We start from the raw sequence: 57671 nt of genomic DNA, 5'->3' as shown, positions 1-57671 counted from the left end.
GGAGAGTTTTTCAACATGCCGGTCGGAAATAAGTTTATAAAAACGCTTTTCTTCTCCCCTTTCAAATCATATAGGAAAAGAAGAAACGGCCTGCGTGTTAAAATAGCGAAATTGATTTATAAGATAATTTACCTGAAACCGATTGAGATTATGTTTTCGCAAAAAGTTGTCTCATCCGAAAACTTGGAAAGCAAAACGTATTGCCTCCCGCCGACGCAAAGACCGCCGGAACTTTTTAGAAAAGAGGAGGACAGCGATGTCGTTTACATGGTTGGCTGGCTTTTTAGAAATCCGGAAGGGTTAAGAAAATTCAGAAAAGAACTGCTTGATGTTTTTGCGCCGAAAAAAGAAATCATGAATCGGACGGAAGAAATATTACGACCCTTGCGTTTAAAATACAACAACATAGTAGGAGTCCACATACGGCAAGGCGACTATGCTTTTTTCAAGAGCGGAGAATATTTTATTGAACAAAAAAGAGTCAGAGAAATTCTTGATGAGTACATGCGAGAGAATAACATAGATGAAAGCAACACGCTTTTTGTGATAACGTCCGATGGCGCGGTCCAAAGCAAATTCTTCAATGGATTGAATGTTTATATTTCGAAAGAGGATGCCGTGACCGACCTTTTCCTTTTAGCAAAAACCCGGACAATTATAGGTTCCGACTCCAGTTTCGGCGCTTTTGCTTCATGGTACGGAAATATCCCCCACATCATCTTCAAAAAAGATAAAATGGACTGGCAATACTATAGCGACAAGAATTCCTACTTTGAGAACAAATACTGCACTTTAGTGAATTATTAATAAGTCGACTTTATGGACTTCTTATACTCTTCGGATATCGCCCACTCTATATATTTGTCTATGCCGTCCCAAACTGAAACCTTTGGAGAATAGCCAAAGCTTTTGGCGAAAGATATGTCGGAAGGAAAACGCAGGACTTCCCCCGGCCTTTCCGGACCGTGGACCACCTTGACGCCGAAACGTTTCGCGATATATTCCGCGATATCCTTAATCTTGGTGTTTTGACCGCTTGCAAAGTTGATAGCTTTGCCTTTGAGGGCCTCGCCGTTATTCAATACAATATCGTAGGCCTGTATTATGTCGCTCACGTGAGTATAATCTCTCGTGGATTCCCCTGTTCCGAAAATGACCAAATCTTCTCCTCTCATGGCATTTGCCACCAAAATCGGGATGAGAGCTCCGAAGCGTCCGCTTTTTTGCCTTTCTCCAAACAAGTTAAATGGTCTGACAATAGTTATATCCACTCCGAATGATTTGAAATACGAGTAACTTATTCTATCGGCGGCCACTTTGGAAGCGGCGTAAGGACTGTTTGGACGAAGCTCCGCCGTCTCGTCAAGAAGCTCGCTGTCTTTCAAGTCATGGCCGTCTCCGTAAACTTCGCAGGTAGAAGTAAGTATCAAACGATTACCGTTTTTTTTAACCGCCTCCAAAACGTTGTATGTGCCTAAAATATTGCCGTGGAAAAAAACCATAGGGTCTTCTTTCAGCGACTCGTCAACATTTATATGAGCAGCCAAATGGAATACGACATCTTGGCCTCTGACGCTTTTATCCACTATCTCTTTATCGGTTATGCTTCCCCAGATAAGATCTATCTTGTCTTTCACTTGAGACAAGTTGGCTTTGGAGGCCTCCGAATATGTATTCAAAACTGAAATATCGTGACCTTTTGATATGAGGTATTCGGTCAAATGACTGCCCTGAAAACCTCCCCCTCCCGTGATAAGAATTTTCATAATTCTTTCAGAATAGCATATTGCGATTTCAAATAAAAGCGGCAGGAAAACTCTCGTTTTCCTGCCGCTTGAAAAATGTATCAGGTTTTATAACCCTCCTCGTCCCATCCTTGCAAGGATCTCTTTTACCAGCACCCTGTGGTGCTTGAGAGTGTCGTTTGGCAACCTATTTACCTCAAAAAAATCGCCAGGACCACCGTAGTCCTTGACCATGCGACAAGAGAAAAGAAGCGAGATTAAGTGTCTGACTCCGATCTTCCTTTTGACTTCCAACCAACCGTGATTCTCCGGCCAAGTTACGCTGGAATTGTCTTCCAACTCCAACTCGTCCGTAAGGAGTCGTTGTATCGCTCCTTTGACATCTTCGTTGTCCCTGACCACAGTACCCGGCATATGCCACCCCTTGAACTCCTCATCTTCCCTGTAGTGCAGTAGAATTCGTCCCATTCCCTTGTCAAAGACCGCCAATTCAACCGGCACTGTGATTATTTTTTTCACAAGCGCGTGGAAAACATCATGGGGCAAAGGCCATTCCATTTTTTCTATAAGTTTGGCCAATTCCGCTTCCTCACCTTTTGTTAACATGCTATACCCTTTCTTGGTTCGTTGTTTACCTAACTTTTTACATGATACCACTTTAAAAAACCTTGCCAAGATTCGTTAACTTTTTTCACAATGGATGACAGGAATAAAGATTGGAGTAAAAAAAGCGTGACAAAAGCAGTTAACAATATTTTATTTTACTGGAATCATAGTATTAGGAAGACAAAAAAACTGACCTCGCATGATAGTATGCCGATCAGTTTTGAATGGCTCAAATGAAAAATGAGCGTCGTCTTCTATTCCATTGAGCAATGAAGCATTTGCCTCTCGGATCCAATAGATGAACAAGAAGCATCGCCCATTCCAGAGTGAAATCTTTCAGATTCACCCAATACCACATCGGTATTACGCTGGCGACACAATCCCTATATCCAAACCGCAAGGTTGCCCAAAACCGTAGGGCGTGTTGCCAATGAGTGACTATCGTGATTTCAGCGTCTCGGTCACTCTCTATAAAAGCAAGCGAGAAGGCGATGTTTTCAAAGGTGTCTTTTGACATACCTTCGCACAGTATAACTTCCCCAGAGATGCCACGTTCTTTAAGCCACGAGAACATGAGAAAAGCCATTGATAATGTCTGCACGTCCGGAGGAAAACATATCCCTCCTGAGACAATTATCCTGTCAAACCCTCCACTTTTCCAGAGAGAAATTCCCCTCTTGAGACGTCTCTCCGTGGTCGTGCCGGACAACTTGTCACGTCTCGCGACTTCGCACGATGGGATCAGTAGGTATTTCATAATCAAAATATTTTTAAGAGCTTATCCTGAAAACACGAAGTTGTAGCACAAAAGATAGCTGGCCACAATCCACTTCTGATAAGAGTACCATCTTAATAACTATTGTCAATAGCACCTTGTCATGACAGCTCCGACAAAAAAGGTTACTATTTACAACAATGAAAACCGCAGGAAAATTTTCGGCTTTTTTTATTCAAAATATTCATTTTTTTATTTTGGGTGGCGCTTTTTTACTGTCCTCCTTCGCACTCGCGGTCGTCCTTAATTTTGACATGTCAAGGTTGGAACTTTTCGGCCCAACCGCCAAAATATATTTCGCAGGCATAAAAAACGGCCTTATACTATCCGTCATTATATCACTCATCGCTTTTGGTTCTTTTTTATTTTTCCAAAAAAAGTTACGGCAAATTTTGGAAAATTTAAAGCGTTTTTTTGAATCATTAAGCAACGCGAAACAAAACACGCTGATTCTCTTAATCTGTCTTCTGTTTGTATTCTTAAGCCACGGCGGAAACATTCTAAACGGCTACTTTAACATGGACGATTTTGAAATTGTCGGCCTCAATCATTCCCTGCCTTTTTCCGAGTCAATTCTTCTGCCTCACGGCAACGACCACGTCCTCCTTCTCTTTATTGCCGAAATGAAAGCTCTTGACCTTTTATTCGGACTAAATCCGCTTCCCTACAACATTTTCTTTTTCGTACTTTTCGCTCTCATTCCCTTTTTCACTTATCTAACTTTCAAACGACTGGGGTTTGAACTCTCAAGTTTTTTCATTTTCTTAATCATCTTTGCCGGCGCCTCCGGCTGGACGGAGATATTTACCGGTTTTTACATAATGACCGTTTACCCGCAAGTGCTTTTATTTTTTTCCATAGCGACGTGGAGTTATCTCGCTTGGCTTGACTCGCGGGAAAAAAAATATATGACTATTTTTGCCACTGCTTTGATGTGTTCATTATTAGTGGACACGTCCGGCATCTGGACCATACCGACCATTATCATATTTATGATTGCTGTAAAAAGTTTCAAAGACGGAAACCCACGCACACATAACATACATGAATAAATTTCTTAAAGAAAACAAAATACCTCTCGCCTTAGTAACCGCGGTTGCCGTGCTATATGCTTTGTTTTTCTTTATCACATTTACCGTCATACAGCCGGGAACATTTCTGACGTCGCTTGATGGAGGCATATTGGAAACAGATTCTTCCATACAAAGAAAAGAGAACTGGAGACCTGTTCCTCTGGCAAGGAACTTTTCTTCATTGTTCGCTTCCGGCGTTTCCCTTTCCGCTTTTGCTCCAGATATGGAAAAAATAGCGGCCCACCCAGCCGTAGTGAAAAGCGCGGAAAAACTGTGGCCGACTTTAGAGATTTTGATTTTGTTACTGAATGGAGCTTTGCTGTGGCTTGTCCATAAATACTCGTCCAAGAAAGAACATTATATAACCGCTTACCTCCTTTTGGGAATATTTATTTCAATTTTGATGGTGATATTGGCTCGGCCGGACCACAACACTGTGCCGGATTTTGACTACAGATATGCCGGACCGCCGTACTATTTTTATTCCATATTTTTGACCCTCGGAGCTTTGTGGTTTATAAGAGCAAAAAAAGAAACTGCCGGAAAAGTTGTCATCGCGACAATAATCGTCATATTGGCTCTTCAGCAAGTTTTTTCATTCCATTCTTTAAGGTTAAAGGAAGAATCCGTCCAAAGAAAGGAGGCCGTCCTCAAACTGGAAGACACTTTAATCAAAGAACTGGCCGCTCTTTCCCAAAACGGCGAACCTGTAACAATTCCGAACCTCACCGGAGCGCATATTTTTCAAGGAATGCCCGGATACACTTTGGCCGACTACATTTGGTTCTTCGGGACAGATACGCCGATTGCACTTGCGCAAAACGAATTTATGCCTCCGGATGTCAAGACCAAAACCGTAAAAACGGTCTCAAGCGTTAGAGATTCAACCAACCCCGAGTTTTTAAGGCTTCTGGGAAAAGAAGGGTCCGCGATCAGAACATATTACACGTCTCCTGTTCGCCTTAGAATGGAAGCGTCTCCCCCTGAAGATTCACAAGAAAGCTTCAGGAGTGACCATGTCAAAGGTAACGTGCTTATAAAGTCCGGTGAATTTGATCCTGAGGAACTCACCACGGTGGAATTTGTGCTCACCACTGATAATGTCTCTGGTAATATAGAACTTTCTTTTAGCTATAATAATGATTTTGAAACGACGGGAGAAGCCGGAAAAATAAGGGTGGACGACTACACCGCGTACCTAACGAATGCTGACAAACGACTTTATAAGATAACGATAAACCTTCTTCAAATCTATACATACTCACTTTCTTCAAAAGTATCCGAACTAACTCTACATATCCCAGATAGTAAAAATTCTTCCGTAAGTAATCTCATCATAAAAGAACAATGAACTAAAACAGATCTCCAGATTTTTCTGACTTTTTACATACCGACAATATAGAAACTCCGAAAGGAAAACTAATTTTTTTTAGAAGAATTCTTTCCAAATTAAAAATAGCAAAAAACAATTTATTCAAAAATACATTGTTGATATCAAAATCAGATTCTCTATTCCTTAGATTCAACGCCCTGCTCAACAGGCGAACAGCCGCAATCGGAAAAAAAAGAAAACTATTAAAGTATGTTGTCCTGAATGGTAAAATACATCCGGATTTCTTAATCACCGTAAGCAGAGAGCTCTCGGTATATCTTCTATAATGATGCGCCACTTCATCCTGAACCCCCCACAAAAACATATAAGCAGGAACCATAACGATGAGGACTCCACCGGGTTTTAAGACTCTTTCAATCTCTTTCATCGACAACTTTTCATTCTCTAAATGCTCCAATACATCAAGAGCCGTTACGACATCAAATACGTTATCCGGAAAATCTATCTTGTCCGAGGCCATGACTTTAATATTTTTAATACCTTCTGAATTTCCAAACCTAATCGCTTCTCTTGAAACATCTACACCAAATGCTTTGTAACCCTCGGAAGATAATTCTTCCACGAGAATCCCGGAACCGCATCCGAAATCAAGGATTTTACTCTCTTTATTTTTTTCAAGTACGTTATGAAGGACGTCAAAAACAACGCGCCGACGCACTTTCATCAACCAATGCTCTTTCTCAATCTTAAAGTAGGTTTTATAGAATTTTTCTCTCATTGACAAATTTTTACAGCAAGCCCAGTCTAAGCTTTATCATGTCTGTGATTGTATGGAAAATAACACTCGGCTTTGAACCGATAGCTATCCCAACCTTCCTTTCATAATGAGTCACCGGGAATTGCTTTATTTTGAAACCCGTACGCTTGGCTTTTATCATCATTTCGGCATCAATGAAAGCCCCACGAGGATTGCTTTTAATCTCCAAATTTTCTATAACCTTTCTCTTAAATATTTTCATTGAACAGTTTATATCCCGAAAAGCGGTGAAAAAAAGCAAAGATATTAAAAAATTGTGCGTCCATGACTGAAACTTCCTAAAGGGAGAAACCGCTTTTTTTATGGCGTATCCGGCTATGACGTCATTGCTCTCAAGCAAATGCAAACCGGGTTCAAAATCAAAAACGTTGTATTGATTGTCGCCATCCGTATACATTACATAATCATATTGCGATATTTCAAAACCCTCCTTAAGAGTCGCCGAGTAACCGGCGTTTTTTTCATGATGAATAACGCGTACATGAGGGAAACGTTTGGCCAAATCTTTTGCCACTTGAAAAGTGTTGTCCGGACTGCCGTCCTCAATTATCAAAATCTCGTATTTCAAAGCGTTTTTCTCCAAAAAATCCGAGACGACTGGAATAAGGTCGGGAAGGTTTTTCTCCTCCCTATAGGCCGGACAGAAAAAAGAAACGGAACTTAGTTTGTTTTGGCTATTCATTTTTTTTACCAAACTTATGCGAAATCCACAAACGCAAAATTTTAAAGATAATCTGCACTCCGTGGATATAGCTTATTTTTTTACCTTGACCCTTGTCTCTTGGATTATAAGTAACAGGCACCTCAATGACTTTATAGCCGTCCTTCAAAAGATTTACAAGGAAAATCATTTCGGAGTCAAAACCTCCCCCTTGAAAATAACCGAAAGTTCGGCGAGGAAAAAGCTTGTAACACATGAGAGCGTCCGAAAAAGAAGAGCCGTAAAGAAAGTTGATAAGAGTGGTTATGGACAGAGAACCAAGTCGCGACAAAGACCAGTCCTTCTGGTTGCCGTAAAACATCTCACGAGAACCCATGACAGCTGTTTTTTCTTGAGGCGATTTCTGAAGAGCTTCAAGAAGCAGAGCTATCTCCGCGGGATCACACTCAAGGTCGGCATCCTGAATGACGGCAAAATCTCCAGAAGCTTTTTTCAACCCTTCCTTCACGGCGCTCCCTTTCCCACCGTTTTTGGACATGTGAACGGCTTTTATCCTCGTGGAAAAACTGTCAATCACCGCTTTTGTTCCGTCTGAAGAACCGTCATTTACGGCGATAACTTCTTTTTGCCAACCAACGGGAAATGGCGCGGCTAAAACCTTTTCAATTACTTTGCCGACCGTCTTTTCTTCGTTCCACGCCGGTATTATTATTGAAAGTTTTTTATTTGTCATTTTTTTTTGATTTCCGCCAAATAATTTGACGTTAAAAATATTTCATTTCTCTCCTCGTACCGATTTATTTCCCTAAGTCCCCCACCGGTTATCCTGTAAATTTTATAACGTTTAGAGAGTAACCGCCAGAAGTCCTGAAAGAAAGTTTTGGAATCAATGTTACAACCGCCAAATTCAAATTGGATAAAGTCAATATTCCCAAACATCTCTTTCGCTCCCTCAAGAACACGAAGTTCGTGCCCCTCAACGTCAAGTTTGAGAAGGTGTATTCTGGAGATTTTTCTTCCGGCGCAAAAACCTGAAACGGTGCCGAGTTCCACGTCCTCCTGTTTGGCAAGCTCCAAGTTAAAGTGTTCCAAATTCCGATTGTAAAGAGAAGCCAGTCCTTTTTTGTCTTTGTTCCCGTAAATAGGTCCGACTCCCGCCTTGTCGCTTAGTCCCAGTTTGAAAACATTCGTAAATTCTTTTGAGAGTTTGGCAAAAAGCTCTTTTTGCGGTTCAAAAAGATAAAGGTCAGCTTCAGGAAAGATGTCTAAAACCGCCCTGGAATATTCACCGACATTTGCTCCCACGTCAAAAACCACCATCTTGCCCGACCCGGAGAGCGACAGACGGCTTTTGACATAACTCAAAGCGCGTAATTCGCCGTTTGCGCGCATATCCGGATTTCCGAATCCGAGAAGAAAAAGAATTTTGTTGTGCAATTTTTCCAAAAATCTGTACCACATATCAATATATTCTACCCCGAGGAAATATAATAAACCTATAAACAAATATGCTCCACACTGCTATAAAACCGGCAGAAATAACTTGCGAAAACATATACGGAATGCCGAATTTCTCCACAAAAACAAGCATCATAACGGCATTGGCGCATATGTTAAAAAGAGCTATTACGACATACATGCCTGCCTGATAATGGACTTTGTCCCTTGTGGTGTCCCTGAAAGTAACCAATTTTTGAACAACGAAACTGACCAAAACCGAAATGGCGAAAGCCAAAGTGGAAGCGTACAAGTACCACCAGCCAAGAACTCCCGCGAACAAAAACAAAAGAAAAATATTTGTAAAAAAAGAAGTTAGACCGGCAAAAAGATACCTGACGAGAAAGAAAAAGATGTGTTTTTTCAAAACCAAACCGTCAAAAACCGACTTCACAAAACCGGCGTTTGAAATTTTAAACGACGGTTTATCTGCCTTTTTTTTGAGCAGAAAAATCTTTTCATGGCTGATTTTGGGAAAAACAAATCCCAAAATCGCTTCAAAAAATGGCTGTTTTATTCTGGCTATTCTCGGAAAACGCCACAAAAACGGCACAAAAAAAGCATAATTCTTGACTCTTTTGACTTCAAAGAATTCGGACACCAAAGAATCAAACTCTTTAAAAGACATCGGGTTTTCAACGTGAAAATCCTTTTTTATTCTTGAATAAAGAGAATTTTTTGACCCGGGAGTGGAAAATATGTATACGCCGTCGTCTTTGAGTTTTGAAAGAACGTATCTGAATTCCTCTCGCCAATCTGACAACGGAACCCCTATTTCCACGACAATATCGTATTTTTCTCTCGGCTCCTCCCCTCTTACAAAAAAAGAAAATCTCTTGTCGGCCCCGTACTTTGCCACGGCTCTTTCTACCATTTGAGGCGAGGTGTCTATGCCTGTAAATTTTTCCGCCCATCTGAAGTTTTTATCGCAAATTTCCCTCATCACAAAACCATCGGCGCAACCGATATCCAAAAGAGACAAGCCCCTTTGATGACCGGACGCTTCCCTTTTCACAAACTCCAAAAGAATGGAAAGGCGTCGTCTAAAGAAATACTTTATAAAGTTGTCAGTGGGACCGAGATATCTTTTCTCGGAGTACAGCCGGCTTTCTTTATTGTAAAAATCAACATTCTTTTTCATTTTAATTCTTTTCAAGAAACAGAATGATTTTCTTGGCATATTCGTCCCAAGTATATTTTTTTACGTCCAAAAGGGCTTGGTCCGCGATTCTTTTGCAAAGCGAGCTGTCTGAAAGCATTTTGGAAATAGCCCCGCCGAGCTCTTCCGGTCTGTCCGGTTTTACAAAAAAACAGCTCCTATCGTTTAGCACTTCACGAATGGAAGGAAGGTCGGAAGCGATTATCGGAACGCCACTTGCCATGTATTCAAACATTTTTATAGGCGAAGTATAGCTTACGGATTCTTCCGACTCCGCGCTGTTTGGCAAAATCAAGACATCCGCCGCTTTAAGGTAAAAAGGTATGTCTTTGCGCAAAACATGTCCGGAAAAGGCGACGCCGGAAATGTTTTCCTCTTCCACTTTTTTCTTGTATGCCTCTACGTCGTTTTCGTCGCCACCGACTATAAAAACTACAGCATTCAAGCTTTTGACTTCCGGCAGTTTGACTGCTTCCAAGATAACATCAACGCCTTTCCATCTATAGAGGTTACCCGCATACATTATCACTTTTTTATCCGCGGGTATAGACAGTTTTTTCTTTATGTCTGACTTGCTCTCCACTGTGGTAAATTCAGAAATTTCAACGCCGTTACGCGCCACAAGAGAATTTTCAAAACCTCTATCTTTCAACTTTGCGCATGTACCTTCGGAATTGCAGACAATTTTCACCTTCTTGTCCAGAAGGAATGAAAAAAAAGAACGGTGTCCGGACCAATTGTGCGCGTTGTAAACAACCTCAAATCCGCGCGCCCTTAAAAGAAAAGCCACCATAAAATCGCGAGTAAATACCACCCTGCCCTTTTCAATCGGCGAAAAAAAGACCGTAAGAAAAAACGCCATCGACTGTAAATGAAAAGCCAGAGCTCCTATATACCTTTCCAAAAACAAAGGATCGAAAACCGAAATAACCCTGATTTTGAAATTTTTCTTCAACCCGTAATAGGCGAAAACGTCATCGCCTATGTCGTTTATTCTGTAAGGATGCCACAGTTCAACGTCGTTTCCCAATTCGGCAAATTTCTCGCAGGTTTTGGCTATTTGAAAACCGTGAGCCCTTTGATTAGGCATTCGTGTATTTACGATATAGGTGATTTTCATTTTGTTGAAACAGGATTTAGAGAAGAATAGTCGTCCTTTTGCCTTTTTCTTTCAAAGACGGAGTATAGAGCGATTGTCAGTATTATCGGATAAACAGGCATTCTAAAACGCGCGTTTACGGTAAGACCGTTTGAAGGGGTCGTACCGGCAAAATACAGAACCGTCGCCAGAGAAAGAGCGACTGAAACAGTGAACATTTTCCGGCGCAAAAGCAGTATTGTTCCCACTAAGAAAAGCGCGGTTACAAGTAGCCAAAAGAGACGCATAACGAGCACAAGAACGAAAGGAGAGAAAATATATTGGTAGACCGTTTTTGCAAATTGGACGGGTGAGAAAAAGAAAAGCTCAAGCGCCGACCTTGAAAGATACCTCTCCGGAGTTATTCCGGCGTTTTCAAGAACAGTGAGCATGCCGTCGTGTGTAAAGAAAGTAAATATGTTAACGGCTGACACTTTAATGAACGATAGTTTGTTTTGCCACAGCTCCCCAAAGGCCTCTTTGTTAAAATCTGAAGCATTGGCGAAAGTTAAAGTTTTGAGATCCACTCCGGTCTGCTTTAGAAAAGCATCTCGCGCTTCGTTAAAACTCGTTCCGTTTTCCACGGACAAAACGGAAGGGACCAAAGTGGCGTAAAGGTTCAAAGTCGGCATAATGGTCATTCCGGGAGCGCCAAAAACCTTGTAATTCCTATACAACCACGGAGATAAGACAAGTACAAACACAACCGCAAACAATCCGAAGTGAAGAAAAACGGTTTTTATCGGCAGTTTTTTTCTGACAAACCACCACAAAAGCGGAAGTAAAATAATGGGTAAAAATTGTGTTACCGTTTTTATAAGAGTAGCCATGCCTAAAAGCAAAGCGCTTAAAGCCAGAAACCGCGCGTCGGTATTTTTAAAATACGTCAGGAAGGCGATAAAAAACAAAAGGAAGATGAAAATGAAAAGCGTTTCAGTAAAGAAAATTGACGAAAAAAGGACAAAGTTCGGTTCAAGAGCGAGAAAAAAACCGACAAGAAGCGAGATTTTTTCGGACGGCACTATTTTGAATGCCACAATTTTGCCCAATACGGGTATGATAGACCCGATTATGACCTGAACCACGACAGCGAAAGCGAAGTTGCCGAAGAGAAAAAGCGAAAAAAACAAAAACAGAGGATATAACGGCACATGTATGGCGCTCGGCTCTCCGGCAAATATGGCAAAACCCTCTCCTGCCTCCAAGTTTTTCGCCACTTCAAAATACCAGTCGGAACCGTGAACGGTTTCTTCAAAATTACCGCCATTCGCGTCCAGATTTATGAAAAACAGAGCCGCCCTGGCGATAAGCGCCAGAGCAAAGATGATAACCACTATTTTATGTTTTCGGAAAAAGTCGGTCATGTTAATCCAAAGAACGGCTTGGTTTTATTTTCTGCCATAATACACCTCTACCGCGTCAAGTCCTTTTTCTTCTTCCTTGGTGTTGGATTTTTCTGTCTTGTGAATATATCCCCTTTCTCCTTCCAGACAGTATTTGCTCATGCGGTAAAACGGTGACAGGGCTTTTATTTTATCTTTAAGATTGTGGGCCGAAATAAAATCCCTCAATGGTTTATCGTTTTGATTCCAGTCACTCAACTCTGAAAAATCCCCCGAGGTGGTAAATTGACCCTCGCGAGTAAGAGTGGTGCGTGAAAGATCAAATTTCCCGCCCATAAGATCAAACATCTCGCGCGTAAAAAATTCAAACGAACCGCGTAAGGCGAACGGCTTTGGTAAATGCAACCATTGACGGAGTCGTCGTTGCGCGTTGCCGGTAGAATTCGTCAAAATAAGCCAATCTTCTTGCGGAAGAATGTCCATGAACATCCGGTCGGTAAGGATGAAGTTGTCATCGTGCGTGACGAGAAACTTGTCATAATTTTTATAATCGTTCTTCTCAAGCCACTGGTTGGTATTTCCCCAATCTCCCATCGTATTCGGCTCCAATACGTATTTCCATCCTAATGCCTCTATTTCTTCCACGGTTGCGACCTTACGATACAAAAGACGGTCATAGAGAGCTCTTCGGTCATACCCTAAATTCAGCAATAGATTCTTTTTTTCCTCTATGGCGTATGACGGATCACGATGTGATACCAAAAACATTTGAACCTCCCATGCTTCAGGTATCTTTTGCGCCGCTATCTGTTCAAAGAATGCTATGGGGAAATGCCACCCCCCGGCGATAACGGCTAACTTTTTTGCTGTTTTCATATAAATTAAGTTCTGGTTAAATACAGTCCTCGACAATTTGGAAAGCTTATCTCCCGTTCATTATACCTGTCTTCCCAAAAAGTTCTAAATGCTTCGTGACTTCTCAAGTATCCGACAAACGTAACGGATTCTCCCCGAAACCTGCGCTTTAAATTCCTTATTTTTTCTTGGACAAAAGCAGACACCGTTAGCATATACATAATCCCCAAAAATACTTTTTGAACGCCAGCTTCGTCCATGTAACGAAACATTTTCCTCCAGTCCTCATCTGAAAACTCACGCTCGTTGCGGTATATGAAAACGACACCTTCCGGGTCCGAACCAATTTTCTTCCAATGTTCCGCGTTAAGGGCATCAAAACGCTCCACAGTATCACATTCAATAAAAACCCGTCGCAACCGATCGACGCCCATTTGGGTTAACTCAGATGCTACGATCTTAATATAAGGCAATCGTTTTTTTAAATAATACTCAAAAACCCCACCACCGGCTCCAATAGAATATACAGTCCTTATACCTTCTTTTTCAATTAGGGCAACAAAGGCATTTATCCTTTCCTGCAACTTGTCGTCCTGACCATCCTTGTTTAAAGAAAGTTCGTGTATCCATGTCTCTCTGTCTTGCGGGATTCTGTAGCGGGGATGTTCATCTCGAAGAGTTTGCCAGCTTTCTTTTGAGCGCAATTCGCCATCTTTCAGACGTCTCCCTATGTGACCAAACGATGCGTAATGGCGAACGGTGACGGGAAACGGCAAACTATTGATATATTTAAGCGGTCGTATCAGAAGATTCATTAAATATTTTAATTAAATTACATATCTTTTTTACATCGGATATTGTCACTCCCATATGCAGAGGCAAAAGCAAATACTTATTCTCAATCTCATCCATTATGGGAAAATTCTTTCTTCCGCCGAATATCGTATAAATATCGTTTCGGTAGTGTTGCATACCGCTCTCTATGCCGTGGTCTTTCAGATATGCTCTAAGCTCATCTCGTTTCTCCGTCAATAGCAAAGCAAACCACGGATACGCTGTGATACCGCACTCTTTATAAGTGGTCATAAGTTTTCTGTGATGCGCCACGGCTTTATCAAAAACTTTCAAATTACCGAGGCCAATAGAAGCGCTTATATCGTTCATGTGATATTTGTATCCGGCATCCTTCAGGTCAACATCGCCGAATTTTTGTTTTTTTTCTCTGTCATAACCGAACCAGCGAAGTTTTTTTGCTTTTTCATAATCGTCTTTTTTCTTGCACAGCAATGCGCCGCCGTCTCCGGTTGTCAGTGTTTTTATTGCTTGAAACGAAACGCAAGTATAGTCGCTTTTACCCCAAAAATCAGAGATGACAGCTTGAGCCGCGTCTTCTATCAAAATGATGTTTTTTTCTCGAGCGATTTCCAAAAGCTCTTTCAATCCCCGATTGTTGCCTCCGAAATGGACGAAAATTATGGCTTTTGTTTTGGCAGTGATTTTCCTTTTGACATCCTCCACGCTTATGTTCAAATCACGGTCAATATCGGCGAATATTATTTTTGCCTTTCTTCTGACGAATGGGATATTTGTGGCGGTGCAATTGTGTAAAATTATGTTCTTGGAAATAAAATTGTGATTGTCTTCAACATCAATGCAGTAAACCCAATTTAAGTGCTTTTTAACATCAAGAGGTTTTTTATTTTTTATAACGGAAACAGAATCATAAAAAATCCTTGACCTATTCAGCTCCCACAATTTTGGATTAAATGGGCAATTCAACCTTATATCCTCTGGCAACTTATATCTCAAAGATTCCGGGATATAAGGGGCTACCATTCTAAAAAACTTAAAAGCATTCGCTTTTTTAATTATTTTACCTCCATTGTGGCCATTACCTATGTATATACGTGGAACCAATTTACCGTGTCTATAATTACTTTGTATTGAAGCTTTCACACCAAGACTATCATTCAATATGCTTATCAATCTCTCATTATCTGCAAGGGTAAAAGATTCTGAACAAATGACCGCGGAATTCCCCTGCCTACTTCCGTCATCCATATACCAGACAGCAAGAGAAAAAAGTGTAATTTCTCGAAACGAAGTCGGTAAAATTTTCTTACCGTTTTTATACCAATTTTTCCTTTCTAAGTTCCAGATAGGCGAAGAACGAAAAATCGCCCCGACAGCTTCACCGCTCTGTTTGTACTTCCCTTTGTTATAACTTTGATGCGCAAAAGAGTTCAATGCTTTAATTTTCAAGTTAACATAATCCTCATTTACCTTTTGCTGCAAAAAACCAAATCTGCACGAAGAGTTATCAGATCTGCCAAATCTAATATACCCGTCACCAAGCATACTGCCTTCAAAAAGTTCTTTCTGTTTGTCATTTAGTGAATAAAAAGAAGTAGCAACCATATCATTTTTCTTCAAATCTTTTGCGAGAATATACCCTCTCTTAGTAAGAATAGGATGGTTTTCAGTAAGCCACACCCCTTTACGACCAGACTGAGATCGAGAAACAATAGAATTTTCAAAGTATACTCTATACCATTTTCTGCCCGCAATGGGATTTTTATGCCAGCCGATGACTTTTTTATTTTCAAATTCTCCAGTCTTTAGATTGTAAGAAACGACTTCACCGTTATATTTTTGATTAACCATTTTTTTTATCGACATTTTACGACCATCAGAAAGCAAGACCGTTTCGTTTTGATAAAGACATGTCAAAATCGGGGTTATGACCTCATCCCCCTCTCCAATTCCCGCAAGTTCATAGGCAAGCTCTAAAGCCGCCGTCCCGGAATTGACCGCCACAACATTTCCCAGCCCAAACCTCTTGGCAAACTTTTCTTCAAATTCTTTGACCCTTGGACCTTCCGCGAGCTGGCTACTTCGGAGTGTTTTGATGACATTCCAGACGGCATACCAGCTGACAAATGGTTTAAATAGCTTTACCTTTCTCATATAATGCGTAAATTTTATCATATCCGCAAAACATTACATGCATTGACACTTGCACATAGTTATGCTAATATATTTGTGGAACACGGTAAAACAAGAACCAAAAAGAAAGGGAACGAATGAGAAGTTTTGAAGTATTCCGGCAAAAGTTTGCCCGCTTTTATGAAGCGGTAAAAGCCGGCCATGAAAATTCAACGAGACAACATCAAGGCCACGGCCTTGACCACGATATCACCGTCGCCCAAATCGCGGTTATGATATCGCCGGACGCACGGACGGGAACCAAAGCGTGGGTTGCTTCCATGCTCCACTCCACCGACAGAATTGTTCCGAAGGGAGATAAGGGAGCGGAAGAGTATCATGTTAGAAAACGCCTCGCATTCCTACCCGAGGGATACTTCACCCCTCAAGAACTGGAAGAAATTGTTCAGGCAGTGCTAAGACACGCCGAACTGAACCGAGACGACCAATCGCTCGTCCAGCAAGTATTGATGGACGCCGATCGTCTATCAAATCTCATGCCGTCGGTGATAATTCGAGCCGGGCAATTCCAGTCCGATATTCCCGCTTTCGAATTCGAGTACTTGGACGGAAAGCGAAATCCCGCCTCAACTTATCACGAGCCCAAAAGTGTACTCGACGATTTGAGAAACAATATCATCGAGTATCCGCCAAAACTTCGCCTTCCCAAAGCAAAGAAACTGGCCATCGATTACGTCAACCTTCTCCACGGCTTCATCAAAGCCGTGGAGAACACAAATAAGAATCTGGGGTTGGCAAAGGAGATGGAATGAAAATTTGGAAGTGTACTACCTCATGGCAAGTGCCGGAAACAAGCATCAAGGATGCCGGAGCGATCATGTCGCATGCGGCCGCAGAAAACAGCGATTCTAAGCCAAGTATGGTCAACATATTTCTGGCAAGCGTCGTAGAAACTCTCTATGCTCAACTGAGAGTGCCAGTAATAATTCAAGGAGAGCTGAAACCATACCTGCCGAATGTTCCGCTAACTGCCGTTAGTTTACGCCAGACGGAAGCATCGCCGAATTACCTCAACACATGGGATATAACCCTTTGGCTAAAATCTCATTGTGACAAATTAGGTGTCAAGAGGGTAGTCATGGTTTCATACTACCCTCACTACTGGAGAGCGTTTCAGTCCGCAAGGAATGTGGGACTTATTCCTCTCGTGCCTTCGGGTATAGAAGAAATTTACGACCCGAAAAACAGCCAATGGTGGGCCAGGAGAAAATGGTTAAACAGACCGTACGAGCTAATGGTTCGCTACTATTCTGTTTACAGGGGCTGGCTGTAAAACCTTTCGTCCTGTCTCCGAAGCGAAGCTTCGGATATACTTCGTTCTTCAAAAAGGAGGCCCCAAAGGCCTCCTTTCCTTTTATCTTTTTTCTAATCCAAAAGATATTCCTTCAACCCCTCCTCAAAAGTGTAAAGCGGTTCCCACCCCAGTTCTCGTATCTTTGAACCGTCCATTTGATATTTAAGATCCATGCCCGGCCTGTGAGAGGGATGAGTTTTAATTTCCATGCCCGTAACCTCTCTGGCTTTTTCTATCAAACTTTTTGTAGTGAAGCCGTCATTTAGCGTGACATTGTAAACACCGAGCCCCTTCTCAAGAATAAGGTCAATGGCAGGCGGAATGTTCTTGACGTAAATATATTCTCTGTATCCCTTGCCTTCCTGATGAAGAGGTATTGAATATCCTTCTTCTATACTTTTCTTTATGGCCGACATTATCTTGGCCTTGTCTTGCCTCGGGCCGAACACGTTGCAAAATCTTGTTTCCGCCGTCTTGCCTCGCAAAGCCGGATAAGTGTTGTCGTAAGCGACCCTGACAAGAGAGCCGGCCGCTTTGGCGCAGGAGTATGGATTTTTCGGGAGCATTATTTCATCTTCACGCATTTTATGGTCGCACTCACCAAAGACCTCATCGGTGGAAACGTAAATCAGTTTTTTAAGATTAGGCAGAATCCGACAGGCCTCAAAAACATGCAGGGTGCTTAAAATATTTTTACGGACGGTTCTGTACGGTTCTCTGATTGAGTAGTCCACATCGGTAACGGAAGACGCGTGGATTACATAATCGGGGTTCTCCCGAAGTATGAGATTCACCACTCTTGGGTCGGCCATGTGATAGTGGTAGTGCGTAAAAGAATCGTCTATTATTTCCGGACAACTGCCTTCAGAGAGGTTGTCTATGACAACCACGTCCCAGCCCTTCTGAACGTAGTATTCAGTAACATGAGAAAAGATAAACCCCAGACCACCTGTTATTATGATTTTGGGCGACTTGCCGGTTGGCGAACGGAAAGTGTTGCTTATATGGCGTATTTTTATACGAGTTTGTTTTATAAAAAAAGACAACATGTCGGTTTCCTCTAATATATATTATTTTAAGCCGAATGCAATCATCTCAGCGGTAACTTTTTCCATAAGTTTTGAAAGAGAATGGTTGTTCGCGAACACCTCCAATTCTCCGGCTATTTTTTCTCTGTTTTGGAGTTTAAACGCGTCGGTTAAAGAGCGCGCCACGCTTTGAGGGTCTTTTTCAGTCGCGCATTCTTTTGGAAGATGGCCGAACAAAAAAGAGTTTGAGGTAACGACGAAAGAACCGCAACCGGCCGCTTCCACTATTGTTTTGTCAAAAGAACCGTCGTCAGTAAGATTCAAGTATATTTCATGACCGCCGTAAATTACAGGAAGTTCTGACTGTGGCAGAGCGCCTTTAAAAACCACGTTTCCCGAAAGGTTGTTTTCTTGGATATATTTTTGGAGTTCGGCGCGATATTTTTCATCCTCAACAGCGGTAGGGCCCACGATAGTCAAAACCGTTTCAGGATAAATTTCCGCTGTAAACTTCAAAGCGCGCAGGGCCACGTCAATACCTTTTATCTTGGCCACTCGACCAACCATGCATATAGAATGCTTTCTTCTTTGGAAACTTTCAGACGGCTTAAAAATGGACGTGTCCACGCCAGCGGGCATCACGGAAGCATTTTTAAAGCCCGCGGTAAAAGACAGATTTGAAGTGTAAAATACTCTGTCCGAAAGAAAAACGGACAAACGAGTGAATATTCCACCCCTCGGGTGATTTCGCCAGAAAAAGATTTTCTTGCCCGTCAATCTCCAAAAAAGGCCTGCCAGCAAAACGTACTCCTCGTTCATATGAACAAAGACGGCGTCATAGCGATGACGCAAGCTGAAAAGTAAAAAGTAAAAAGTAAAAAGTATTTTAAAACGAGAAGCTTTTTGTTCTTTGCCGAGAGAGAAAACTTGCACGTTATGAGGCAGATTATACTGGCCTTTTTCAAGGCAAATCACAATTGCGGACTCGCAACGTTTGGCAAACTCTTCAATCCAACTGTGAAAAAACCCGAGTGTCGGGTCTTTTTTATCAACTTTCTGCGTAACGATAAGAAGTTTCATTGCGCGACTTTCTTTTCAATAACGGATACGCGTATGACATTGATGAATCGCCCCGATGTTTTTGTCATGCAGACGATTGACTCCATTAGCATTTTAGTGTGAATGTCCAAAGTCCTTTGTATGCAATCAAACCGCTCGCACATCATCTTAAAATTAGCCCTGTTTTCCTCCTGGATTATATTTATAAACCGCTTGACATCATCACCTGTATATTCTTTCGCTTGAACGGTTTTAGAAGATTTGTTTTGGAGGGATTTAGACATCGGTTAATTATATATCTTGGATACAAAAGTACAAGTTTGCATTTTAGGGATTATTTGAAACATCTTCGCCATAAACTCCTTTCAAAAGTCCTGTGTCTTTGCCTGTGGAACGCAAAAGCTCAATATTTTTTCTCTCGGCTGCTTGGAAAAATGCCGCGCCTTTTGAGTCAGAGGTATTTTCCGCATAAAACTTTGACAAAGCGGCGAAATCTTTTATAAAACAATTTCCTCCCGCTCCTCGACCGCTTTTGTGGACGGGCTTCGCGTAACGGCCACAGACCAAAGGGTCGTTCAAGATCGCCTTTTCTATCGGCTCCCAGTCAGCACCAAGTTTCCGCGCAATATCATACATTGCATTGAAGAAAATTATCTGCGTATAACCCGATCCGTTATGAGCGTATTTTATTATTTCCGCTTCAATACTTTTGCAAGTCAGCGAGAAAGGAGCTTTCGGCAATACCGAATGCGCCCTCTCGGCCGCAGAACGGAAACTCGGGCTGTCTTCCGGCATTCCGACAATGTTCATAAAAGGCATCCCTGTGTCTTTATCGGCTGTCGCTTCGCTTAAAAATTCAGGGGAGTTCAAAACAATGACATCAGGATTTTCACGCTGAATTGACATCGTAGTCCCCGGCAAAATGGTGGATTTTATAACGGCTATCTTGCCTTTGCCGACAAGAGGAACTACATCGCGCAAGATTGAATCGTCAAATTTCACGGAAAGTCGCCCTCCTTCACGGGAAGCTTCCTCCGACGCTAAAGCTTTGGCGGACAAGTCGGCGGGCACATCCGCGCCTTTGCGTAAAGCTTCGGCGGGCACAGTCGGTGTAGGCACGGCAATGAATACGATGTCGCATTCTTTTATCTTTTCTTTATTGGCGGAATATTCTGGCTCCAAGGCGTACCTCGTCACGGAGTATCCCCGCCTTTCAAAATCATCTGCATAGTTTCTGCCGATGTAGCCCTGGCCTATAAATCCTATAAGAAGATTTTTGGACATTGAAACATTTTATATCAAAATCTGAATTTAGAACATGTTTGAAAACCCTACCACAGATATTTAAGAAATCCGCAAGCGGACTGTTTCGCGCGCCGATTCCGCAAAATTCGGTAAAAAATGACTCATCTTCGGTCAGAGCACCTCGGTACACTTCCCTCATCTTCACCATTTTTTCCTCAAATTTTGCAAAATCGGCATCGCGATAGGTTTTTCAAACATGCTTTAAGGGGACTGTTGCCGAATATCCATTTTGGCTGATTTCCCCAAAATTCGGCTACGGCTTGTTTCAAATTTTTGGCCAATACTTTAGAGCATTAAGCCATAAATTTGAAACTTCGCCTCGCACGAATTTTGAAAAAATCAACTCAAAAGCCTATTCGGCAACAGTCCCTTAAGAAAATACTGAAAAAACCGAATTTTTGTATTTTCTCAAGTACTCTTCTTTTGTGGGAAGGCCGCCTTGCAATTTCCTCCGCGCATTTTCAACCACAAATCCGAAAAGAGTTCTTTTTTCCATAAAAGCCGTCATTTTTTCTGAAAGGCATTTTGCGTCCCCGGGTTCGCAAACAAACGAATACGCGTTATCCATGAGAAGTTCCGTCGCCACCCCGACAGAAGTGGAAACAACCGGTATACCGCAAAGAAGAGATTCCGCGACAGCAAGACCGTAACCTTCGTACCAAGACGTCTGCAAAACCAAATCAGAACTTTTGATGTAGGAGTATGGGTCGGAAGTCCAACCTTCAAACACGACGTTTTGAGATAAATTGCTTCGCGCCACTTGCGCCTTGAGGAACGACATCTGTGGACCGGAACCGACAATGACAAGGCCGGCGCGCGGATGTTTTAGGACGACTCTGGAAAAAGCGTCAATGGCCAAGAGTATGTTTTTCTCCTTTGTAAAACGAGACAACACAAGAACGATAAAAGTGAACTTTGGATATTTTTTATGTAAATCCGCGGTTACGGGAGCGTTTTTTATTTTTCCCTCATCCAAAAACATGGGCAGAATTGAAAGTTTTGACACCTTTATATTTTTATATTTAAAGACCAAAGAATCGGCAATGCGTTTTGATACCACCCGTATGGCGTCTGCTTTAGGCAAGACACGGCCGGCTAAAAATAGCCGAACCATGTTTAGAAAACCTCCTTTTTTAAAATAAGGACTCAAAAAGTCGGTATGAATCTGTACGTGAAGTTTAGCGCCGGTTTTTTTTGCAATACGCGCGCCGGCAAGACCGCATTCAAAAGGGTCTTGACAGGAAACAACAAAGCCGTTTTCCTGATTTGTAATTTCAGATTTATGACTTAGGATCTGAACACCGAGGGCAATTGCGTCAAAAACATAAAACCAGCGATTCCGTGAACAGGTCGGATAAATCCAACAATTATCCGATATCGCCATCTTCCTGTCTCCGTTCTTAAATCTCAAATTTCGAATCTTGAATTTTTTTGTCGTGAAGACGATAACATGAAGCTCGTCAAAAAGTTTCGCGTACTCCAAAGTTCGCGACAGGACGTCGCTTTCTTCTTCAAATAATTTTCTGTCTGTTCCTATGGATAAGACCTTCATGACAGTGATAAAAATTCTTTCGCGATATCTTCGTAAGTGTGCACGAAAGTGAAACCCTCCACTCTTCTTCGGTACTCTTCATAAACCTCCGGCTGGCATAGGTCTTTTATCTTTTCCGCGATATCGTTTTCATCTTCAGGATCCGCGAACATTCCGACGTCTTTCAACCTGTCGTAAAGACCGTTTTCTCTGGTCAATATAAAGGGTTTGGAAAAGCGTACAGAGTCCAATATCATATTCGGACTTATGTCACCCAAAGACAAAAGTACCACGGCATAACATTTCTTCATTTTTTGAATAAATTTATCGTATGGCTCGTTTTCAAGATCAAGCTCTATATCTCGCTCCTTCACTTTCGCCATGGCAAAAGCCGATTTGAGTCGGGCGTGGTTTTTCCATTTTAGTTTGCGTGTCGCCCCCAAAAAGGTCTTTACTGTCGGTTTTTCCGACTTTTCTTTCGGTCCATAGTAGTTTTCAATAATGGCAGTATTTTGCCAGTTCATCTCATAAGGCCGAGCCCAGATGCTTCTCTGCCAGTCGGTGCTGAAAACCACCTTGTCGGCCTTTTTCAGAGTCCACTTCGTTAAAGAGAAAATGACTTTTTCTTTAAAAGACAGTTTGGCCAATCTTGTGTCGTAAAAATTTTTCAAAAGAACAGTGTCTCCCGTTCTCTCCACATACGACTCCCACAGAAAATCTCCGCCGGTGCGCATGACATGTTTTTTCCCCAAAATTCCGGTGGCCACGGCAGTCGGGAAACCAACACTGAAAGAGTCCAGTGATACGACAAAATCAGCTTTTAGCATTCTGCCGAAAACACGCAAAAAGAAGAAAACATGACGCAGACCGGTAGGAAGCAGGTTTTCAAACTTGTAATGAACGACAGAAACAGCGTGCCCGAGCGACTCAAATGCGAGGGCCAAATTTTTGGCATATTGGGCAGGACCGCCGATTTGCGGAGGATAAATACCTGTGGCAATGACGATTTTCATACAAACAATATACACGATGAAGAGGTGTCGGACAATTTACCTTATAACAGTAAAGTCATCCGCGTTTAAATCCGATTGCTTGTTGTCCGAAACCGGAAAGCTTTCTTCATCTTCCAAAATCGTGCTTCTTTGCGACAAAGTGGCCAAACGACCGACTGAAGCGGAGGCGACAATTCCCAAGACAGAAAATAGAAACGCGCCCCAAAGCCATTTGGCCGGCAGGCGACTATCTTTCCTTTCGTCGCCGTACGCGGATGAAACTGAGGCCAAGTTATGCACCTGCTTTAATTCTTCAGATTCGCTCCGGTCTGTCTCTACTAATCCCTCTTCCCTGTCGTTCTCGTTAACCGCGAGTTTTTCATTCCGAGCGTCTTCCTTGGGCGGATTATCTTCCGTCCCTGCGAAAAAGGTCTCCGGAACAACAGACGCATCTTCGTCTTGGCCGTCTTGAACAGAGCTTGTGACTGCCGGTGAGCTGTCTTTTTCAGTCGGTTGGTTCTTTAAAACATCTTCTGTCTCTTTTTTACTTTCAAACGAGTACTCGGCGGCCACTTTGCCGTCCGGAAAAAGAAGACGAGGCGCTGAAGAAAAAGAACTGGCGACAATTTGCGTAACTGAAGCCGGAAAAGAAACCGCGGTACTTCCAAGAATAACGGTATTTCGTGGAAAAGAAAAAAATCTGCCACCGTTTTCAATCCTCCACAAAGACATGTCCAGTTCATGGGTATTATCATTTCTTATCTCTATATATCCATTCGGACCCTCTTTGATTTGAGAGATATGAAAGTTCCCCGCTACCACTTTCACAGTGGCGCGGGCAAGAGAACTTTCTCCATCCTTCTCAACCCTTAAGGAAACGGCATATTTGCCGGGTTCTCGGTATATATGCGAAACATTCTCCCCCATAGCGGTCGCGCCGTCTCCAAAACTCCAATAGTAATCGGCTGTTTTTAAAAGCTCGTTTTTTTCATCAAACGCTTTACCATCAAAGAAAACCGAACCTCGAGCTGTTCCCACTTCCGGCGCATCTATAAAAGCTCTGACGCGAGAGACAGAGGGTGTTGATAAAACGCCGCTTTTTTCGTTCTCGGTAGCAGTCCCCTCCGGCGCGCTTGAAACGAAATTTTCAACCCCCGCTTCCCCGGTGACTTCCCCGATGAGAATCGTCTGCGATATCCGGTAATTTACGCCCCATTCCTCCACAGGCCACCCGACGCAAGAGCGGCTTTCGCTTTCCGGCCTAAAAGCTATGACCGCCTTTATTTCATGGGAACCGGAAGATGTGTCCTTGTAATAAAAATTTCGGTTGGCCCATGTTTTATTTACGGTAAGAACATTGGTAGAAACCCAATCTGCCTGACTGGAAGAAAACTGCCCTGAAAGTGACGACGTGGACAGGTAAACGCAGGCCGTCTGGCTTATACCCTCGCTGTCACCCGAGGAATTCTGCGCCTGAATGGTTATTTGTTTTGAAACCTCTCCGGCTGGCACGTTTTGAGGTTCGGAAACAAATTTGAATTGAACAACTTCAGCAAAAGCCGGAAAAGTCAAAAAAAATGAAACCGAAAAAAAGAGTACCGCTTTTTTAAAATTTAATGACATTTCTCAGACGCGTGTCCGCGGTTCGGTTAAAATCACTCCCCTTCCACCCGCAAAGTTTCCCTCAAAATATTTTCCGGCACCTCCTGCCCTGCCAAGGAGGACGGAGCTTTGGGTTCTTTTTTTTCTTCAGGCCTTTGCGGATTTACCGGTCTGGGTTCCGGCCTCTTAAATTGGCTCTCTTTCAGAGCGCCGGCAGTGTTATTTTTGTTGTTTTCCGATTCAAGAACTGACGCTAAAGCGGCTCTAAGTTCAGAAAGGTGCTGTCCGGTCGGCGCTTTTTTCTGCTCAACGTCAACTTTTCTTGGCGCTTGAAGATTAGAAAGATGCAAAGAGGGACTTTTGGGGCCACCGGAAACAGCGTTTCCGTTTCCTGTAAAAACATTCGTTTTGTTTATGGGTATTTCGTTTCTGTTTTTTGTCGGGTTTCTCCTGTCTTCCGAAGAGTTGCCACGATATGGAGCATTCTGCCTTTCCATGTGAACGTTCGGCCTGTTGCCGATATCCGGCTTGGTGTTTTTCGGTTTCTCTCTTAGATCCGAACGATTATCTCTGGGATCCGAACGATTGTTTTCGTATTTAAATTCAGAATGCCAAGCCCATATGTTTTCCTCCACTTTGAAACGGGGCTGGCCGAAAACTTCCCGCGAAGAGGCGATGACTCGGTCTTTATAAGAGACAAGGGGTTTTTCAATGGGAGGCAAAGTAGTCGCCGAAAAAGGCGGAGACGAAATACCGTCTATCATGAGCTTTAAATAAATTTGGACAAACCCGAGATTTACCAAATCCTCCGCCGTAAACTGCGGGGCGAACTCTTTTTCCAAAACCTCGGCATCAAAAGCTCCTACACGAAAAGCGACCGTGGTGCCGACATTGCCGAATACGGCGGCTCGAACTTCTTCCTCCATTTGCTCTATATATTGATGAGCGATGGTCAGATTCAGTTTATACTTTCTGGCTTCGCTTAAAATGTCGGCGAACGATTTGTTGGCAAAGGACTGAAATTCATCAACGTAAAGGTAGAAATTCGGAAGGCGCGACTCAACTTCATGGGTGTCGGCGCGACTCATGGCCGATAGGTACATTTTGGTTATAAGCATGGAGCCAAGCAAGTTCGCGTTCCCCTCTCCCACGAGCCCTTTTGAGAGATTGACGATTACGATTTTCTTTTCGTCCATTATTTTACGCAAGTCAAAAGATGACCGTGGCTGGCCTATGATGTTTCGTATAAGCGGGTTTGAGGTAAACTGGCCGACTTTGTTTTGTATTGCCGGAGTGGCCTCTTGAGTGTAACGGTCAGTGTACTTGGCGTATTCGTCCACCCAGAATGATCTGATGGACGGGTCTGTTATATTGTCCACCACTCTTTTTCTGTACTCTTTGTCGGCAAACATGCGGTTTACGCCGAGGAGCGTGGCATCCGGAAATTCCAAAAGGGCGAGAATGGTGTTGTTTAAAATATATGACATGCGGGCGCTCCAAGCGTCCACCCAAATTTTTTCAAAAGTACTCATAAGACCGTTGGCCACCAAGTGGCGTCTGTCCGGGCCAACGTCTTCCAGAATATTGAAAGATATAGGATACTCCATGTCAAAAGGGGCGAAATACAAAACGTCTTTTATTCTGTGTTCCGGAACGTAATCAAGCAAAAGCTCGGCCGTTTTGCCGTGCGGGTCTATGAAGGCCATGCCGTTGCCTTCTCTCATATCCTGGACGGCCATGTTTTCAAGAAGAGTGGACTTTCCCATTCCTGTTTTGCCGATAACGTAAACATGTCTCGAACGGTCGCGAGCTTTTATGCCGAAAGGCACTTTACGATTTCTGGAATCGGTTTGGGCCAAGTATGTGATTTTGTTGGAGTCCTCCATGGCAATCAACAACTTACAACTATGCAAAAAATAAAGCGGGGTTTTCTTTACTTTTGTTGTTGGCGGTATGCAGTAGGTTGTTGGTTATATTATACAACTATTTAAAGAATATAAAAAAAACACTGGCGCGAAGTTCCACTTCGCGCCAGGAAAAGATCCGACTGACTTCACCTTCTCAACCAGCCCGACAGATTGTGTTACCGCCGGCATCCCTCACCCCCTCGGGCCATCTCTTATCCGAGACTCCCCGTGGACACATTTTAAGGAGTGCCATTCTTTCGCTGCTTCCGGGAATCTCCAATGGATTCCTCGGGCCATTTTTGTCGTCAAACACTTCCATCGCCAGACGATCTCGCACCACTACGTCTTCTCGTGCCATAACAACTTTGATTCTTGAGAGCGTATGCCTATGGCATCGCCCTCGCATTTTTCCCCGCATCATAGGATTTGCGCGGTACGTCCGCACCGCAATAAACAAACCCGTGCTTCATGATGTACCCTGGATAAACATTCTACTGCTTTTTAAAATAGAGTCAAGAAGGGTGGGGATAACTCAAGATGCAGATATATGAAAACTCGGGATACAAAAAGGGCCGGAACCGCGGACCCTAAAAGAAAGAAGGGAAGCACACCTCCTTTTTGGCACAAATCCGCAGTCCGGCCCACACTTATAATACATCATGTAGGTAAATTTGTAAAATTTCTGTTTCGTTCAGTTAACATCTTGAGACGACAAAAGGGCACCCCGAGTATAAACATTGCTTGGCGACCAAAGCAACCAAGAAGAAAGACCGACGTCATACACCGCCTGTATTTGCGCTTTGACTTCCGCTATGTCGTAGTTGCCTCCATAATCAAAATCCTGAAGCCAAGGGCGAACTTTATTTTTATCGTATGCTTTTTTGGTGTATAACGCGGGAGAAGTTGAAGCTATTTCAGTGGAACCTATGGTAAATACTCTGGTGGAAGTCGCTACGGTCTTCTTTACAGCTTCGCTTATGGCAAAGTTTACGATCTCGTAAGGATGTTTATTGGGGTCTTTCCAGCCGTTAAATCCGGAAGGATAGTGTGATGGGTAGACCATCGGTGAAATATAGTCAAAGTAAGGCAAGGTTTTTTCCCAAACCTGGCCTATGTTTAAGTCAAAACCTGACACGGCGTTCGTGGTCATGCCGAAAAGGTCGGCGGAAAGTACCGGCTTATGGCCAGAGTCATCCGTGTAATCAAGTTCTTCGGAAAGAAATTTAAAAAAATCCTCCAGGACATCCGCTTTGGGACGGTTTTGGCTTTTGGGAAAATAAATGTCTTTCATCGGACCGTCTGAAGGAAAACGTATGTAGTCAAAGTTAAGCTCGTCAAAACCCAAAGCATGCGTTTCCTTTGCTATTCGCACTGTATAATCCCACACTTCTCTGGCTCCGGGGTCGGTAAAAGACAAGCCCTTGTTGTCTTTCCAGACACTGCGGTCGCTTTCCTTCAAAACTGCAAGGTCCGGACGCAACATGGCCAGATGAGGATCTTGAAAAACCGTGATGCGAGCTATAACGTAAATGCCTCTGTCATGCAAATCTTCAACGACCCCTCTTAGGTCTGCCACGGCGCACGTGCTTGGGTAAGCGTGGGACAAACTCTCGCTCTCCGGAGGAAAAGCCAAACGACCGCTGTAGTCCTTGACATCTATGATTATGCTGTTTATTTCCGTTTCTTCCGCGAGACGAATGAGTTTCTCTCGGAAAGACGGCGTGCCTGCCACACAGCTCGTCATGTAGATGGCTTTGACTGCTTCGGGTGTGGCGACATGCGCGACAAAGACATTGTTCTTCTTATCTTTTTCTTCTTTAACATCCAAAGGAAAAGAAATACTGGCCCTGCCGTTTTCAAGAGATTGGTATTCAAAAGGAAGCGCTTCCGGAGTAAAATAAAAAGATAAAAAACCGGCAACAAACATCAAAGAAAAAGACCCTCCGGCCAGTAAAAGAAAAACGCGTGGATTTTGCTTTTTTTCTTCCCTTTTAATTTGTTTCAGTGGTCTCGGCATTTCGGACTTTTTGGTTAGTCATATCATTCACTCCCTCTTTGGAAAGTCCTTTGCCGTAAGGAGAATATGAGTCGTTTTTGTTAAAATAAGGACTGCCGGCGAGCTTGTTTTCCATAAATATCGGAGTATCAGTCGCCACACTTTTTCTATTTTGCCTTCTCATTTTTTCTTTTTCTTTTCTGTAATATGACACACCTAAAAGACCGGAGACAACTCCTATGCTTGCAACAAAAAAACGATCCCATGATATCGGAAAACCCAAAAAAGGCAACAAAATCAGAAAAATGCTTAATGTTATGAGAGTTTTTGATTTGGCCATAATTATAATGCGAATCTACAGATTATATCCGAATACTGTAAATAAGTGAATAGGAAATGTGGTACATGAGATATCTTAACATAAAAAAGTAAAGGCCGCGCAGGTGGAAAAACGCGCGGCCTTGTGATTATTTTTTCTTTTTCTCTTCCTCGGCTTCTTCTGAAGCCGTGTTGCGTTTTTCCGCGGCCCTTTGGGCCTTTTGCATGCGCTGATAAATGGCGTCGCAGGCGTGACTGATCTCCTTAATGGCATCAGTAAACCGCTTTCGCCAGCTTACAATGGCATTCGGATCGGCGGGCAAAGATTCTCGTTCGGCACTAAACTCTGCACGGAGCTTCACAAGTTCCACCCTTAGGTGCGTAGCCCTATCAAGCTCTTTATTGAGCTTCTCCTCTTGCTCTACCGCCTCATTTAAAGTTCTTCTGAGACGGGCCTCTGCCGCTTCCAGGTCAGCGACCTTTTCTTTTGTATTTTTCATGCATACCTCCTTATCTTACTTAATTATGTACCGAGCGCGGAAAATGTAAACCCGTAACCTTGGCTGCCACTAACTGAAGATAAGTTTATGATGCCGTCCACCGACCACACCAACCACGCTATGCTTCGTAATTCAAGATTACTTATGGTAAAATACAAACATATGAGTAAAGAACTCCACAAAGAAACATGCGAATCATGCGAGCTGGGCAGGGGGCACTTGATGTTGAATGAAATCAAGGAATTTTCACGGCAAGTTCCGGACTGGACATGGGAAGAACACGAGCGACTTAAGCGTAAATTTGAATTTAAAGATTTTGCCGAAGCGCTTGCTTTCGTAAATAAAATCGGCGAAATAGCCGAAAAAGAGGGCCATCATCCGGATATTAAATTCGGATGGGGATACGTGGAAGTTACTCTTTACACTCACTCCATCGGCGGTCTTACGGAAAACGATTTTATATTGGCGGCGAAAATAGACCGGCTGTAGCCGGTCTATTTTCTAGTTACAAGTTAAAAGTTTAAAGTTCCGCTTCGCTCAAAGCAAAACGCCGGTTTTACCGCCTGTCAAAAGTGGCGTTTTTTAAAATTTAAAAACATGTCTTTGAAAGAAAAGAGCGTCCAGACGATATTTAAAGCAAGGAAAGGCCAAGATTGTATGAAGATTGAGTATACGACCAAAAGCCCTCCTCCTATAAAGTTCCCCACATCATAAGCCATACTGTCTCTATCTATTTTGTGCGCCTGGTTTAGAAGAAAGAAAACAAGGATAATCCCCGCACCTATTGTCCCTATTGTAGTTACTGTGTCCATATTTATTAGTGATTATTCGAGGAAAAATTAGAATTTGATTAGAGATCCGATATTATTACCACAAACTCCCCTCTTACCTTTTCCTTGTTATTTTCAAAATACTCCAAAAGCTCGTTAGCCGTGCCGGATACGACTTCTTCGTGGATTTTGGTAAGCTCACGACAAATGGTAATTTTTTTCTCCGGCGAAAACTTTTTAAGGGACTCAAGGGCTTTTAAAATGCGATGCGGCGACTCGTAAAAAACATACGGCCTTTTTGCGGTGGCAATTTCTTTAAAAATAGTTTCCCTTCCCTTTTTGTGAGGCAAAAAACCCAGGAAAACAAAATCGTGCAGGGGAATACCTGCGACAGAAAGCGCAGATGTAAGTGCGCTTGGGCCGGGAATTGCCTCAATTTTAACTTCAGGCAAGCTCTCCTTGATTGATATTAGAAGCTTTCCACCCGGATCTGAAATTCCCGGTGTACCAGCATCTGTAACAAGCGCGATCTTCTTCCCCTCTCCAAGCCATTCAGTGACTTTATCGGCAGATACGCCACTTCTCTCTTCGTTCCAAACGGACAACTTTTTATCTTTTATTTCGTACCTGTCTAAAATCCGCTTCGTTACGCGGGTGTCTTCACAGAGAATGATATCGGCCTCTTTAAGCGTCCGCAAAGCGCGCAGGGTGATATCTTCCATATTACCTATTGGAGTGGCTACAACGTATAAAATGCCATCACTTTTCATCATTAAAGTACAATACCACGGAACGCTAAACACGCAATGAGCATGCGAGAAATGAATACTGAACACACTTTGAGTTACGAAATACGGCAGGCACCCCCCCACGAGGAAAGTCACAAAAAAGTGACTTGAGCCCCCGGCAAGCGCCCTTGGAGCGGTCACTTTTTTGGGAGCTTTCCGAGTGGGGGGGGTAAAAAGCAAGTATTTCGTAATTCACAGTATAGACGTTTAAAGCTCTGCTTTTCTCCTTTATACTTTACCCTTTCTACCTTATACTACTCTCCATGAGTCAACATTCTCCGTTGTACGAAAATATCAAGAACAACCCCGTGGTCTATGTTACCCGCGACTTGGAAAGGGCGTGTGGCTTGCCATTGCCTACCGAGGGATACCATATTATCACTAACAAAGCGCGAAAAGATGCAGACCCTCTTTATGGAACGAAAGAAAACGTAACGGTTGTTGTTTCAGAAAAAAAACTTGACACGCACGAGCTTTTGAAACGCGAAGAGTCAATAGAGCTTTTTTCCCGCCTTGGCAAGGCCGGTTTATTGGTTTTCAAGAACACTCTCGCCATTGAAAGAACGGCAAAAGAACTGGGCATCACTCTTTTAAATCCGCCGTCAGAGATCGCCCGTCTGGCCGAAGAAAAAACGAGTCAAGGACAGTGGCTTGAGAACTCGTCAAAGTTTCTGCCTCCTCATGTGATTTCAAAGATAAAAGAAATTAACCTGAAAAAATATCCCTCAATAATACAGTTTAACCACGCCCATTCAGGCGAAGGAACACTGCTTGTAACAAACAACGCCGAACTTTCAAAACTTAAAACGAAATTTCCGGAAAGAGAAGTCCGCTTGAGCGAATACATAAAAGGGCCGGTGTTTACGACAAACGCCGTGGTCTTTGATACGAAAATAGCTCACGGCAACATAAGTTTTCAAATTACCGGACTGTCTCCTTTTACCGACTTGCCTTTTTCATCCGTAGGCAACGACTGGGGACTACCCAAGAAAATGCTATCCAAAGAACAGACGTTGCAGATAAGAGAAATAATGAGCGACATCGGCATGATTTTCCAAAAACATAAGTGGCGCGGACTTTTCGGGGCGGATTTTGCGATGGACGAAAAAACGCGTAGAATTTATCTTTTGGAGGTAAACGCCAGACAAACAGCCAATGTCGCGTGGGAAGCCACTTTGCAGAAGAAAAACGACCCTACCGGCCTTTCTGTTTTTGAAGAGCACCTCTTAGCTCTTCTGGAAATGCCCCTGCCCGACCTGCCTTCCACGGAACTTAGAAATGGCGGACAGCTAATTCAGCGCCTAACTGACGACTGGTTAAACACAGCCCCTCTTCTTAAAACTGACAAATTTGGAAAAGAAGGACTTTCGGTTCACGCGAAAAATGAAGACAAGCCGAACGCCGCCATCTTGCAAATACAAAGCCAAGACAGCGTGCTTGCCGATCAAAAAAACTTAAATCAAAACGGCGAAAAGATAAAACGTCTTCTCCCTCTGTTTAATGTCACGACAAAAAAACTTTTGCCGGAAGCTATTGCCATTGTGAACAACTACCTTCACCTACCCCTTCCGGTGCCTGTGCCCTGCCCCTACTTCAACAACCGCAGATCGGGAATTCGCGGAGCGGTAAAAGCGGCCATAGGAAAAGGCAGTGTTGAGGAAATAAAAGAAGAGGCAGAACTTATCTTTATGAAAAACCACATGGATTTTTCCAAACTTGATAAAGAAAATATCATCAAAATCCTGGTTGACAACAGGATCGGCGTGGACTGCTCCGGTTTTGCCTACCACGTTTTAAATGCCGAGGGCATCGCTCGCGGCTGTGGAGCTTTAAAATCTCGTATCTCTTTTTCAAATTCAAAATCGTTCTCGCGAGCGCTTCTCTCTCGTCTGCGCACGATACAAAACACCTCGGTAGCCACTTTTTCCCACGACGCAAACAGCAAAGAAGTGAGAATTGACGAAGTGTCCCCGGGCGACTTTATAAGCATGTTGCACGACAGTGAAGACGAGAGGCAGTTTAACCACATGGTCGTGATTTCCGAAGTCAAGCGCCAAGAAGAAACTCCCCTGAAGTTAAAATACGTTCACTCGCTGGCATGGCCTTCTGATGGACCTTACGGCCACGGCGTGAGAGAGGGCGTTATAGAAATCACGGACGTTACAAAACCCGTTTCCGAGCAAAAATGGGTGGAAAATGGAAAAATGGGCGCGGAAAACCTCACCCAAGAAAGAGCGAAAAAGTCAGAAGTTAGCATCAGGCGACTTAAATGGTTTTAGATTGATTTTACTACCTCGTTAACTTGACTTCTCTAAAGACAAGCCGAGAATGCCGACTACGGAATTCCAGATGAGGCGCGTCTCGGCCGGCGACTCGGGTTTTTCTTCGTGTTATCGGTTTTGCAAACATGTGATAATATTCCCCTATGTCTGAAGTTGTTTTAGACGCATCCAACCTTTCCTTGATTATCGGCTTTATTCCCATGGCCATAGTGGTGTCTTTTGGCTTAGCGCCGATAATGACGCATTTTTTGTATAAATACGACATTACCGTGGGAAGGCGTGGTGGCTATGACCCGACACTGCTTTTGGAGTCCCGCAAAAGCAAAATGAACACCCCGACAATGGGTGGGATTCTTGTCATATTTACCGTCGCGGTCATCACCCTACTTTTTAACTGGGAACGTAGTTTTACTTGGGTACCGATTGGAGTTATGCTTCTTTCTGCCTTTCTCGGCGCCTTAGACGACATCCTGAACATTTTCGGCACAAAAAGAAGGAGTCGTGGCCTGAAACAAACACTGCTTCTTATCCGCGTGCATCACGACTTAAAAGCCCGAGTATGGCTCGCCATCACTCTGCCTTGGGTTGTTTTCAAGAGAATGTCCATGTGGATAGGGTCGCACCCCGGCAAAGGCGTTCATGTTCACGAGAAACTTATTTTGCAATTTTTGGCGGGCGCCATTACGGCATGGTGGATATTTTTTAAACTTGGAGAACACTGGAGGGAAATCTACATTCCTTTTTTAGAAAACGGAGGTTCAACATTCTTAGGCCCGGCAGGAGCAGACAGCTTTTTAAATATCGGGATTCTTTTGATTCCGCTTATTATTTTTGTAGTGATGTTTACAGCCAACGCGGTGAATATCGCGGACGGTATGGACGGACTTGCCGGCGGTATGCTTATTCCAACCTTCGGTTCCCTTTTGATCCTTTCTTGGATGGGCGGTTTTACGGAAGTTGCGATTTTAAACGCGACAGTGGTTGGAGCCCTTGTAACTTATACTTATTTTAACATCAAACCGGCGAGATTTCAGATGGGTGATGTCGGTTCTTTGGGACTTGGGGCTCTTTTGGCAATAAATGCCATAGTTATAAATCAAATGGTGGCCTTGGTTTTCTTGGCTTTTATGTTTTACGTGGAAGCTCTGTCGGTAGTATTGCAAATAGCATCCCGAACCATTTTTGGCAAAAAGATTTTTAAAATGGCGCCTCTGCACCACCATTTTGAGCTTATTGGCTGGAGCGAGGAGAAAGTCATAATGCGTTTCTGGATAATACATTTGGCATTTGTAATGACAGGAATATGGATAGCTCTGCATTGATAAGTCACCAATCAATCCCAAATCTAAACACTAATAATCCCGAATAGGGATTCGGGAAATTTGAGATGAAAATTAGAGATTGATTAGAGAACATGTATTTACACTGGAACGAAAAAACCATTACCGACTTTTCTCACGAAAGCGTTGAGGCCTTGTACAACAATGGTTATGTTTTCACCCGTCTTGGCAAAGGAGTAATGCACCAAACCAGAAGCGCGAGAATTGCCCTTTCAAAATTTGAGCTCTCAAGCGAGAACCGGCGTATCTTAAAAAAATGCGAAGGATTGAAGATGGAGAAACTCCCTCTCCCCTTGTCTTTGTCTTCAGACGATACACGCTATTCCTGGCCCATCGGCAAAATGGCCAAGGACTTTTATGCGTCCCGCGATGCGGACTTTAGCGCGAACAAAATTAAAGAACTTTTAACTAATCCCGAAAAAAGCAATTTCAACTGCCTCCTCCGCTACACGCTACACGCTACACGCTACACGTTTGCTTACACAATCTGTTACGACTCGCCGAATATTTTTCACTACTCCTATCCTTTTTACGAATCTGAAGCCCCAAAAGACACAGGTCTCGGCATGATGCTTCTTGCAATTCAACAAGCAAAAGAGGACGGCAGAAAATATTTTTACATAGGTTCACTCCAGAGACCTTCTGACACGTACAAACTCCAATTTGAAGGCATGGAATGGTTTGACGGGAACGAGTGGAACACGGACACGGAAGCAATAAAAAAGCTATTGAATGAATTACCCCTCAACAAATCTTAAATTATTTTATCCATTATCCGGCCGAATAATGGATATGGTATGTGTGAGATATACCTGAAGTCAGGTAGATTATACATTTTCTCTACCGGGAATGGGTTCAAACGCAACTTGCGAAAGGTCTTCTTCCGACGAATCACTTCCAAGCAACTCCAACTTTTCTTCATATCTAATCATCAGTTCTTTTTTCACAACCTCCAATACGGCACTTAAAGGGATGTCTTTTCCATAACCGTCATTATCAACCAAAAGCCAATCGATTCTATCTCGTGACGCTGGCCGTAAATCCGTTCTAACCCCTGCCATATCAGAAAAATTTAGTGACAATGCGGTAGATCCTCCCCTCCTGTCACTTGCTTTTTTAAGACGCAAATCATCAGCCATCTTTTTTTGGATGACCTTTACCACATCAGCTAATACAAAACTTCTTAAAGTAGACACTCTGTGCGCCAACCACCCCTCCTTTTCATTATTTTCCATGTCTGCCTCAATAGCCACGGCCTCGAAATTATTATGCTTTTCCATATTTAAAGTTAAATTGATTAAACTGCTATAATTATACACTCGTAGAACAAGCGATACAACGGTCTGTCAACACCTGTATTTTCCGACGATTTTCAGTTATTATCACTAATAAACCCGAATAGTAAAATAAGAATTTTATCCCGAATCAATCTCGAATCTGATATTAGGGAGTATTCGCGACTTTAATTCGTGTCTGATTAGAGAATTCGGGTTTGATTAGAGATTATGACTTCACACATACACATCATCGGCATCCCCGCCTTCGCTTTGAAGCTATGGCGGGCGCAGTGCGGATTGAACAACTTATGACCAATCACATACACATTATTGGAATCTGCGGTGTTGGAACATCAGCGCTTGCAGTCGCGCTTAAAACGGCCGGATACAAAGTAACAGGAAGCGACAAGGGCTTTTTCCCACCCGTATCAAACGCACTTAAAGAGGCAGGGGTGGAATTTTGGGCGGGCTGGCATCCGGAGAGGATGAAAACAAAAGACACCACCCCGTCCGTCAGAACGGACACCCCTCCTCAAAGAGGAGGGGTGGAGCAGGGAGGAAACGAAAGAGTGGGAACTCCTGACTTGGTGGTAGCGGGTGGTGGCGGAACAAGTGAAAGCAATCCGGAAATTATTTTTGCCAAAGAAAAAAACATCCCCATTTTGTCTTTTGCCGAGGCGGTCGGCAAATTTATTGTCAAAAATGAGTCCGTTGTCGTAGCCGGAACATGGGGAAAAACGACTTCATCGGCCCTGCTTTCTTTTATACTTGAATACGCCGGAGTCAATCCGAACTATTTTTTTGGCGGACTTTCGCTATCTCACGCGAGCGGAAAAATCACGGGTAGCGACTTGAGTGTCGTTGAAGGAGACGAGTATCAAGCCGCCATTTGGGACAAGAAGCCGAAATTTGCGTATTACAAACCAACCCGATTGCTTTTGACTGCTGTGTCTTGGGACCACGCCGATATGTATGAGACAGAGGACTCGTATTTTGAAACTTTTCAAAATCTTGTTAACTCTATTCCTGACAAAAAAAATATCTTGGCAAACATAGACGACCCGGGCGTGAAAAAAGTTATTGAAGGCAGTCAAGTTACTTCATACGGAAAAAGTTCCGACTCTACGTACCGATACGAAAATGTCCGGCAAGACAAGAACGGGCTGACTTTTGAGATTGTCCACAATAATACGGCACATCGTATCAATTCGCCGATGATCGGACTTTACAATGCCGAAAATATTACAGGTGCTTTCGCCATGGCCCGAGAAATCGGAATTGAGCCGGAAACTATAAAAAAGGCCTTGGCGGAATTTAAGGGCTTAAAACGTCGCCTTGAGAAACGATACGCGAACGACATTGTCATTATTGACGACATAGCCCACTCGCCAAGCAAAGCTCGCTTTACTCTCGCGGAACTCCGCTCTATTTATGGCAACTCCAAAATCATTGCTATTTTTGAGCCGAATATCGGAGGACGGGAGAAGATGGCGAAAAAAACCTATGATGACGCTTTTAAAGATGCTGACTTGGTAATTATCCCTCGCCTTACAAAACAGAAAATTTCTCCGGAAAAGGAAGCTCCGATGGGAGGGGCCGAGCTCGCGCATACGATATCCAAAACACTTGTAAACACAAAATACATAGAAAAAGACGAGGAAGTGATTCAGTATATCAAAGCGAATATTAGAAAAGGAGATGTGGTATCCTTTCTCGGTTCTCACGGTTTCAGGGGGATGATAGAGGAAACGGTAAGACAGATTAAAGATTCGTGATTCAACAAGTTTAAGGAAGTCCGCCTTGCGTCACTTCCTGATGTTTTGCGTTACAAGCTACACGTTACATTATTCTATTTACCCTCATCGGCGATTTCCACTTCCACTTCCCCACTGTCTTTTACGTCAGACACCAGAAGAGAGATGCCACAGTGGTTGCATTCCAATGTCTGGTTTTTTGACAAGTTCGGATACGGAGACGTATCAATTTCGTTTTTGCATTCAATACAAATTAATTTCATTTTCTCTAATCAATCCCGAATTAAGAACTCTAATCGTCCCGAATCGGAATTCGAGAGGATTCGAGCAGAAATTAGAGATTGATTTGTGATTAAAAGTATAACGCTCTATATTCTACCTGAAACCCGCATAAATTCAATTGACTTTCTTAGCTGTAAGCTATACGCTAAATCCCATACACTATGTCAAAACAGGAAAAAACGTTGACTGTCGGGAACGACTCAGCGGAAAGGAGTGACGGAGAAACTGAATTTAAAACCGTAACTCCCGCTGAGGAATATCCTAAACTGACCGCGTCATTGGGGCTGAGAAGGTTGTTTTTAAAACGGGAGGACTTGCATCCGTACGGCTCGCATAAGGGTCGTTCTATTCCCCGCATGATTGACCTGTACAAAAGCGAAGGGACGCGCCGTTTTGCCATTTCTTCTTCAGGAAACGCAGGACTGGCGGCGGTAAGACACTTCGCAACACTTTCGGAAAAGGACCTGTCGCTTACCGTCTTTATCGGCAAAAATATAAATGAGGAAAAGAAAAAAGAACTCGCGAAAACGAAGGACGGGAGAATTGAAATAATAGAAGAGGAACGGCCTAAGCAGAAACTTTTGGAATTTACGAAAAGCGGCGAGGTGCGGAGTTTGCGACAATCAACCGACGACACGGCTCTTATCGGATATTTTGAGCTGGCGGAGGAAATTTTGGAGATTCCCGACGTCAGAGACATTTTCACCGCCTGTTCTTCGGGTACTACGGCGGAAGGACTCGCCGCGGACATCTACCGGAGAAACAAACTCGTAGCCCATCATATTACGCAGACAAGCGGGTGTAATGCTATTGCTCGTCTGCTTTTGGGAAAAAAGGCGGAAGAAGTCGCAGAGGAAAAGTCGCTCGCTGACGCCATTGTTGATAAAATCGGGCATCGCAAAGAGCGGGTAAAACTTTTTGTAAATAAAAGCGGTGGCGGGGCTTGGATTGTTTCAAATGAAGAAATTCTGGTGGCCCAAAAGTTAGTCAAAGAAAAAGCAGATTTGGAACTGACTCCAAACGGGGTGTTAGCCATAGCCGGTTTGATTCAAGCCGTAAGAGAAAACAGAAATTTTGATGGGACCGTAGTGTGTTTGGTTGGAGGAAAATAAAGAACGGAGCGCGCAACAAAGGCGTATGACATTTTAAGCGACATTAGGAATTAGTGGTGCGAGTGCCAAGACTCGAACTTGGGACCTCTCCATTATCAGTGGAGTGCTCTAACCACCTGAGCTACACTCGCAAATTACTCTGAAAATATACCAAAAATAGCGCGCTATAGCAACAAAAAAACGGCTAAATATATTTAGCCGTTTTTTTGACCCTTCTTTGTCTTCATCTATGTGAATTAGACAATTAGAAATTGAAATTTCTTTTACCTTCTGTCCTTTGTTTTGTTCCGTTCCTTACCGCCGCATCACATGAGACACGATGATGCGGAAAATCCGAAATTCTAATACCGAAATCCGAAACAAATTCAAATTATCAAAATATTAAATTCAAAATAGAGACTACTGTTTGGAATTTTTGTCATTTGAATTTTGATATTGTTTAGGATTTAGTATTTCGTGCTTTGGATTTCCGCTATCACATTCCATGTGATACGGCGGGTGCCGTCTTTCCGGTCTGTCAGATTTTTTTTAGGATATTAATCTTATCCACCGCTTACTCCGTAGAGATAGCGATATCGACTCGTTCAGTCATCGGCGTCTATCAGCGTTTTTATCCGCGATAATCCGCTCCTGACATTGTTCACTTGAAATATTCCACGAGCAGCTTCCGCTACCCGTGCCTTGTTCATGTTCTCTCCCCAATTTTCATTGGGGCATGGACTATATCTTCATCCGATTGATAATTATCAATGGAGCCAACGTTTTATAGCACCGTAATCGCAATGTCGAGGCACTGCGACACATTATGTGCATGCTATCTTCATCCGCTTTTAAGCGGAATCCAGTCTCTACGGGGCTAAGGAGAGTCGCTTATTCAACCGAGTTTGTATTGCATACTTTCCAATACATACGGCTTTACCAAGTTTCTAATTTTCAACCTCGAATCTCGCTTCCAAATTGCTAATCTATACCTTTTATGATTTCGTTCTAACAGAGCTTCTATGCCGTAAATGGCATACAGACATTTTGCAAGCAATTTATTTTCTTTTCGTGTGAATGATTGTGTGTTGATGTGGTAACCAATAATTTTTCCATTCCGGATAACATTGTTACCATCATCCATAAACCATACTGCAAGCACGCGAGGATCCTTTAGAAATTCTTGAATATTTTGAGGAATTATTTTTTGTTTATCTCTGTAGAAAACATTCCGCAATTCTGATAATTCAGAGTGACTAATGGTCCGGATAGTAAGGGAATTATTCCTATCATAGTATCTAGGTTCTGAAAGGATATAATTCTTAAGAACACCGTATTTCCACCATACGTAATCTTTTTGTCCCAGACAATGATTGATAAACAAACGATAATTGGTCTTTGACCAATTATCACACAGACATCCGTCGCCTAAAATACTTCCAATAATGAGAGCTCTTTGCTCCTCGGTAAAAGAAATATTTTTTAACTTTCGAATCTCCGTTGAATAAGTGACTCTCCCAGCTTCCCTCGGTATTGCCTTCATGCCTTTAATTATAACAAATTAAAGAGGAGGGGTTCACCGATTTCAGTTGGATTTTTCTGTCAAGTTTCCTTGACAGGTCGCAATTGTATTTTACAATAACGACTTACTCCCTGTTATTGAGCTTACCGTAGTGCACGCAAAGCGTGCGCTTCGGGTATTCCCAACTCCCTTGAGTTGACGGGCGGTTTTTCGGTCAATTGATATTTATTTTCAATAGCCAAACACCACTGGGCAAGCGGTTTTCCCGCACCCTAGCGGTTCTTAGAAATTTAAAATGCAAATCTCAAAATGCAAAATGATCCCTGTAGCAGAGCAGAACTCGCTACGGGACAAGCAATGCAAAATTAAAAATTACATACAACCTCTAAGTTCGTCCCTTCCCTATCAAATTTTACTTCGATAGGTACTACGGACTCTGCAGACTTCTCACTTATTGTTAATCAATACTTTAGGAAATTTTTGCCCGTCCTAATATATTGCTTACTTTGCTCTTTAAAAACAAAGAACAAGTGAGATCTCCCACGGTAACCGAATACACTGTTTTTTCTCATCTCGATGCCACGATACGCATAACAGTTTTTGTAACACAGTAGGTTTCTCCATGTACTCGCAGGATAACCTCTGTTATGCGCCATGACTGGCATTCAAGCTAAGAAATGCTACTTTACTCCTTCATCTATAGTCCTCGCGGACAGTAGACTAGTATTTCGCTTCAAGACACTGTGAATTGTCTTGGTTGGATTTCCTCGCCTCGCTATAGCTTCAGCGAAAACGTGTCCAGCTGTAATTTTCAAGCTCTTGACTGATAACACAAGATATGATAACATGTAACATAGTCCTGACCTAATTAATTAGGGATCTTGTCAGGGAGTTCTGGAAGAATGTTCGAAATCAGTCCCCAAAAGCGAAAGCGGTTGGTTTGAATAGATCCAACGCCGGTCCCGCAGAATAGAGATAGAAACTCGCAACAACAGCTTTCAGAGTTCTAGATCCTAAACCCCCCTTATAAAATAAGCAGGGGTTTTTATTTAATTAAGCTCAAAAATTACAGCTGGACCGTGCCCTCCGTAATTTTAACGAAGGACGGGTCACCAACTAGCGTACTCGATCGCATGGCGACCCGAGTACAAGACTTGAGAACGTATTCACCGCGGTATGCTGACCCGCGATTACTAGCGATTCCAACTTCATGAGGTCGAGTTGCAGACCTCAATCCGAACTGGGGCTGCTTTTATAACGATTAGCTCAGGATTACTCCGTCGCAAACGTGTTGTAACAGCCATTGTATCACGTGTGTAGCCCAAGCCGTCAAAGGGTCATGCTGATCTGGCGTCATCCTCGCCTTCCTCCCCGCACTTTGTTCGCAAGCGAACAAAGTAAGTTTATCAAGTCAAAAGTTCTTAAAGTTTATCAAGTAAGACATTCTCTAACTTGATGAACTTTATACTTTATAACTTGACGAACTCACTTTGCGTCTTCCGCGCAAAGTGGTGGCCTCCAATATTTCTACTGGAGTTCCCTTGGATGTCTAGGCTTGGTAAGGTTCTTCGTTTAGTATCGAATTAAACCACATGATCCACCGCTTGTGCAAGTCCCCGTCTATTCCTTTGAGTTTTAGCCTTGCGGCCGTACTACCCAGGCGGTTCATTTAACGCGTTAGCTACGCCTCTCAGAGGGTCGATACTCCGAAAAGCAAATGAACATCGTTTAGGGCGTGGACTACTGGGGTTGAAAATGTTACTTCCGCCTGATGCGGAGGCGAGGGCATTTCTGCCTCGCTCTACATGTTTCCATGCAGTCCGGACTATATCTTTATCTGTAGCAATTCCATTTAGCTTTCTTTTTTTCAAATTCCGCCAGTATGACAGATTCTGGAAAAGGACTTAGCTTGATTACTTCAGATATCCAGCGTTGTTGAAATTGAGGGTCTTTATAGAGTAGAATGGCTTTTTTGAGCATACTCGAAACAGGTATGTACGGCAGGATAATACGCAGAAATTTCTTCAATTCTTCCTGCGAACGAATCCATAACCGCCAATACTGATCTTGCTTTCCATCGCGCTTTCGCCCGACAGGAGCAACTATCGCTCGTATGTTCCAAACCACTCCAAGATAGCGAGCAAGTATTTTGACTGACTCTTCATCAAAGCCGTCGGTACAAAACACCCCTTTTCTGCCTCCGTAGCCAATAAGTGAACCGTCATCGCACCACCATACGGCGAGCGACAAAGCGTTCATTTGATTTAACCATGTGCGCCTGATGCGCAAGGCATTGTGCTTATAGGTCAAATGATGCAGTTCGGTCAATGCTGGAGTTCTCTTGCTCCTGAACCTCCACTTTGGCTTCGTACTGTATCCATCCGGCTTTTGCACGCTCACACTACCATCTCCGGCTATCTCTTTAAGCACATTCGCTTTCCATAAGAGATAGTCTTTTTGAGTTTCCGAATGACGAATTTGTAAATTCGCATTGGCGTACTCGTTTTGAATCTTGAGCGACCCATCTCCAAGAATTGACCCTAGAATAATGGCTCGCACTTGATTCGACAAAGGCACATATTTTGAATCCGCGTTTTGCATATATTTTTTGCATTACGACAGAAAATGCACCAACTATCTTGCTCAATTTCATAGTCTCTACGGGGTCGTCTTGCACTGAAAGAAGGTGCCAAATTTTTCGAAAATTCGGCGGAAAAATGGAGCGGATGGCAAGGATTCGAACCCTGCGACCCTCACCTTATCAAGGTGATACTCATTCCAACTGAGCTACATCCGCGCCCAAAGAACAAATTGAGTAAGGGACACATATTCACGCTTTCACGAATTACTCACGCTTTCTGTTGGTGGTTTTTCCTGGACAAAGAGATGTGCAGATAGCCCCGCAACACCCAACCCTCCGACTATGGACAGTTGTTTTTCTTTTCCCTTACTCGCACCAGCATTGCTCCAAGAATTACAATGCAGGTAAATTAACCTTCTTTCAATGCAAGAAAACTTCCCTCGGGATTGTCTCCAACGCGCCAGTAAGCGCATAGTGTCAGAGAGTTTCCCCGATACAGCTAGATTTTCATCCCGAAGTCGCCTTCGGGAGAGACACCTTTTGCCTATGTTTTATTAGCGGGCAAGGATTATCTAATCCCATTCGCTACCCACGCTTTCGTGTTTCAGCGTCAGGAGTGCGCCAGTGAATTGCCTTCGCTTTTGGTGTTCCCCATGATATCAACGGATTTCACCCCTACACCATGAGTTCCATTCACCCCTCACACCCTCAAGCTTTGCCGTATCCCCTGCAAGACCCCGGTTGAGCCGAAGAATTTAACAGAGGACTAACAAAGCCGCCTACACACCCTTTACGCCCAATGATTCCGGATAACGCTCGGGGCACTCGTATTACCGCTGCTGCTGGCACGAGTTTAGCAACCCCTTATTCATCAGGTAACGTCAAACGCGCGAAGCGCGCTGAACTCGACACGAATCTACGAATAGAAGATGCGAATGACACGAATAAAATCAAGTCTTGTTAATTTTATTCGTGTCATTCGTTCTTTACATTCGTGTCATCAGTGTCATGTACAGTGTGCTTCGCACGCTTCCTCCCTAATAAAAGGTTTTTACATTCCTAAGAACTTCATCAACCACGCGGCGTCGCTCCGTCAGGCTTTCGCCCATTGCGGAATATTCTCGGCTGCAGCCACCCGTAGGTGTATCGGCCGTATCTCAGTCCGATCGGTGGGGATCGGGCTCTCACCCCCCCTAGGCGTCATAGCCATGGTAGGCCATTACCCTACCATCTAGCTGATACCGAGTAGGCTGTTCCAAAAGCGTCTTGCGACTTTACTGACCGCATCACATGAGAGGCGAAATAAGTTTATAAAGTAAAAAGTTATAAAGTTCATCAAGTAAGAAAAGCGAGCCTAAAAAATCCGGCATTGGTCTTACTTTATAAACTTGCAACTTTATGAACTTGATAAACTTAATTCACATTCCATGTGATGCGGTCAGACCATCAGGAATTACCCACGCTTTCGCGTAGCTATGCCTGACTCTTGGGGACATTCCTACTTATTACTACCTCGTCTGCCGGTTGTGCGCGAAGCGCACAAGTTACAAGTTCGTAAAGTAAAAAGTTTGTAAAGCAGAAGATTCTGACTTTATGAACTTTATGACTTTATAACTTTATAAACTGTGTGCTCCGCACACACCCTTGACTTGCATGCCTTATCCACGCCGCCAGCGTTCATCCTGAGCTAGGATCAAACTCTAATTTAAGAAATGAGGACATTATTGCCTACATCGCTCCGACCTACGGAGGAGTTGCCTCCCTCGTCCGCCGGAGTTTTGTTTGCATCTTGTCTGCATTTTTAGAACGGAACAAAACAAAAGACAGTTTTTGCTGAAATTTTGTTTGTTGTTTTAAGAGTTTGAACTTGCTCTGCCGGCTGTCTTAGTCAGCCGGTGGAATCATTTTTTTCCCGCAGTGAAAATTTTTAATTCTCTACTGCCGGGAAGGAATAGACTTTGAGACCTTGCACGTCTCAAATCTTTAATATTTCAAGTTTTAATTGTCAAAGTCCACACCTTCTCCTTTGAAGGCAGTATCGGCTATTATACTCATATTGAATGTGTTGTCAATGAAGTTAATCAACAAAAAAGCCACAGGAAGACGGTTGACTGCCACGACTTTAATTATGGGTTTTTTTCGCGAACGACGTAAGAAGCGGCGCGGCGAAACAGATGGACGAGTACGAGCCGGCGATGACGCCAACAAGCAAAGTAAAGGCAAAGGCGGCGGTTGTTTCGCTACCGATAAAAAACAGAGTTATGAGAACAAAAAGAGTGGTCAGAGAAGTGTTTATGGAACGAGCGTATGTTTGAGACAAGCTTTTGCCGACCGTTTCGTCAAATGTTTCTTTGTGGTTATCTTTTTTGTTATTGAGAAGATTCTCTCGTACGCGGTCAAAAATGACTATGGTGTCATTGACGGAATAACCGAGTATGGCAAGAAGCGCCATGACAAAAAGAACATCTGCTTGAGCGCCTGTAAAATACCCGTAAACGGCAAAAGCTCCCGCTGGCACGATAATGTCGTGTCCTAAAGTTATTATGGCGGTAAGTCCGTATTTCAAAGAAGAAGGCAACGTTTCCACTTCCGTCCTTGCCGAAACGCTGTCTTTTTCTCCGCCGACTTTTCTGAAAGTGTAGGCAATGTAGAAAATTATAATCAAAAGAACAACGATGATGGCGATAAGGGCCTTGGTTTTCAGTTCACTGCCGACGGTCGGACCGATAGAGCTGAAACGGTCTATTGACGACTCGTAACTTTCCCAAGATATCGCGCTTGCTACCTTTGCTCTCTCGTCGTCCCCCGCCTCGGGCGTGCGTATGATAAAACCTCTATCTCCCAAAGGACGGACGGAAAAGCCGTTTATCCCTTCCCCACTTAACCTTTCCTCAAGCGCCGCTTTTGTCGGCCTTTCTGCCGAGTAGTTTATTTCAAATATGGATCCACCGGTAAAATCAATGCTCACGGAAAGACCAAAGAAGGAAATAGACGCGATGGCGGCCACTATGAAAATAGCCGTAACGATAAAGAATATTTTTTTGTATTTTATAATAGTCATATCTCTAATCAGTCCCGAATTTAAAAACTCTAATTACCCGAATAAGATTTGCGAACTATTGCCAAAAGAAATGTCCTCGTTATGGTTACCGCCGTCAGCATGCTAAGCAAAACACCCATGCCAAATGTTAAGGCAAAGCTTTGTGTAAGAAAAGTGCCTGCGTAAAAAAGCACGATGGCGGTAAGAATGCTGGTCAGATTCCCATCACGAATAGCGAGCCACGCGCGTTTAAAAGCGCTATGCACCGCTTCGGCTCCGGTCTTGCCTTCGCGTATTTCTTCTTTCAGACGTTCAAAAATCAGAATGTTGGCGTCCACCGCCATTCCTATTGAAATTATGAATCCCGCGACTCCGGCTGCCGTAAGAACAACCGGCACGAGCTTGAATACCGCGAGCATCAACACCAGATAAACAGATAAAGACAAAACAGCGACTAAACCGGGCAAACGGTACCAGAGAAGCATGAACACGACCACAAGGAAGAGCCCCGCGGCTCCGGCCTTAAGCCCTTTTTGTAAGGCCTCTTTACCGAGAGTGGGGCCGATGGACTCTGTGGAGATGAGTTCAACAGGAACAGGCAAGGCGCCGAAATTCAGGTCTCGAACAAGCTCACGGGCATCTTGGGCGTTGAAATTGCCGGAGATAACGGCAGTACCGGTAGGAATCTCTTCCCGTATTACCGGATCCGATATCAGTATCCCATCAAGAAATATGCCTAAAACCTGGCCGGTATTGTCTCTGGTAATGCTCGCGAAAAGCTCCGCACCTTCATCATTGAAGGTCAAAAGCACAGCGGGCTCGGCCACTCCCGTGGCTCCACCCTCAAAAGAAACTTGAGCTCTCTTTACAAGACGGCCGGTAAGACCCGTGTACTGCCAGAAATCTTCGCCAGTTAAAGCGGATATTTCTTCTTCGGTGAAATCCGAAATATCAAGACCGAGTCGGAATTCCAAAACCGGCGTTTGGCCTATCCTTTTTACGGCCTCTTCAACGTCTGTGACTCCCGGCAACTCCACTATCAGACGGTCATCGTCTTGGAGAATGCTCTTTTCAACCTGGACAATTGGCTCTGAAACGCCAAAAAGATTGACACGCCTTTCAATAACATCGCGAAGGGAGCGCATCGCCTCATCTCGTTCACCGGAAGGAATTTCTTGAGTTTGAGCTTTATAAACAAGATGGGTACCGCCGGTAAGGTCCAGACCGTATTCAAAAGCGAAATCGGTTTTGTTTTTCTCGGACGAGAAAACAAAAAAACCCAAACCGACAGCGGCAAGTAAAATTATGACGGCCCATATTCTGTGCTTAAGCATACCGGTATGATAGCGGATATCAACAGAATTTTCAATGTTTTGCCATAGCCGTTTTTTGAATGTTCAAATTATGACACAATTTTTTACACGCAATTCCAACGAACCGCCTATAGAGTTTCGTAACTCAAAGTAATGAAATGAGTGCGGACCTCTAAAAACGGCTAATACTGGTCAGTATTAGGCGTTTTTTACCTTAGAAACAAAGGTTTTATTCGGGTTCCTTGTCAAAAGGTAATTATTTTCTTACTTTTTGAATAATCTTTGAAAGAAAATCGGCAATATTCAGAATAAGAGCAAGCGCATAAAACAAAATTACGGCAACCATAATCGGGAACTCAACGACGAACTCTAAACCAAGATTGGAAGTAGGATTATTTAATTCGTAATTCCATATCAAAAAATAATAAATAGATGCAATTATGCTTGATACATTCAGTCCCGTGAGGTAATCGTATTTTTCTTTACTAAGCGCGATATGTAGGTGGAAAATGCTAAACAGGATAACAATCCCTCCATAAAATTCATTTGGTAAACCGCTATCAAACCAGATCGGTTTTCTAATCCCATATATAAATATTCCCGCCACAAAAAGCATTATTGCCGCTATAACAGCTGTTATTTTTGTTCGGCTCATGTTCACAAATTTCATGTTAACTTTTAAAACTTCTACTTAACTCCCCGATCCCCTCCTCAAGCGTCACCTCCGGCTCCCAACCGATAAGTTTCTTTGCCAAGCAGTCCTTTCTCTTCTTTTGTAAGTTTTGCTTTTTCCATTTTAATCCCACTCTACATTTTACCGAAATAAAGAATTAGCTGAATTACCAGAACGATAAAACAAATTACTGCCAATGGAATTGTAAATATTGAAGACATGCCCAAACCTCCTGATGAAACATCAAAGTAAAGAACGACAAAAACAACCACAATACTCACTAAAAAGACAATGGCGGAACCCCTTACAGATGCTAAGCGGTTTGTTTTTGTTTCTAAATTATCCCCATCTTTTTCCGAAGGCAAGTTGAATAATACAAACGCGACAAATATGAAAACTGTCGGTATAAGAATCGTATTGATAAAATGTCGTTCGAAACCCTGAAATGACGAAATAGACCATAGTATTCCGACGAACAGAAAAAGTGTCCCGACTATCACGCTAACCCATCTACTGTTTTTAGAATTTTTCATATTTTTGTATTTACTATAAAACTTACGAACTTATCATGACAGAATTCTTTAAGTTTATCAATCCCTTCCTCCAGCGTCACCTCCGGCTCCCAACCGATAAGTTTCTTTGCCAAGGAATTGTCGGCCAAAGTGTCGTGGGGTTATGGCGGGCTGGAACATATTCAAACAAATCGCCAAACTCGCCCTTAAATTCAGAAAAAGAATTTTCTTTTTATGTTCCATGCTACATGCTACACGTTCCACGCTCTGCTTTACATTCCCGACCGCGACAACAATGTCCGCACCGTCTGCAGGGCTATCCTAAAATCCAACCAAAACGAACGATTCTTGATGTAATACAAATCGTAAGAAAGTTTGACTTTTGTTTCGGAAACGTCCGCTTTGTGGTGAGGATGATTTTCGTGATAAAGCTGTGCCCATCCGGAAAGACCCGGTTTTATAAGATGCCTAACGTTGTAATAGGGTATCTCGTCCGTATAATGTTTTACCGCTTCGGCAAATTCCGGCCGAGGACCTATGAGCGAAATGTCTCCCTTAAGCACGTTCCACAACTGCGGAAACTCGTCCAACCTTGTCCTTCTTAGAAAATTTCCGACCCGAGTTACTTTATTTTGAACTTTGCCCCACTGGCCGAAATCGTTTGAAACAGTCATTGTGCGAAACTTCAGTATCTTTATTTTCAGGTTATTCTTGCCTACTCTCTCCTGCACGCTCCAGACGCCACCGCCGTCTTCCAATTTCATAGCCACAAAAACAAAAGGGAAACAAACCGCCGGCACAAAAAGAAGAGGTATTGAGACCAATATATCCATACTTCTTTTAAACACGTCAAATAATGACTTGGGCGTGCTGGAGATATTTTCCAAAAACCAGTTGTATTTAACAAGCGACAGTGGCACTCTTCCCCAAATATCTTCATACATTTTATGCATATCCACAAAGTGGACGCCGGAAAAGATAAGGTTGTAAAGATGCGGGACAAACGGTTTTATCTTTTCATTATGCAAATCCAAGGCAAAAAGAGTGACATTTTCAGAATAAACCCTTTCAACTATTTCGGACTGAAAGTCAATCATCTCCAACGCGTCGGTGTCTATTGAGGAAATAAACTTCATGCTGTATCTGGGATTATAATTGACTTCGTAGAAAATTTCCTTCAGTTCTTCTCCACGGCCGATTATTATTGCGTTTTCTTTCGCGGGGTTTATGACAGCGGAGAAACCGTAAAGACGCCAAAACAAAACCAGACCGAAAGAAATCACAAGATAAATGAAAAGTATGGTTTTCGGAGTGATGCCGAAGTATGGAATAACGTAGAAAAAAACAACAGTCGTAATACTGTTTACTATTTGAGATTTGAACAGAAGACCGGGCAGACGTCTTTTGAAAATAAGAGTGTGGCTTCCGTAAAGACCGGCTACAAAAAAGACAGTAAGCCACGCAAGAAAAATGAAAGAAAAAGGAACTATGTGAGCCAAAAGAAGCTCGCTATCCGGCAATCGGCCATGGCGCGCGAACAAAGTGAGCCAGAGACCGAAATACAAAAGTATTATGTCGCCCAAAAGCAATACTATGGCTTCTTTGCGGTTGTTCACTGACATGTACCCACATGATACAACATGGGGCGCGCAATTTCCAGTTTTATGGCGGAAAACCAAAAAAAGAAATATAATACAGACATGGAACCGGTGCTGAAAAAGAAAGTGCTTTTTGTGATAACCAAAAGCAACTGGGGAGGAGCTCAAAGATACGTTTATGACTTGGCGACTTCCCTGCCAAAGGAAAAATACGAAAACGTGGTAGTGCTTGGCGGGACGGGTGCCATGGGAAGCGCACCCGGAGAGCTTGCGAGAAAACTTTCCCTAAAAAAAGTCAGGACTGTTTTTGTCAAAACTTTTACGCGGGAAATTTTTTTTCTGGGAGAATTTAAATCACTCTGGGAACTTGTAAAAATCCTAAGAAAAGAAAGGCCTGACATTATACATTTAAACAGTCCCAAGGCGGCATTCCTCGGCTCTTTAGCATCTTTTTTAACAAATTTTGTTTCCCATATTCCATTTTTGAACACGGACAGCCAAACGGCGAGTTCCGCGCGAGTCGTATTCACTGTTCACGGCTGGCCATTTAAAGAAAAACGGGGCATCTTTTTTCGCGCCGTATCGTTTTTTGGATCTTGGCTTTCAGTGTTTTTCTCCGACCGAGTTATTGCCGTTTCCAAGGATGACGAGAACCTTTCCCCTTGCTTCTTAACATCCAAAGACAAAATCACCCTCATAAGAAACGGCGTCAGACCTCAAAAATTCAAAAAAATGTCCGAATCCAGAGAAGAAATGTCGGATGACAAACACGGCAAAGAAACATTCATGATAGGAACTCTTGGAGAACTTCATAAAAACAAAGGCCTGTTTTTTGCGATAAAGGCCTTTGCCGACATTTTAAAAGACAAAGAACTGTATGGATTGCCTTATAAACATTTTGTCTTGGTCGTGGTAGGCGAAGGAGAAGAAAGACAGAATCTGGAAAGTCAGGTTTTAAAGTACGAAATTCAAGACAGCGTCAAATTCAAGGGTCATATGGAAGAGGCGTCTGTCTTCTTGAAAGGACTTGATTTGTTCTTGTTCCCTTCCCTAAAAGAAGGTCTGCCTTACGCCGTTTTGGAAGCGGGAGCCGCCGGTCTGCCGGTAGTGGCTTCAAGTGTCGGCGGAATACCGGAAATAATCACTGACATGGAATCTGGAATTTTAGTAAGGCCGGAATCGGCCGAAGAGTTAAGGAGCGCCATTAAATTCCTGATACTTCGTAAAAACCACAGAAAACAGTTTGGCGCCAAACTCAAAGAAAAAATAATGTCCGACTTTTCATTTGAAGAAATGCTAATAAAAACAGTCAACGTGTACGACGCGTAAGCGACTTAGACGATATCATATACCAACTATTTCATTTTTCACCATCTCTCTGTGCGTCGCCCTGTTGTAACGACGCATTCCCATGAGTATCCCAAGCCCCAAAAACTCCGTGAGCAGATGACTGCCTCCGTAGCTTAAAAAAGGCACCGTCGTACCGGTAACCGGCAAGACACCGATATTCATGCCGATGTGTATTACAAAATGACTCATAAAAAGAATGGCCAAACCTAAAGCATAAAGAGTTTCAAAATTAGTGGCTCCATATACCGCGTTCATAAGTATGCGGTAAATCACCATCGCAAAAAAAGCGAAAAGTATTGTAACACCGACAAAACCCCACTCCTCCGCGAAGGCCGCGAATATAAAATCGGTCTCATATTCAGGCAGAAATTTAAGTCGCGACTGTGTTCCATATCCCAAGCCCTTGCCTAAAACCTCTCCGGAACCTACTGCTATTGTTGACTGATGCGCGTTATATCCGGAACCGCGAACATCCGCAAGCGGATGGATAAAATTCATTATCCTCAATTTTTGATACGGCTCAAAAACGTAAAACCACAAGGCGGAAAAAGTCACAACAGCAACGGCAAAAACGGCAAAAACATGTTTTTTTGACAAGCCGGAAACCAAAACCATTCCAAACCAAATCATGAAAATGATGATCGCGGAACCAAAGTCCGGCTGAAGAAAAACCAGAAGAAAGAGCGTAAAAGCGTAAAAACCGGAAACAAGAATATGCCTGATATGGGCTATTTCTATATGCCGTCTGGAAAAATATTTGGCAAGAATAAGTATTACCATTATTTTTGCCGGATCAGACGGCTGAAAAGAGAAAAAACCGAAGTCAAACCAACTTTGAGCGCCTTTAACGGTCTTACCTAAAAAAAACAAGAGAAAAAGCACCACGCAAGTCGCTGAAAACAGGGTAACTAAAACATCTGTTCTCCGCAGAAACCGCCAATCCACAAAACTCAAAACAAACATGACAAAAAAACCGAGAGAAGCCCACACAAGCTGACGTTCAAAGAAAAACGACTCTCCGGTAAAAGAGTTCATTGTTACAAGGCCGGAAACCACGAGTGGTAATACAGACCCTGCCAATACCCAATCAATGTTTTGTCTCTTCCAAAGCGCGCCGAAAGAGCTTATGATGTTTGCGAACATTAGAGTTACCTGTTTATTATCGTCTCTATCCTTCCCGATGACTCGCCGAAAGGAGCAGGCCATGTGAAAGTGATGGTAGCTTGTCCTTCTTTGGGAATTTTGTCCACTATTGTTTTAGATGAAGCCATGGCATTGCCTTCGGTATTGTAAACTATAACCACAATCTCAACGTTCACAACCTCTTCCAAAGACAGATTTTCCACCACCGCGTCAATTCTCGGCGCGGTTTCTTCATTTTTAAGGATGCGGCTCACTACGCGCACGTCTAAATCCTCCGGCTCTTCTTTGACCCACAGAAAATTCCCTGAAAATTCAAAAGTCGCTCGCGCGGGAACGCGTTTGCCGGTCAAAAGACCGCTTTCAAAGATGCCTGTTATTTTCCTTGGCAGTATATCAGCCCTACCGCGCTTTTCCTGGACTAAAATATTTTCCGAATCGTATAATTTGAAAATGTAAGGGACATCGTAAGCTCCTGAATTAAGGTTTGGGTTCTCCACATAAGCCACCGCGTTGTAGACGCCGTCTTGAACCTTAAAAGCCCTCTGCCAGTGAACTACGGGCGAAAGAGCTTCCGCCTCGCAAAGAACGGGACATGGCCCGCCACAGTCAACGCCTTGTTCACCTTGGTTTTTGTTGCCGTCTGAACAAGTCGGTTCTTCGTAAAGGACGAAAAAAGCAGGAAGAGCCACGAGAAAAAGAACCAGAGCGGTTAACGCCGACAGAATCTTAAGCTGTCTTTTTGATGACCAAGATAAAGGCATTGTTAGATGGGACTGTTGCCGAATATCCGTTTTGGCAACAGTCCCTATATGATAACAATATTTTCAATAACAAAAAAGCGGGGGTGTCCGCTTCATGGTTTTATCCGCTTTATGAAAAACAAGAAATTGAAAAAGAGATTGAAATTTAAACTCCCTGTGTTGGCGACTAGCTACTCTCCCCGGCGCTTTGTTCACAAGCGGACAAAGTGAGTTTATCAAGTTAAAAGTTCATCAAGTTCTTCAAGTAAGAAATTCTCTAACTTGATGAACTTTACACTTTATAACTTGACGAACTTGCCTTGCCGCTTCCGCGCAAAGCGCCGGGTACCATCGCCACTACCGCGCTTAACTGCCGAGTTCGGAATGGGATCGGGTGTACCCACGGCGTTAAATCACCAACACAGGATTTTCAAATGCACTTCAACTCTGAATTTCCTTTTTGTCCTGCATAAAAGCCATGCTTTTTTCATACGTATCTCTACGTAGCTTAAATCAAATTCCATGTAACAGGATTAAGTTTTCTCCATATCATATTAAATATGATATGGAGGATTTACAAGTTTCCTAATAGAATCGGCGAATTAGTACACCTCGGCTGAACGCCTTACGACGCTTACACCTGGTGCCTATCAACGTGGTCATCTGCCACGGGCCTTCACGCGCGAAGCGCGCAAATCACAAGTTTGTAAAGTAAAAAGTTTATCAAGTTTATCAAGTAAGAACAGAAAATTTTGTTTTTACTTTATAAACTTTACAACTTTATGAACTTTCAACTTGATGAACTGCGTGCTTCGCACGCTCGATTCCTAATCTTAGGGTTGGCTTCCTTCTTAGATGCTTTCAGAAGTTATCCACTCCCAACATAGCTACCCTGCGTTGCCCCTGGCGGGAACAGCAGGTAGACCAGAGGTCAGTTCATCCCGGTCCTCTCGTACTAGGGATGACTCCCTTCAAGAATCAACGCCTGCAGTAGATAGGAGACCAACCTGTCTTACGCATCTTGTTACTCCGTAAACAAATCCGAATTGACTCGAATCAAGACGATCCCGAATCATACCCGAATCTGAAACGCGGACAGGACATTTCTGCCTGTCTCTCTGAATTACTTCAGAGGATCGGACTATAGCTTCACCCGAACACATGCTGTTTAGGGTGGCTGACGTTTAGTCTCTACGGGCGATTCATGTACTAAATAGTAGGAAGGAGGAATATACTGCGCAGGGTGGTGATTCCTCCTTAGTGGGTCGATGAACGATCAAGACAGCATGGCACCAGCACTCATGCCTAAATAAATTCAAGTCGGAACATCTGGATGCTTCCCATTTAAGGGTGTACGGCCGAACGTATCCGAACGCACGCAGTTCCAGAAGGAATTTATTCATTGTCCTGTTTCCCACTATTTAGTACACAAATCTTCCCTCGGTATTGTCCCAATCAGCGTTCATCTGCGTTTTTATCCGCGATAATCCGCTTCCCTGGGATTCTACCGATATAGTCAGCTTATCCTAAAGTATTATTCTTAAATCATAATTCATAATTCTTGAATCTACTTTAGGCCGCCGTAAGTTGATTGCTCGTCCGCTCAAACGCTTCAGCGAGAGCGGAACACTATCATTATTTCATAGACGAAAAATCCGATTTTGTCATTTTATGAGCGGATTCAGACTGTCGATTAGCCAAACTTTCAACTTTGGACTTTCAACTTTTTACTTGTCGAAAAGCTCCGCTTTTCGACGGTCTGAACCCAGCTCGCGTACCACTTTAAATAGCGAACAGCTATACCCTTGGGAGCTTCTCCGCCCCCGGGATGTGGTGAGCCGACCATTGTTTATGTTAACTTTCTATTACTAGAAAGATCAGACTATACCTTTGTTCCTTTACCCTAAAGGAACACCAGCGTGTTAGCTATCTTGTGACAGATAACTCTCTCCGTTTACAATTCGGAGAAGTCGTTACGGGGCTTCGAAAATTTATCTTATATGCCATTGAAGGAATGACATACTGGGAGATAAGCGCAATAAATTTTTCGGTTTCCTGGACTGAACAATACATTCTGAAACCTTTATTGCGATCTTTATAAAACTGCATATTAATATCGAACCGGTTCTTCATTGCTTGCTGAAGCAATTTAATTTCTGAAAATTCAAAAGAATATGTGCTGATATCTATCTTTCGTCTTGAGAAAGAACCGTCATCCATGATCCATACCGCTAGAGTGAATGGATCTAAAAGTGTCTCGATATTTTTTGGAACAGTCTTATGCCCGCATCTGTATCCGTCGCCTTTGTAAAAGACGCGATAAATTTTGGTCAGATCGGGATGGCGAATGGTACGAAACCACCATGATTTCTCATATCTCTCGCCGTTCTCACGGTACCGAAAACTTATTTTCGGCTCGGTAAAAACAAACGGTTTTAGTATTTCGTATTTCCAAAATACAAGCTCTTTTTGTTCCAGTCCATGCTCCACTTTAAAGTTAGCATGAACTGCTCTCTCTCCTATTCTCATTGTTCCATCTCCTAGTAAAGACCCTATGATAAAAGAACGTTGAAAATTAGAGAGCTTCAAAGCCCGCTTAATTGGAATCCATTTCTTCTGCCATTTTTTATTTTCGTAGCTTCCCACGGTATTAACCATAATTATATCATGGCCTCCACCGTTATGAGCTGATTTATCCTCGACATCTGGCTCTTGTTAATCGAGGTGCCGAACTGTGCCGTCGATATGGACTCTTAGGCACAACCAGCCTGTTATCCCCGGAGTAGCTTTTATCAGATAATCTTTGGCCGCGTCTAATGCGGACCGACGGTTCACTATGTCCTGCTTTCGCACTTGTTTGGCACTTACGCCTCACAATCAAGCCGGCTTTTGCCATTACACGTCAGGCACGGTTTCCATCCGCGCCAAGCCGACCTTAATGAACTCCTCCGTTACTCTTTAGGAGGATAGCGCCCCACTAAAACTGTCCACCAGATACTGTCTCTCGCGCGTTTTGCGCGCGAGGTTAGAACGTATATAACACTAGAGTGGTATTTCACTGACGGCTCCATATTCCCCAAAAGGAACACTTCAAAGCCTCCCACCTATGCTACGCAAGTGATACATACGGTCAATATCAAGTTACAGTAAAGCTTCCGGGGTCTTTTCGTCTAACTGCAGGTAACCGGCATCTTCACCGGTATTGTATTTTCACCGAGCGAGTCTCCGAGACAGTTGCCCAGTCGTTACACTATTCGTGCGCGTCGGAACTTACCCGACAAGGAATTTCGCTTCAAGTTCCTTTCTACTCGGGACCATATCTTCACCCAACTCCCCGCGGAGTTTAGGGGCATGACGTATGGTCTCTGGGGATCCTACAGTATCTGAAGGAAGGGGCTACTGAAGTGTTTAGTAACTCAGTGTCTACTCAATCACCTTTCCTTCATATTGTAGTTTCCTGCTGATCATCCCTTGATTTCATTAGGGACTTCCCAGTCCCGCCGGTTTACACCGACGAGATTCCCAATTCATATTCCAACCGATTTCACAACCGGCGGGATTGCGATTTGTAGCCACTCGCTACGCTCGCAGACAAATCGGAAACATATAGTCATGTATTTTTTAGGATCGATTATACATTACTGTATAACGAGGCAGTGTTTCGTGTAATTTGTTGTTTATCATTTCTCCTAACATAATTGTCCCAATCCTCACATATCCCTTGATAAATCAAGAGGTATGTGACCTTAGGACAATTATAGTTATTGCCGACATTCACCAGGGCTTATAACAGTCAGCACGCATCACATGAGACGCGAAATCAGTTTATAAAGTAAAAAGTTATAAAGTTCATCAAGTAAGACAAACGAGCCTCTAAAATCCGGCATCGGTCTTACTTTATAAACTTGCAACTTTATGAACTTTATGAACTTAATTCACATTCCATGTGATACGTACCGCCGTTATTTGACCTTCTGGCATTGGTCAAGTGTCACCCCCTATACATCCTCTTTCGAGTTCGCAGGGAGCTGTGTTTTTGATAAACAGTCGCCAGGCATACTTTAGCTGCGGCCCA

At 43.1% G+C, this 57671-nt stretch carries 50 protein-coding genes, 2 tRNA genes, 3 rRNA genes and 1 other annotated feature (1 of these 56 running past the window's edge); of the genes, 13 read left to right on the top strand and 42 right to left on the bottom strand.

The features are described from left to right. Nucleotides 1-807: the 3' portion of a hypothetical protein gene (locus Q8P86_01630; GenBank protein MDP3996376.1), read on the top strand. It extends 135 nt beyond the left edge of the window; only the last 807 of its 942 coding nucleotides appear in the window; the start codon falls outside the window, past its left edge; its stop codon occupies nt 805-807. Here the strand turns inward: Q8P86_01630 and Q8P86_01625 are convergent. From Q8P86_01625 to Q8P86_01615, 3 genes are all read right to left on the bottom strand, one after another. Then, nucleotides 804-1766 (bottom strand): NAD-dependent epimerase/dehydratase family protein, encoded by a 963-nt coding sequence (locus Q8P86_01625; GenBank protein MDP3996375.1) that lies wholly within the window; start codon nt 1764-1766, stop codon nt 804-806. The genes Q8P86_01630 and Q8P86_01625 overlap by 4 nt on opposite strands. Nucleotides 1767-1853: 87 nt before the next feature. Further along, nucleotides 1854-2351, bottom strand: coding sequence for an NUDIX domain-containing protein (locus Q8P86_01620; GenBank protein MDP3996374.1), 498 nt, complete (start codon nt 2349-2351; stop codon nt 1854-1856). A 229-nt stretch (nt 2352-2580) separates the two neighbouring features. Continuing rightward, nucleotides 2581-3108: a YdcF family protein gene (locus Q8P86_01615; protein ID MDP3996373.1), complete on the bottom strand. Its 528-nt coding sequence runs from the start codon at nt 3106-3108 to the stop codon at nt 2581-2583. Nucleotides 3109-3266: 158 nt separating this feature from the next. Here Q8P86_01615 and Q8P86_01610 point away from each other — a divergent pair, with 158 nt between their 5' ends. Together Q8P86_01610 and Q8P86_01605 are read left to right on the top strand one after the other, a co-directional pair. After that, nucleotides 3267-4178, top strand: coding sequence for a hypothetical protein (locus Q8P86_01610; protein ID MDP3996372.1), 912 nt, complete (start codon nt 3267-3269; stop codon nt 4176-4178). Beyond that, complete coding sequence (locus Q8P86_01605; GenBank protein MDP3996371.1) at nt 4171-5550, top strand: hypothetical protein; 1380 nt, start codon at nt 4171-4173, stop codon at nt 5548-5550. The genes Q8P86_01610 and Q8P86_01605 overlap by 8 nt, the downstream gene beginning before the upstream one ends. Before the next feature lies 1 nt (nt 5551). On the opposite strand, the gene Q8P86_01600 is transcribed toward Q8P86_01605, so the two are convergent. Genes Q8P86_01600 through Q8P86_01555 form a run of 10 tightly spaced genes read right to left on the bottom strand, consistent with a single transcriptional unit; the run spans nt 5552 to nt 15969 of the window. Continuing rightward, on the bottom strand, nt 5552-6310 hold the full coding sequence (locus Q8P86_01600; GenBank protein MDP3996370.1) for a methyltransferase domain-containing protein: 759 nt from the start codon (nt 6308-6310) through the stop codon (nt 5552-5554). Between the two features lie 10 nt (nt 6311-6320). Continuing rightward, a complete protein-coding gene (locus Q8P86_01595; protein MDP3996369.1) occupies nt 6321-7031 on the bottom strand; it encodes a glycosyltransferase family 2 protein in 711 nt (236 codons plus the stop codon). Further along, a complete protein-coding gene (locus tag Q8P86_01590) occupies nt 7024-7743 on the bottom strand; it encodes a glycosyltransferase family 2 protein (protein MDP3996368.1) in 720 nt (239 codons plus the stop codon). Before Q8P86_01590 ends, Q8P86_01595 begins: the two co-directional genes overlap by 8 nt. Next, a complete protein-coding gene (locus Q8P86_01585) occupies nt 7740-8471 on the bottom strand; it encodes an FkbM family methyltransferase (GenBank protein MDP3996367.1) in 732 nt (243 codons plus the stop codon). The genes Q8P86_01590 and Q8P86_01585 overlap by 4 nt, the downstream gene beginning before the upstream one ends. Nucleotide 8472: 1 nt before the next feature. Further along, nucleotides 8473-9687, bottom strand: a complete 1215-nt coding sequence (locus Q8P86_01580) for a GtrA family protein (GenBank protein ID MDP3996366.1) — start codon at nt 9685-9687, stop codon at nt 8473-8475. Further along, nucleotides 9650-10786 carry a glycosyltransferase family 4 protein gene (locus Q8P86_01575; protein MDP3996365.1) on the bottom strand — a complete coding sequence of 379 codons (1137 nt, stop codon included), beginning with the start codon at nt 10784-10786 and terminating at the stop codon, nt 9650-9652. The genes Q8P86_01580 and Q8P86_01575 overlap by 38 nt, the downstream gene beginning before the upstream one ends. Then, nucleotides 10783-12168, bottom strand: coding sequence for a glycosyltransferase family 39 protein (locus Q8P86_01570; protein MDP3996364.1), 1386 nt, complete (start codon nt 12166-12168; stop codon nt 10783-10785). The genes Q8P86_01575 and Q8P86_01570 overlap by 4 nt, the downstream gene beginning before the upstream one ends. Before the next feature lie 24 nt (nt 12169-12192). Further along, entirely contained in the window at nt 12193-13023 is an 831-nt protein-coding gene (locus Q8P86_01565) for a hypothetical protein (protein MDP3996363.1), read from the bottom strand. 5 nt (nt 13024-13028) lie between these two features. After that, on the bottom strand, nt 13029-13817 hold the full coding sequence (locus Q8P86_01560) for a hypothetical protein (protein ID MDP3996362.1): 789 nt from the start codon (nt 13815-13817) through the stop codon (nt 13029-13031). Further along, nucleotides 13792-15969 carry an aminotransferase class V-fold PLP-dependent enzyme gene (locus Q8P86_01555; protein ID MDP3996361.1) on the bottom strand — a complete coding sequence of 726 codons (2178 nt, stop codon included), beginning with the start codon at nt 15967-15969 and terminating at the stop codon, nt 13792-13794. The genes Q8P86_01560 and Q8P86_01555 overlap by 26 nt, the downstream gene beginning before the upstream one ends. 116 nt (nt 15970-16085) lie before the next feature. Between Q8P86_01555 and Q8P86_01550 the strand changes: the two genes are divergently transcribed. Continuing rightward, a complete protein-coding gene (locus Q8P86_01550) occupies nt 16086-16760 on the top strand; it encodes an HD domain-containing protein (protein ID MDP3996360.1) in 675 nt (224 codons plus the stop codon). Beyond that, nucleotides 16757-17281 (top strand): hypothetical protein, encoded by a 525-nt coding sequence (locus Q8P86_01545; protein ID MDP3996359.1) that lies wholly within the window; start codon nt 16757-16759, stop codon nt 17279-17281. The genes Q8P86_01550 and Q8P86_01545 overlap by 4 nt, the downstream gene beginning before the upstream one ends. Nucleotides 17282-17373: 92 nt before the next feature. Here the strand turns inward: Q8P86_01545 and Q8P86_01540 are convergent, their stop codons facing one another. From Q8P86_01540 to Q8P86_01490, 11 genes are all read right to left on the bottom strand, one after another. Next, the gene (locus Q8P86_01540; protein MDP3996358.1) at nt 17374-18351 is read right to left on the bottom strand and encodes a GDP-mannose 4,6-dehydratase; all 978 of its coding nucleotides are present in this window, start codon (nt 18349-18351) and stop codon (nt 17374-17376) included. Between the two features lie 21 nt (nt 18352-18372). Continuing rightward, nucleotides 18373-19410 (bottom strand): glycosyltransferase family 4 protein, encoded by a 1038-nt coding sequence (locus Q8P86_01535; protein ID MDP3996357.1) that lies wholly within the window; start codon nt 19408-19410, stop codon nt 18373-18375. Continuing rightward, nucleotides 19407-19673 (bottom strand): hypothetical protein, encoded by a 267-nt coding sequence (locus tag Q8P86_01530; GenBank protein ID MDP3996356.1) that lies wholly within the window; start codon nt 19671-19673, stop codon nt 19407-19409. Before Q8P86_01530 ends, Q8P86_01535 begins: the two co-directional genes overlap by 4 nt. A gap of 43 nt (nt 19674-19716) precedes the next feature. After that, entirely contained in the window at nt 19717-20673 is a 957-nt protein-coding gene (locus tag Q8P86_01525; protein MDP3996355.1) for a hypothetical protein, read from the bottom strand. 391 nt (nt 20674-21064) lie between these two features. Continuing rightward, nucleotides 21065-22246 (bottom strand): glycosyltransferase, encoded by a 1182-nt coding sequence (locus Q8P86_01520; protein ID MDP3996354.1) that lies wholly within the window; start codon nt 22244-22246, stop codon nt 21065-21067. Next, nucleotides 22243-23238: a hypothetical protein gene (locus Q8P86_01515; protein ID MDP3996353.1), complete on the bottom strand. Its 996-nt coding sequence runs from the start codon at nt 23236-23238 to the stop codon at nt 22243-22245. Before Q8P86_01515 ends, Q8P86_01520 begins: the two co-directional genes overlap by 4 nt. A 36-nt stretch (nt 23239-23274) precedes the next feature. Further along, nucleotides 23275-24840, bottom strand: a complete 1566-nt coding sequence (locus Q8P86_01510) for a PKD domain-containing protein (GenBank protein ID MDP3996352.1) — start codon at nt 24838-24840, stop codon at nt 23275-23277. A gap of 32 nt (nt 24841-24872) precedes the next feature. Then, a complete protein-coding gene (locus Q8P86_01505; GenBank protein MDP3996351.1) occupies nt 24873-26705 on the bottom strand; it encodes a type IV secretion system DNA-binding domain-containing protein in 1833 nt (610 codons plus the stop codon). A 712-nt stretch (nt 26706-27417) separates the two neighbouring features. Further along, a complete protein-coding gene (locus tag Q8P86_01500) occupies nt 27418-28743 on the bottom strand; it encodes a putative glycoside hydrolase (protein MDP3996350.1) in 1326 nt (441 codons plus the stop codon). Further along, a complete protein-coding gene (locus Q8P86_01495) occupies nt 28718-29062 on the bottom strand; it encodes a hypothetical protein (GenBank protein MDP3996349.1) in 345 nt (114 codons plus the stop codon). The genes Q8P86_01500 and Q8P86_01495 overlap by 26 nt, the downstream gene beginning before the upstream one ends. 127 nt (nt 29063-29189) lie before the next feature. Beyond that, nucleotides 29190-29540, bottom strand: coding sequence for a hypothetical protein (locus Q8P86_01490; protein ID MDP3996348.1), 351 nt, complete (start codon nt 29538-29540; stop codon nt 29190-29192). Nucleotides 29541-29627: 87 nt separating this feature from the next. Here Q8P86_01490 and Q8P86_01485 point away from each other — a divergent pair, with 87 nt between their 5' ends. Beyond that, a complete protein-coding gene (locus Q8P86_01485; protein MDP3996347.1) occupies nt 29628-30029 on the top strand; it encodes a 4a-hydroxytetrahydrobiopterin dehydratase in 402 nt (133 codons plus the stop codon). Nucleotides 30030-30106: 77 nt separating this feature from the next. Here the strand turns inward: Q8P86_01485 and Q8P86_01480 are convergent, their stop codons facing one another. Together Q8P86_01480 and rsmI are read right to left on the bottom strand one after the other, a co-directional pair. Then, nucleotides 30107-30352, bottom strand: a complete 246-nt coding sequence (locus tag Q8P86_01480) for a hypothetical protein (protein ID MDP3996346.1) — start codon at nt 30350-30352, stop codon at nt 30107-30109. 38 nt (nt 30353-30390) lie between these two features. Continuing rightward, a complete protein-coding gene (rsmI, locus tag Q8P86_01475) occupies nt 30391-31083 on the bottom strand; it encodes a 16S rRNA (cytidine(1402)-2'-O)-methyltransferase (protein ID MDP3996345.1) in 693 nt (230 codons plus the stop codon). A 278-nt stretch (nt 31084-31361) separates the two neighbouring features. Between rsmI and Q8P86_01470 the strand changes: the two genes are divergently transcribed. The 3 genes from Q8P86_01470 to Q8P86_01460 all read left to right on the top strand — a co-directional run bounded on the left by Q8P86_01470 (nt 31362) and on the right by Q8P86_01460 (nt 35478). Next, nucleotides 31362-33377, top strand: a complete 2016-nt coding sequence (locus Q8P86_01470; GenBank protein ID MDP3996344.1) for a hypothetical protein — start codon at nt 31362-31364, stop codon at nt 33375-33377. A 146-nt stretch (nt 33378-33523) separates the two neighbouring features. Beyond that, nucleotides 33524-34702, top strand: coding sequence for a phospho-N-acetylmuramoyl-pentapeptide-transferase (locus Q8P86_01465; protein ID MDP3996343.1), 1179 nt, complete (start codon nt 33524-33526; stop codon nt 34700-34702). A gap of 92 nt (nt 34703-34794) precedes the next feature. After that, the gene (locus Q8P86_01460) at nt 34795-35478 is read left to right on the top strand and encodes a hypothetical protein (protein MDP3996342.1); all 684 of its coding nucleotides are present in this window, start codon (nt 34795-34797) and stop codon (nt 35476-35478) included. A 69-nt stretch (nt 35479-35547) separates the two neighbouring features. Here the strand turns inward: Q8P86_01460 and Q8P86_01455 are convergent, their stop codons facing one another. Next, nucleotides 35548-36000 (bottom strand): hypothetical protein, encoded by a 453-nt coding sequence (locus tag Q8P86_01455; protein MDP3996341.1) that lies wholly within the window; start codon nt 35998-36000, stop codon nt 35548-35550. Nucleotides 36001-36305: 305 nt separating this feature from the next. Between Q8P86_01455 and Q8P86_01450 the strand changes: the two genes are divergently transcribed. Continuing rightward, nucleotides 36306-37772 carry a Mur ligase family protein gene (locus Q8P86_01450; GenBank protein MDP3996340.1) on the top strand — a complete coding sequence of 489 codons (1467 nt, stop codon included), beginning with the start codon at nt 36306-36308 and terminating at the stop codon, nt 37770-37772. 74 nt (nt 37773-37846) lie between these two features. Here the strand turns inward: Q8P86_01450 and Q8P86_01445 are convergent, their stop codons facing one another. Beyond that, nucleotides 37847-38014: a hypothetical protein gene (locus tag Q8P86_01445; protein MDP3996339.1), complete on the bottom strand. Its 168-nt coding sequence runs from the start codon at nt 38012-38014 to the stop codon at nt 37847-37849. Nucleotides 38015-38194: 180 nt separating this feature from the next. Here Q8P86_01445 and Q8P86_01440 point away from each other — a divergent pair, with 180 nt between their 5' ends. Next, the gene (locus Q8P86_01440) at nt 38195-39145 is read left to right on the top strand and encodes a PLP-dependent lyase/thiolase (GenBank protein MDP3996338.1); all 951 of its coding nucleotides are present in this window, start codon (nt 38195-38197) and stop codon (nt 39143-39145) included. Between the two features lie 54 nt (nt 39146-39199). Here the strand turns inward: Q8P86_01440 and Q8P86_01435 are convergent. The 10 genes from Q8P86_01435 to Q8P86_01390 form a co-directional block, all read right to left on the bottom strand. Next, nucleotides 39200-39276 (bottom strand) — tRNA-Ile (locus Q8P86_01435). 743 nt (nt 39277-40019) lie between these two features. Beyond that, on the bottom strand, nt 40020-40667 hold the full coding sequence (locus tag Q8P86_01430) for a hypothetical protein (GenBank protein MDP3996337.1): 648 nt from the start codon (nt 40665-40667) through the stop codon (nt 40020-40022). A 1097-nt stretch (nt 40668-41764) separates the two neighbouring features. Then, nucleotides 41765-42543, bottom strand: a sequence feature (16S ribosomal RNA rRNA prediction is too short). Between the two features lie 821 nt (nt 42544-43364). Beyond that, nucleotides 43365-43443: transfer RNA gene (locus Q8P86_01425), tRNA-Ile, on the bottom strand. Nucleotides 43444-43726: 283 nt separating this feature from the next. Further along, a 16S ribosomal RNA gene (locus Q8P86_01420) occupies nt 43727-44936 on the bottom strand. Nucleotides 44937-45349: 413 nt separating this feature from the next. After that, entirely contained in the window at nt 45350-46288 is a 939-nt protein-coding gene (locus Q8P86_01415; GenBank protein ID MDP3996336.1) for a protein translocase subunit SecF, read from the bottom strand. 29 nt (nt 46289-46317) lie between these two features. After that, the gene (gene secD / locus Q8P86_01410) at nt 46318-47601 is read right to left on the bottom strand and encodes a protein translocase subunit SecD (GenBank protein MDP3996335.1); all 1284 of its coding nucleotides are present in this window, start codon (nt 47599-47601) and stop codon (nt 46318-46320) included. Between the two features lie 235 nt (nt 47602-47836). Beyond that, a complete protein-coding gene (locus Q8P86_01405; protein ID MDP3996334.1) occupies nt 47837-48250 on the bottom strand; it encodes a hypothetical protein in 414 nt (137 codons plus the stop codon). Between the two features lie 137 nt (nt 48251-48387). Continuing rightward, a complete protein-coding gene (locus Q8P86_01400; GenBank protein ID MDP3996333.1) occupies nt 48388-48786 on the bottom strand; it encodes a hypothetical protein in 399 nt (132 codons plus the stop codon). Continuing rightward, entirely contained in the window at nt 48783-48914 is a 132-nt protein-coding gene (locus Q8P86_01395; GenBank protein MDP3996332.1) for a hypothetical protein, read from the bottom strand. Before Q8P86_01395 ends, Q8P86_01400 begins: the two co-directional genes overlap by 4 nt. 123 nt (nt 48915-49037) lie before the next feature. Continuing rightward, nucleotides 49038-50387: a sugar transferase gene (locus tag Q8P86_01390; protein ID MDP3996331.1), complete on the bottom strand. Its 1350-nt coding sequence runs from the start codon at nt 50385-50387 to the stop codon at nt 49038-49040. A 78-nt stretch (nt 50388-50465) separates the two neighbouring features. Between Q8P86_01390 and Q8P86_01385 the strand changes: the two genes are divergently transcribed. Next, a complete protein-coding gene (locus Q8P86_01385; protein MDP3996330.1) occupies nt 50466-51692 on the top strand; it encodes a glycosyltransferase family 4 protein in 1227 nt (408 codons plus the stop codon). Between the two features lie 15 nt (nt 51693-51707). Here Q8P86_01385 and rodA read toward each other — a convergent pair whose 3' ends face one another. Together rodA and Q8P86_01375 are read right to left on the bottom strand one after the other, a co-directional pair. After that, nucleotides 51708-52856, bottom strand: coding sequence for a rod shape-determining protein RodA (gene rodA / locus Q8P86_01380; GenBank protein MDP3996329.1), 1149 nt, complete (start codon nt 52854-52856; stop codon nt 51708-51710). Between the two features lie 5 nt (nt 52857-52861). After that, nucleotides 52862-53617, bottom strand: a complete 756-nt coding sequence (locus tag Q8P86_01375) for a hypothetical protein (protein ID MDP3996328.1) — start codon at nt 53615-53617, stop codon at nt 52862-52864. Between Q8P86_01375 and Q8P86_01370 the strand changes: the two genes are divergently transcribed. Continuing rightward, on the top strand, nt 53599-53766 hold the full coding sequence (locus Q8P86_01370) for a hypothetical protein (GenBank protein MDP3996327.1): 168 nt from the start codon (nt 53599-53601) through the stop codon (nt 53764-53766). The genes Q8P86_01375 and Q8P86_01370 overlap by 19 nt on opposite strands. Before the next feature lie 133 nt (nt 53767-53899). Here the strand turns inward: Q8P86_01370 and rrf are convergent. Both rrf and Q8P86_01360 read right to left on the bottom strand, forming a co-directional pair. Next, a 5S ribosomal RNA gene (gene rrf, locus Q8P86_01365) occupies nt 53900-54018 on the bottom strand. Nucleotides 54019-54177: 159 nt separating this feature from the next. Next, nucleotides 54178-57671, bottom strand: a 23S ribosomal RNA gene (locus tag Q8P86_01360); the annotation flags it as partial.

Source organism: bacterium (assembly GCA_030699905.1).
Classification (GTDB): Bacteria; Patescibacteriota; Minisyncoccia; order Phycocordibacterales.
Note: the sequence above shows the minus strand (reverse complement) of the source record. Positions and strands in the feature narration are given on the sequence as shown.

What these genes read in the sequence shown, in the direction of transcription:
- Q8P86_01520 (MDP3996354.1), bottom strand. Translation starts at nt 22,246, where the DNA reads ATGAAGGTCTTATCCATAGGAACAGACAGAAAATTATTTGAAGAAGAA.
- Q8P86_01515 (MDP3996353.1), bottom strand. Translation starts at nt 23,238, where the DNA reads ATGAAAATCGTCATTGCCACAGGTATTTATCCTCCGCAAATCGGCGGT.
- Q8P86_01575 (MDP3996365.1), bottom strand. Translation starts at nt 10,786, where the DNA reads ATGAAAATCACCTATATCGTAAATACACGAATGCCTAATCAAAGGGCT.
- Q8P86_01525 (MDP3996355.1), bottom strand. Translation starts at nt 20,673, where the DNA reads ATGTCCAAAAATCTTCTTATAGGATTTATAGGCCAGGGCTACATCGGC.
- Q8P86_01545 (MDP3996359.1), top strand. Translation starts at nt 16,757, where the DNA reads ATGAAAATTTGGAAGTGTACTACCTCATGGCAAGTGCCGGAAACAAGC.
- Q8P86_01610 (MDP3996372.1), top strand. Translation starts at nt 3,267, where the DNA reads ATGAAAACCGCAGGAAAATTTTCGGCTTTTTTTATTCAAAATATTCAT.
- Q8P86_01490 (MDP3996348.1), bottom strand. Translation starts at nt 29,540, where the DNA reads ATGAAAAATACAAAAGAAAAGGTCGCTGACCTGGAAGCGGCAGAGGCC.
- rodA (MDP3996329.1), bottom strand. Translation starts at nt 52,856, where the DNA reads ATGTTCGCAAACATCATAAGCTCTTTCGGCGCGCTTTGGAAGAGACAA.
- Q8P86_01625 (MDP3996375.1), bottom strand. Translation starts at nt 1,766, where the DNA reads ATGAAAATTCTTATCACGGGAGGGGGAGGTTTTCAGGGCAGTCATTTG.
- Q8P86_01615 (MDP3996373.1), bottom strand. Translation starts at nt 3,108, where the DNA reads ATGAAATACCTACTGATCCCATCGTGCGAAGTCGCGAGACGTGACAAG.
- Q8P86_01445 (MDP3996339.1), bottom strand. Translation starts at nt 38,014, where the DNA reads ATGAAATTAATTTGTATTGAATGCAAAAACGAAATTGATACGTCTCCG.
- Q8P86_01375 (MDP3996328.1), bottom strand. Translation starts at nt 53,617, where the DNA reads ATGCCTTTATCTTGGTCATCAAAAAGACAGCTTAAGATTCTGTCGGCG.
- Q8P86_01370 (MDP3996327.1), top strand. Translation starts at nt 53,599, where the DNA reads ATGACCAAGATAAAGGCATTGTTAGATGGGACTGTTGCCGAATATCCG.
- Q8P86_01440 (MDP3996338.1), top strand. Translation starts at nt 38,195, where the DNA reads ATGTCAAAACAGGAAAAAACGTTGACTGTCGGGAACGACTCAGCGGAA.
- Q8P86_01605 (MDP3996371.1), top strand. Translation starts at nt 4,171, where the DNA reads ATGAATAAATTTCTTAAAGAAAACAAAATACCTCTCGCCTTAGTAACC.
- Q8P86_01550 (MDP3996360.1), top strand. Translation starts at nt 16,086, where the DNA reads ATGAGAAGTTTTGAAGTATTCCGGCAAAAGTTTGCCCGCTTTTATGAA.
- Q8P86_01385 (MDP3996330.1), top strand. Translation starts at nt 50,466, where the DNA reads ATGGAACCGGTGCTGAAAAAGAAAGTGCTTTTTGTGATAACCAAAAGC.
- Q8P86_01500 (MDP3996350.1), bottom strand. Translation starts at nt 28,743, where the DNA reads ATGCCGAGACCACTGAAACAAATTAAAAGGGAAGAAAAAAAGCAAAAT.
- Q8P86_01415 (MDP3996336.1), bottom strand. Translation starts at nt 46,288, where the DNA reads ATGACTATTATAAAATACAAAAAAATATTCTTTATCGTTACGGCTATT.
- Q8P86_01580 (MDP3996366.1), bottom strand. Translation starts at nt 9,687, where the DNA reads ATGCCAAGAAAATCATTCTGTTTCTTGAAAAGAATTAAAATGAAAAAG.
- Q8P86_01470 (MDP3996344.1), top strand. Translation starts at nt 31,362, where the DNA reads ATGAGTCAACATTCTCCGTTGTACGAAAATATCAAGAACAACCCCGTG.
- Q8P86_01485 (MDP3996347.1), top strand. Translation starts at nt 29,628, where the DNA reads ATGATGCCGTCCACCGACCACACCAACCACGCTATGCTTCGTAATTCA.
- rsmI (MDP3996345.1), bottom strand. Translation starts at nt 31,083, where the DNA reads ATGATGAAAAGTGATGGCATTTTATACGTTGTAGCCACTCCAATAGGT.
- Q8P86_01555 (MDP3996361.1), bottom strand. Translation starts at nt 15,969, where the DNA reads ATGAGAAAGGTAAAGCTATTTAAACCATTTGTCAGCTGGTATGCCGTC.
- Q8P86_01530 (MDP3996356.1), bottom strand. Translation starts at nt 19,673, where the DNA reads ATGTCTAAATCCCTCCAAAACAAATCTTCTAAAACCGTTCAAGCGAAA.
- Q8P86_01465 (MDP3996343.1), top strand. Translation starts at nt 33,524, where the DNA reads ATGTCTGAAGTTGTTTTAGACGCATCCAACCTTTCCTTGATTATCGGC.
- Q8P86_01620 (MDP3996374.1), bottom strand. Translation starts at nt 2,351, where the DNA reads ATGTTAACAAAAGGTGAGGAAGCGGAATTGGCCAAACTTATAGAAAAA.
- Q8P86_01585 (MDP3996367.1), bottom strand. Translation starts at nt 8,471, where the DNA reads ATGTGGTACAGATTTTTGGAAAAATTGCACAACAAAATTCTTTTTCTT.
- Q8P86_01600 (MDP3996370.1), bottom strand. Translation starts at nt 6,310, where the DNA reads ATGAGAGAAAAATTCTATAAAACCTACTTTAAGATTGAGAAAGAGCAT.
- Q8P86_01450 (MDP3996340.1), top strand. Translation starts at nt 36,306, where the DNA reads ATGACCAATCACATACACATTATTGGAATCTGCGGTGTTGGAACATCA.
- Q8P86_01570 (MDP3996364.1), bottom strand. Translation starts at nt 12,168, where the DNA reads ATGACCGACTTTTTCCGAAAACATAAAATAGTGGTTATCATCTTTGCT.
- Q8P86_01390 (MDP3996331.1), bottom strand. Translation starts at nt 50,387, where the DNA reads ATGTCAGTGAACAACCGCAAAGAAGCCATAGTATTGCTTTTGGGCGAC.
- Q8P86_01460 (MDP3996342.1), top strand. Translation starts at nt 34,795, where the DNA reads ATGTATTTACACTGGAACGAAAAAACCATTACCGACTTTTCTCACGAA.
- secD (MDP3996335.1), bottom strand. Translation starts at nt 47,601, where the DNA reads ATGCTTAAGCACAGAATATGGGCCGTCATAATTTTACTTGCCGCTGTC.
- Q8P86_01430 (MDP3996337.1), bottom strand. Translation starts at nt 40,667, where the DNA reads ATGAAGGCAATACCGAGGGAAGCTGGGAGAGTCACTTATTCAACGGAG.
- Q8P86_01495 (MDP3996349.1), bottom strand. Translation starts at nt 29,062, where the DNA reads ATGGCCAAATCAAAAACTCTCATAACATTAAGCATTTTTCTGATTTTG.
- Q8P86_01565 (MDP3996363.1), bottom strand. Translation starts at nt 13,023, where the DNA reads ATGAAAACAGCAAAAAAGTTAGCCGTTATCGCCGGGGGGTGGCATTTC.
- Q8P86_01560 (MDP3996362.1), bottom strand. Translation starts at nt 13,817, where the DNA reads ATGAATCTTCTGATACGACCGCTTAAATATATCAATAGTTTGCCGTTT.
- Q8P86_01540 (MDP3996358.1), bottom strand. Translation starts at nt 18,351, where the DNA reads ATGTTGTCTTTTTTTATAAAACAAACTCGTATAAAAATACGCCATATA.
- Q8P86_01535 (MDP3996357.1), bottom strand. Translation starts at nt 19,410, where the DNA reads ATGAAACTTCTTATCGTTACGCAGAAAGTTGATAAAAAAGACCCGACA.
- Q8P86_01505 (MDP3996351.1), bottom strand. Translation starts at nt 26,705, where the DNA reads ATGGAGGACTCCAACAAAATCACATACTTGGCCCAAACCGATTCCAGA.
- Q8P86_01480 (MDP3996346.1), bottom strand. Translation starts at nt 30,352, where the DNA reads ATGGACACAGTAACTACAATAGGGACAATAGGTGCGGGGATTATCCTT.
- Q8P86_01595 (MDP3996369.1), bottom strand. Translation starts at nt 7,031, where the DNA reads ATGAATAGCCAAAACAAACTAAGTTCCGTTTCTTTTTTCTGTCCGGCC.
- Q8P86_01590 (MDP3996368.1), bottom strand. Translation starts at nt 7,743, where the DNA reads ATGACAAATAAAAAACTTTCAATAATAATACCGGCGTGGAACGAAGAA.
- Q8P86_01510 (MDP3996352.1), bottom strand. Translation starts at nt 24,840, where the DNA reads ATGTCATTAAATTTTAAAAAAGCGGTACTCTTTTTTTCGGTTTCATTT.
- Q8P86_01405 (MDP3996334.1), bottom strand. Translation starts at nt 48,250, where the DNA reads ATGAAATTTGTGAACATGAGCCGAACAAAAATAACAGCTGTTATAGCG.
- Q8P86_01400 (MDP3996333.1), bottom strand. Translation starts at nt 48,786, where the DNA reads ATGAAAAATTCTAAAAACAGTAGATGGGTTAGCGTGATAGTCGGGACA.
- Q8P86_01455 (MDP3996341.1), bottom strand. Translation starts at nt 36,000, where the DNA reads ATGGAAAAGCATAATAATTTCGAGGCCGTGGCTATTGAGGCAGACATG.